At 61.9% G+C, this 57,543-nt stretch carries 53 protein-coding genes (2 of these 53 running past the window's edge); 27 read left to right on the forward strand and 26 right to left on the reverse strand.

What is annotated here, in order from left to right; all coding sequences use genetic code 11:
* The 3 genes in view from AAGT95_RS01770 to AAGT95_RS01780 are tightly spaced (at most 10 nt apart) and all read right to left on the reverse strand, a layout consistent with a single transcriptional unit that may run on beyond the window.
* Positions 1-1,426 carry the 5' portion of a sensor domain-containing diguanylate cyclase gene (locus AAGT95_RS01770; protein WP_342595325.1) on the reverse strand. 170 nt of this gene lie to the left of the window's left edge, so 1,426 of the gene's 1,596 nt are visible here — the first part of the coding sequence; the start codon lies at positions 1,424-1,426; the stop codon falls past the left edge of the window.
* A gap of 4 nt (positions 1,427-1,430) precedes the next feature.
* Positions 1,431-1,859 (reverse strand): hypothetical protein, encoded by a 429-nt coding sequence (locus AAGT95_RS01775; RefSeq protein WP_342595326.1) that lies wholly within the window; start codon positions 1,857-1,859, stop codon positions 1,431-1,433.
* Between the two features lie 10 nt (positions 1,860-1,869).
* Positions 1,870-3,033, reverse strand: a complete 1,164-nt coding sequence (locus AAGT95_RS01780) for a porin (RefSeq protein ID WP_342595327.1) — start codon at positions 3,031-3,033, stop codon at positions 1,870-1,872.
* 242 nt (positions 3,034-3,275) lie between these two features.
* Between AAGT95_RS01780 and AAGT95_RS01785 the strand changes: the two genes are divergently transcribed.
* From AAGT95_RS01785 to AAGT95_RS01815, 7 genes are all read left to right on the forward strand, one after another.
* Entirely contained in the window at positions 3,276-4,838 is a 1,563-nt protein-coding gene (locus AAGT95_RS01785; protein WP_110597923.1) for a bifunctional GNAT family N-acetyltransferase/carbon-nitrogen hydrolase family protein, read from the forward strand.
* A 3-nt stretch (positions 4,839-4,841) separates the two neighbouring features.
* Entirely contained in the window at positions 4,842-5,687 is an 846-nt protein-coding gene (locus tag AAGT95_RS01790; protein ID WP_110597924.1) for a zinc-dependent peptidase, read from the forward strand.
* Positions 5,688-6,112: 425 nt separating this feature from the next.
* The gene (locus AAGT95_RS01795) at positions 6,113-8,134 is read left to right on the forward strand and encodes a DNA/RNA helicase domain-containing protein (RefSeq protein ID WP_110597925.1); all 2,022 of its coding nucleotides are present in this window, start codon (positions 6,113-6,115) and stop codon (positions 8,132-8,134) included.
* Positions 8,135-8,616: 482 nt separating this feature from the next.
* Positions 8,617-9,909, forward strand: a complete 1,293-nt coding sequence (locus AAGT95_RS01800; RefSeq protein ID WP_342595328.1) for a HEPN/Toprim-associated domain-containing protein — start codon at positions 8,617-8,619, stop codon at positions 9,907-9,909.
* Between the two features lie 134 nt (positions 9,910-10,043).
* Positions 10,044-10,277 carry a hypothetical protein gene (locus AAGT95_RS01805; RefSeq protein WP_110597927.1) on the forward strand — a complete coding sequence of 78 codons (234 nt, stop codon included), beginning with the start codon at positions 10,044-10,046 and terminating at the stop codon, positions 10,275-10,277.
* A 102-nt stretch (positions 10,278-10,379) separates the two neighbouring features.
* A complete protein-coding gene (locus tag AAGT95_RS01810) occupies positions 10,380-10,793 on the forward strand; it encodes a GNAT family N-acetyltransferase (RefSeq protein WP_157958330.1) in 414 nt (137 codons plus the stop codon).
* A gap of 287 nt (positions 10,794-11,080) precedes the next feature.
* The gene (locus AAGT95_RS01815; protein ID WP_110597929.1) at positions 11,081-11,947 is read left to right on the forward strand and encodes a sirohydrochlorin chelatase; all 867 of its coding nucleotides are present in this window, start codon (positions 11,081-11,083) and stop codon (positions 11,945-11,947) included.
* A 229-nt stretch (positions 11,948-12,176) separates the two neighbouring features.
* Here the strand turns inward: AAGT95_RS01815 and AAGT95_RS01820 are convergent, their stop codons facing one another.
* Entirely contained in the window at positions 12,177-13,118 is a 942-nt protein-coding gene (locus AAGT95_RS01820) for an AraC family transcriptional regulator (protein ID WP_110597930.1), read from the reverse strand.
* Between the two features lie 100 nt (positions 13,119-13,218).
* Between AAGT95_RS01820 and AAGT95_RS01825 the strand changes: the two genes are divergently transcribed.
* Entirely contained in the window at positions 13,219-13,983 is a 765-nt protein-coding gene (locus AAGT95_RS01825) for an SDR family oxidoreductase (protein ID WP_342595329.1), read from the forward strand.
* Here the strand turns inward: AAGT95_RS01825 and AAGT95_RS01830 are convergent.
* Entirely contained in the window at positions 13,973-14,317 is a 345-nt protein-coding gene (locus AAGT95_RS01830) for a hypothetical protein (protein ID WP_342595330.1), read from the reverse strand. The two genes, AAGT95_RS01825 and AAGT95_RS01830, sit on opposite strands and share 11 nt — an antisense overlap.
* A gap of 5 nt (positions 14,318-14,322) precedes the next feature.
* Complete coding sequence (locus AAGT95_RS01835; protein WP_342595331.1) at positions 14,323-14,619, reverse strand: YciI family protein; 297 nt, start codon at positions 14,617-14,619, stop codon at positions 14,323-14,325.
* 169 nt (positions 14,620-14,788) lie between these two features.
* On the opposite strand from AAGT95_RS01835, the gene ltaE reads away from it, so the two are divergent.
* On the forward strand, positions 14,789-15,802 hold the full coding sequence (gene ltaE, locus AAGT95_RS01840) for a low-specificity L-threonine aldolase (protein ID WP_342595332.1): 1,014 nt from the start codon (positions 14,789-14,791) through the stop codon (positions 15,800-15,802).
* A 10-nt stretch (positions 15,803-15,812) separates the two neighbouring features.
* On the opposite strand, the gene AAGT95_RS01845 is transcribed toward ltaE, so the two are convergent.
* Together AAGT95_RS01845 and AAGT95_RS01850 are read right to left on the reverse strand one after the other, a co-directional pair.
* The gene (locus tag AAGT95_RS01845; protein WP_342595333.1) at positions 15,813-16,253 is read right to left on the reverse strand and encodes a hypothetical protein; all 441 of its coding nucleotides are present in this window, start codon (positions 16,251-16,253) and stop codon (positions 15,813-15,815) included.
* Between the two features lie 68 nt (positions 16,254-16,321).
* Positions 16,322-17,197 carry a LysR substrate-binding domain-containing protein gene (locus AAGT95_RS01850; RefSeq protein ID WP_342595334.1) on the reverse strand — a complete coding sequence of 292 codons (876 nt, stop codon included), beginning with the start codon at positions 17,195-17,197 and terminating at the stop codon, positions 16,322-16,324.
* Positions 17,198-17,416: 219 nt separating this feature from the next.
* On the opposite strand from AAGT95_RS01850, the gene AAGT95_RS01855 reads away from it, so the two are divergent.
* Positions 17,417-18,643: a TauD/TfdA family dioxygenase gene (locus AAGT95_RS01855; protein WP_342595335.1), complete on the forward strand. Its 1,227-nt coding sequence runs from the start codon at positions 17,417-17,419 to the stop codon at positions 18,641-18,643.
* A 131-nt stretch (positions 18,644-18,774) separates the two neighbouring features.
* Positions 18,775-19,734, forward strand: coding sequence for an ABC transporter substrate-binding protein (locus AAGT95_RS01860; protein WP_425353322.1), 960 nt, complete (start codon positions 18,775-18,777; stop codon positions 19,732-19,734).
* A 291-nt stretch (positions 19,735-20,025) separates the two neighbouring features.
* Here AAGT95_RS01860 and AAGT95_RS01865 read toward each other — a convergent pair whose 3' ends face one another.
* Complete coding sequence (locus tag AAGT95_RS01865; RefSeq protein ID WP_342595336.1) at positions 20,026-20,940, reverse strand: LysR family transcriptional regulator; 915 nt, start codon at positions 20,938-20,940, stop codon at positions 20,026-20,028.
* 114 nt (positions 20,941-21,054) lie between these two features.
* On the opposite strand from AAGT95_RS01865, the gene AAGT95_RS01870 reads away from it, so the two are divergent.
* Together AAGT95_RS01870 and AAGT95_RS01875 are read left to right on the forward strand one after the other, a co-directional pair.
* The gene (locus tag AAGT95_RS01870; protein WP_342595337.1) at positions 21,055-21,936 is read left to right on the forward strand and encodes an alpha/beta hydrolase; all 882 of its coding nucleotides are present in this window, start codon (positions 21,055-21,057) and stop codon (positions 21,934-21,936) included.
* 7 nt (positions 21,937-21,943) lie between these two features.
* The gene (locus AAGT95_RS01875) at positions 21,944-23,038 is read left to right on the forward strand and encodes a tartrate dehydrogenase (RefSeq protein ID WP_342595338.1); all 1,095 of its coding nucleotides are present in this window, start codon (positions 21,944-21,946) and stop codon (positions 23,036-23,038) included.
* 75 nt (positions 23,039-23,113) lie between these two features.
* On the opposite strand, the gene AAGT95_RS01880 is transcribed toward AAGT95_RS01875, so the two are convergent.
* The 10 genes from AAGT95_RS01880 to AAGT95_RS01925 form a co-directional block, all read right to left on the reverse strand.
* A complete protein-coding gene (locus tag AAGT95_RS01880) occupies positions 23,114-23,887 on the reverse strand; it encodes a PEP-CTERM/exosortase system-associated acyltransferase (protein ID WP_342595339.1) in 774 nt (257 codons plus the stop codon).
* Positions 23,877-26,723, reverse strand: coding sequence for a bifunctional diguanylate cyclase/phosphodiesterase (locus tag AAGT95_RS01885; protein ID WP_342595340.1), 2,847 nt, complete (start codon positions 26,721-26,723; stop codon positions 23,877-23,879). Before AAGT95_RS01885 ends, AAGT95_RS01880 begins: the two co-directional genes overlap by 11 nt.
* Positions 26,724-26,747: 24 nt before the next feature.
* On the reverse strand, positions 26,748-27,941 hold the full coding sequence (locus AAGT95_RS01890; protein WP_342595341.1) for a hypothetical protein: 1,194 nt from the start codon (positions 27,939-27,941) through the stop codon (positions 26,748-26,750).
* Positions 27,934-28,362, reverse strand: coding sequence for a hypothetical protein (locus AAGT95_RS01895; protein WP_240612267.1), 429 nt, complete (start codon positions 28,360-28,362; stop codon positions 27,934-27,936). Before AAGT95_RS01895 ends, AAGT95_RS01890 begins: the two co-directional genes overlap by 8 nt.
* A 409-nt stretch (positions 28,363-28,771) precedes the next feature.
* Positions 28,772-29,938 carry an alpha-hydroxy acid oxidase gene (locus AAGT95_RS01900; RefSeq protein WP_342595342.1) on the reverse strand — a complete coding sequence of 389 codons (1,167 nt, stop codon included), beginning with the start codon at positions 29,936-29,938 and terminating at the stop codon, positions 28,772-28,774.
* 77 nt (positions 29,939-30,015) lie between these two features.
* Positions 30,016-30,936: a dihydrodipicolinate synthase family protein gene (locus tag AAGT95_RS01905; RefSeq protein ID WP_342595343.1), complete on the reverse strand. Its 921-nt coding sequence runs from the start codon at positions 30,934-30,936 to the stop codon at positions 30,016-30,018.
* Positions 30,937-30,998: 62 nt separating this feature from the next.
* Positions 30,999-32,120 (reverse strand): mandelate racemase/muconate lactonizing enzyme family protein, encoded by a 1,122-nt coding sequence (locus AAGT95_RS01910; protein WP_342595344.1) that lies wholly within the window; start codon positions 32,118-32,120, stop codon positions 30,999-31,001.
* Between the two features lie 29 nt (positions 32,121-32,149).
* Complete coding sequence (locus tag AAGT95_RS01915; protein WP_342595345.1) at positions 32,150-33,658, reverse strand: tripartite tricarboxylate transporter permease; 1,509 nt, start codon at positions 33,656-33,658, stop codon at positions 32,150-32,152.
* A 58-nt stretch (positions 33,659-33,716) separates the two neighbouring features.
* A complete protein-coding gene (locus AAGT95_RS01920; protein ID WP_342595346.1) occupies positions 33,717-34,193 on the reverse strand; it encodes a tripartite tricarboxylate transporter TctB family protein in 477 nt (158 codons plus the stop codon).
* Between the two features lie 32 nt (positions 34,194-34,225).
* Positions 34,226-35,206 (reverse strand): tripartite tricarboxylate transporter substrate binding protein, encoded by a 981-nt coding sequence (locus AAGT95_RS01925; protein WP_342595347.1) that lies wholly within the window; start codon positions 35,204-35,206, stop codon positions 34,226-34,228.
* 333 nt (positions 35,207-35,539) lie between these two features.
* Between AAGT95_RS01925 and AAGT95_RS01930 the strand changes: the two genes are divergently transcribed.
* Complete coding sequence (locus AAGT95_RS01930) at positions 35,540-36,268, forward strand: GntR family transcriptional regulator (RefSeq protein WP_110707881.1); 729 nt, start codon at positions 35,540-35,542, stop codon at positions 36,266-36,268.
* Positions 36,269-36,309: 41 nt separating this feature from the next.
* On the opposite strand, the gene AAGT95_RS01935 is transcribed toward AAGT95_RS01930, so the two are convergent.
* Positions 36,310-38,070 carry an IlvD/Edd family dehydratase gene (locus AAGT95_RS01935; protein ID WP_110707882.1) on the reverse strand — a complete coding sequence of 587 codons (1,761 nt, stop codon included), beginning with the start codon at positions 38,068-38,070 and terminating at the stop codon, positions 36,310-36,312.
* Positions 38,071-38,281: 211 nt separating this feature from the next.
* Here AAGT95_RS01935 and AAGT95_RS01940 point away from each other — a divergent pair, with 211 nt between their 5' ends.
* The 10 genes from AAGT95_RS01940 (at position 38,282) to AAGT95_RS01985 (ending at position 47,345) form a co-directional block, all read left to right on the forward strand.
* Positions 38,282-38,722, forward strand: coding sequence for a hemerythrin domain-containing protein (locus AAGT95_RS01940; RefSeq protein WP_110707883.1), 441 nt, complete (start codon positions 38,282-38,284; stop codon positions 38,720-38,722).
* A gap of 134 nt (positions 38,723-38,856) precedes the next feature.
* Positions 38,857-39,441, forward strand: a complete 585-nt coding sequence (locus tag AAGT95_RS01945) for a lipocalin family protein (protein WP_110597952.1) — start codon at positions 38,857-38,859, stop codon at positions 39,439-39,441.
* A gap of 99 nt (positions 39,442-39,540) precedes the next feature.
* Positions 39,541-40,572: an SMP-30/gluconolactonase/LRE family protein gene (locus AAGT95_RS01950; protein WP_342595348.1), complete on the forward strand. Its 1,032-nt coding sequence runs from the start codon at positions 39,541-39,543 to the stop codon at positions 40,570-40,572.
* Between the two features lie 229 nt (positions 40,573-40,801).
* Entirely contained in the window at positions 40,802-41,797 is a 996-nt protein-coding gene (locus tag AAGT95_RS01955) for a succinylglutamate desuccinylase (RefSeq protein WP_342595349.1), read from the forward strand.
* 318 nt (positions 41,798-42,115) lie between these two features.
* The gene (locus tag AAGT95_RS01960; protein WP_110597955.1) at positions 42,116-42,886 is read left to right on the forward strand and encodes an ABC transporter ATP-binding protein; all 771 of its coding nucleotides are present in this window, start codon (positions 42,116-42,118) and stop codon (positions 42,884-42,886) included.
* Between the two features lie 13 nt (positions 42,887-42,899).
* A complete protein-coding gene (locus AAGT95_RS01965; RefSeq protein WP_110597956.1) occupies positions 42,900-43,616 on the forward strand; it encodes an ABC transporter permease in 717 nt (238 codons plus the stop codon).
* Positions 43,604-44,335, forward strand: coding sequence for an ABC transporter permease (locus AAGT95_RS01970; protein ID WP_110707886.1), 732 nt, complete (start codon positions 43,604-43,606; stop codon positions 44,333-44,335). The genes AAGT95_RS01965 and AAGT95_RS01970 overlap by 13 nt, the downstream gene beginning before the upstream one ends.
* A gap of 68 nt (positions 44,336-44,403) precedes the next feature.
* The gene (locus tag AAGT95_RS01975) at positions 44,404-45,225 is read left to right on the forward strand and encodes a transporter substrate-binding domain-containing protein (protein ID WP_110707887.1); all 822 of its coding nucleotides are present in this window, start codon (positions 44,404-44,406) and stop codon (positions 45,223-45,225) included.
* Between the two features lie 67 nt (positions 45,226-45,292).
* A complete protein-coding gene (locus AAGT95_RS01980) occupies positions 45,293-46,411 on the forward strand; it encodes a succinylglutamate desuccinylase/aspartoacylase family protein (protein ID WP_342595350.1) in 1,119 nt (372 codons plus the stop codon).
* A gap of 163 nt (positions 46,412-46,574) precedes the next feature.
* Complete coding sequence (locus AAGT95_RS01985) at positions 46,575-47,345, forward strand: ABC transporter substrate-binding protein (RefSeq protein WP_342595351.1); 771 nt, start codon at positions 46,575-46,577, stop codon at positions 47,343-47,345.
* A 130-nt stretch (positions 47,346-47,475) separates the two neighbouring features.
* Here the strand turns inward: AAGT95_RS01985 and AAGT95_RS01990 are convergent, their stop codons facing one another.
* Positions 47,476-48,957 (reverse strand): amino acid permease, encoded by a 1,482-nt coding sequence (locus tag AAGT95_RS01990; RefSeq protein ID WP_110597961.1) that lies wholly within the window; start codon positions 48,955-48,957, stop codon positions 47,476-47,478.
* A 412-nt stretch (positions 48,958-49,369) separates the two neighbouring features.
* Here AAGT95_RS01990 and AAGT95_RS01995 point away from each other — a divergent pair, with 412 nt between their 5' ends.
* Positions 49,370-49,735, forward strand: coding sequence for a hypothetical protein (locus AAGT95_RS01995; RefSeq protein WP_110597962.1), 366 nt, complete (start codon positions 49,370-49,372; stop codon positions 49,733-49,735).
* 119 nt (positions 49,736-49,854) lie between these two features.
* Here AAGT95_RS01995 and AAGT95_RS02000 read toward each other — a convergent pair whose 3' ends face one another.
* Entirely contained in the window at positions 49,855-50,955 is a 1,101-nt protein-coding gene (locus AAGT95_RS02000; protein WP_342595352.1) for an AbrB family transcriptional regulator, read from the reverse strand.
* Between the two features lie 172 nt (positions 50,956-51,127).
* Between AAGT95_RS02000 and AAGT95_RS02005 the strand changes: the two genes are divergently transcribed.
* The gene (locus AAGT95_RS02005) at positions 51,128-52,360 is read left to right on the forward strand and encodes a PQQ-dependent sugar dehydrogenase (RefSeq protein WP_342595353.1); all 1,233 of its coding nucleotides are present in this window, start codon (positions 51,128-51,130) and stop codon (positions 52,358-52,360) included.
* A 9-nt stretch (positions 52,361-52,369) separates the two neighbouring features.
* Here the strand turns inward: AAGT95_RS02005 and AAGT95_RS02010 are convergent, their stop codons facing one another.
* From AAGT95_RS02010 to ilvD, 4 genes are all read right to left on the reverse strand, one after another.
* Positions 52,370-52,864 (reverse strand): metallophosphoesterase family protein, encoded by a 495-nt coding sequence (locus AAGT95_RS02010; RefSeq protein WP_342595354.1) that lies wholly within the window; start codon positions 52,862-52,864, stop codon positions 52,370-52,372.
* A gap of 82 nt (positions 52,865-52,946) precedes the next feature.
* On the reverse strand, positions 52,947-53,381 hold the full coding sequence (locus tag AAGT95_RS02015) for a hypothetical protein (RefSeq protein ID WP_342595355.1): 435 nt from the start codon (positions 53,379-53,381) through the stop codon (positions 52,947-52,949).
* Between the two features lie 97 nt (positions 53,382-53,478).
* Positions 53,479-54,660: a cobalamin-independent methionine synthase II family protein gene (locus AAGT95_RS02020; RefSeq protein ID WP_342595356.1), complete on the reverse strand. Its 1,182-nt coding sequence runs from the start codon at positions 54,658-54,660 to the stop codon at positions 53,479-53,481.
* Positions 54,661-54,916: 256 nt separating this feature from the next.
* On the reverse strand, positions 54,917-56,626 hold the full coding sequence (ilvD, locus tag AAGT95_RS02025; RefSeq protein ID WP_342595357.1) for a dihydroxy-acid dehydratase: 1,710 nt from the start codon (positions 56,624-56,626) through the stop codon (positions 54,917-54,919).
* 349 nt (positions 56,627-56,975) lie between these two features.
* Between ilvD and AAGT95_RS02030 the strand changes: the two genes are divergently transcribed.
* Positions 56,976-57,543: the 5' portion of a LysR family transcriptional regulator gene (locus AAGT95_RS02030; protein ID WP_110597967.1), read on the forward strand. The gene runs 332 nt beyond the window's last position; 568 of the gene's 900 nt are visible here — the first part of the coding sequence; the start codon lies at positions 56,976-56,978; its stop codon lies off the right edge, out of view.

A 57,543-nucleotide genomic window follows, 5' to 3' on the forward strand; every position in this document is an offset into this window, starting at 1 on the left:
CCTCGAACGGTTTCCGGAGGCGGTCGAGAAAGCGCTCCAGCACCACCTCGACGTCACTGCGCTGGTCGCACCCTTCCAGCAGCACGACGAACTCGTCGCCTCCCAGGCGGGCGACGTAGTCGCGCTGACGCATCAGCCCGGCCAGAATGCCACCGACATGGCACAGCGCACGATCGCCGACCTGGTGACCGTAGGTATCGTTGATCTGCTTGAAATGATCGAAATCCAGCGTGATCAGCGCATGGCAGCGCTCCGGATACAGCCGATGGTGACGCGCCATCACCGCTAGGCGGTGGTCGAAGCCCCGACGGTTGCCCAAGCCGGTCAAGGGGTCGGTCATCGCCATTTTCTCGGCAGCATCCGCGGCTCTCTTGCGCTCGGTGACGTCGTGCGCCACCCCTTGCAGCCGCCCCGTCTCGAGCGGGCTCAGGATCAGGCTGATCCAGCGCTGCCGCTCGCCGCTGTCCAGCGCCACTTCCCACTGGCGCTCGTAGCCGCCGGCCTCGTCGTCGACCGCGAAAGCGTGCGTGGCACCGTCTCCATCGCCGACCAGCGCGGCAAAAGCGACCGGGTGACGTTCTAGATCGGTGCCGGTCGCCATGTCGAACAGCCGCCGGAAGGCTGGGTTGGCCGAGCGGACGAAGCCGGCGCTGTCGAGCTCGAAGATCCCCGCTTCCACATTGTCGAAGATCGCCCGGTAGCGACGCTCCTCGACCTCGCGCTCGAGCCGTAGCCGACGCTCCTCGCCCAGACTCTGGACCAGGTTGTCGATCATGGCATTGACGCTGATGACGAGTTGGCCGATCTCGTCGTCCCTGTTGCCGCGTGGCGCCTGCAACTGCTGTCCGGTTTCCGCCTCCAGCTCGCTCAGCCGATGCGAGAGACCGGTGATCGGCCGGGTAACGAACCGCACCACCACCAGCACGACACAGAGCCCGATACCGACCAGCTGCAGCAGCAAAGCGCCGCCGATGAAAGTCGAGGCCTGCGACACGAGCTTGTCGATGAAGTCCTGATCCGGCGCCACCGTGATCCGGCAGACCGACGTTTCCGGCTCGAAGGGTGAGAAGATCTCCCGGACGACACTGGTCGCCGGCTCCCCTTCCGGATCGGCGCGACCGCTGGCGAGCGTCGTGCCGTCGCTGGCATCGATACTCACGGCGCTGACGATATTGTTGCTGAGCAGGCCATCCGTCACCTCCTGCGCCAGATGCCGGTCGCCCAGAAAGCAGCCGATCTGCGCGGTTCGCTCCACCGTCGTCAGCAGTTCCTGAATCCGTGACTGCTGCTCCCGCTGAACGCTCTCCGCCCGCAGGTAGACGGCCAGGGCGAGGAACACGACGCCCAGCAGCGTGACGATCATCAGGATGATCGCGGTCGTACGCAGCGCCAGCCGGGTGTGCAGCAGCAGCAACAGGCGAGACATGCGATCACTCGCTCAACATCAGCACGACGTGCATGTCGTCGGGTACCTGGCCACCATCGACGTAGCTCAAGGCATTCATGTTCTGGGTCACCAACTGGTGCACGTCGTCGATGGTGGCGATCTGCTGCGGCGGCGATGCCTCGCCGGAAAACACCAGCCGGGCCCAGTAGGAGTTGATCTCGGCCAGATCTTTGTTGACCAGCGCCCGGTAGAATCGCGCCTTGAGCGTGGTGGAATCCACGGGCAGCGCAACGTTGCCGGTGGGAAGCTTGCGGTAGCGCCCCATGAAGATATTGACCACGTCGCTCTGGGTCAGCCGCTCGATACCGCTGCCGGCGTTGACCACCACCGCGATGTCGGCGCTGACGGGAACGGCAACGACCAGGGTGGCAGAGAAGGTGGAGGCGATGAGAAGCCTTTGGACTCGGTTCATGGACATTCCCCTAGAAAATGAAGTCCAGACCGAGGCTGAAGACAGAACTCCAGCCCCCGTTCCAGTCACTGTCGTCTTGTCGCCACAGGAAGCCCGGGCTCCGCGTATCGATACGATCGAACTGCGCTTTCAGTGCCATGTTGGTGGTCACGTCGTAACGTGCCCCCAGCGACCAGGTCCGCTGATCGATATCGCTGTTATCGGGGTTGGTGGACGATGTCTCGACGCGGGATGCCACCACATAGGGCGTTACCCGGTCGATGCGATACCCCACCGAGACGAAGCCCGAGTCGATCTGTCCCTCGTGGCGGCTGGTCTGGCTGCGGTTCCACATCACCTGAACCTGCAGCGGGCCGCGATCATAGAGCGTTCCCAGGGAGAATAACCGAATCCGGTCGAAGCCGAAGATATCGCCAAGAACGGTATCCGCATCGAGAGCGAGAAACGGGATCTGCTCGATCTGGTCGGCTACGCTGCCCGAGAAGCCGACATCGGAGTGGACTTCGGTATAGCTGGTCCGGAATCGCCACGGCCCCGTCTCGTAGTCGACATGACCACCGTAGACGCTGTCGACATCGAAATCCGCAGAGAGGTCGTCGATCAGATAGATCTTGCTGCTCGAGCGCCCGGCATAGAGCTTGAGCAGCATCAGGTCGCTGCCGACCGGCTGCTTGAAGGTGACATCGCCGCCATCGATATGGGTCAGTTGCAGGATGCCGAAGTGATCCACCGGCGGCCGCGCCCAAGGGTAGGCGTAACCGACGTAGCGCGAGTCGGCGAGCTGATACACGTCCCACCCCAGCCGCCCGACGCGCAACTGCACGCTGGGGTCCGGCCGGTAACGCAGGAACGCCCAACTCACTTCGGGTCGGTAGTTGCCGTCCTGGCCATAACGGCTGATGCCCTGCACCACCGCATCCAGCTCATCGGTAAGGCGATAGCCGACCTGGGCGCCGAGCAGTGAATCGGTGCGCGCGCTCCAGCCCTTGTCAGCCCCCTTGGGCTGGCTGATATCGCGAATGAAGCCAGCATCGCCCTGATTGCTGTGTACCAGCCCCAGGGTGCCGAAGCCGCTGAACGTCAGTCGGCCATCGTCCGTCAGCGGCCGAGCCTCGGCGACAACGCTCGTCACCGACAGCATCAGCCCCAGGCAGACCGGAAGTAATCGTCTCATGCAGCATCTCCGGCGGCGCGTTCGACTTGTCGCCGTCGCAAAGAAAAATTAGGTTCGCGGGTAACATTGTCGGCAGACCGGCTTCTTTCTTAAGGGTCCATTAGCCCAGCTTCGGTGATTCAGATCCCGATACCGCGGGGGCGCGGGGAGCTCGGCGTGTTAGACTTTGTCATTAAACGCCCGTTGGTCAGAGCCTGGTTGGCGACGCCCTATTTCTTTTCCCGGATGGAGTCAGGCGCTCAATGTCTTTGGAAGAACTGCACCTCAATCTGCGCAACCTCACGCCCGAGGACTACCCGCAGCTCAAGCGACTGATGGATGCCGTCTACGACGACATCGGCGGCGCCTGGTCGAAGCTGACGATCGACAAGCTGATCGGCGAGTTCGCCGACGGCCAGATCATCATCGAGGACGACGGCAAGATCGTCGGTGTCGCGCTCACGGTGCTGGTCGACTACGACCGCTTCTCCAACCCGCACAAGTACGACGAATTGATCGGGCATCGCGAGATCATCCTCAACGACGCCAACGGCGATGCGCTCTACGGCCTCGACGTCTTGATCGATCCGGCCTACCGCGGCTATCGCCTTGGCCGACGCCTCTACGAGGCCCGCAAGGACCTGTGCCGCTCGATGAACCTGCGCGCGATTCTCGCCGGCGGCAGGATTCCCAATTACCACCAGCACGCCGACGAGATGACTCCCGCCGAGTACATCGATCGGGTCGCGCGCAAGGAGTTCTACGACCCGATCCTGTCGTTCCAGCTGGCCAACGATTTCCTGGTCAAGCGCCTGCTGACCAAGTATCTGCCCGAAGACGAGAAGTCGATGGGCTACGCCACCCTGCTCGAATGGAACAACATCCTCTACGAACCGGCCAGCCGGATCATCGAGACCCGCCGCACCCAGGTCCGCATCGGCGCGGTACAGTGGCAGATGCGCGAATTCGACTCGGTGGAGGCGGTGCTGCAGCAGGTCGAGTTCTACGTCGATGCGATCTCCGACTACCAGAGCGACTTCGCGGTCTTCCCGGAGCTGTTCAACACCCCGCTGATGGGGTTGACCGACCAGACCGACCAGGTCGCCGCGATCCAGTTCCTGGCCGGCTTCACCGAGCGCTTCAAGACCGAGATCTCGCGCATGGCGGTCTCCTACAACATCAACATCGTGGCCGGCTCGATGGTCGAGCTGGGCGAGGATGGCAAGCTCTACAACGTTGCCTACCTGTGCCATCGCGATGGCGGGATCGACCGCCAGGCCAAGCTGCACATCACCCCGCAGGAGCGGCGCGACTGGGTGGTCGAGGGCGGCGACGAGCTGCAGGTGTTCGAGACCGATGCCGGCCGTGTCGGCATCCTGATCTGCTACGACGTGGAGTTCCCCGAACTGCCGCGACTGCTGGCCGAGCAGGACATGGACATCCTGATCGTGCCGTTCTGGACCGACACCAAGAACAGCTACCTGCGCGTGCGCCACTGCGCCCAGGCCCGCGCGATCGAGAACGAGTGCTACGTGGTGGTCTGCGGCAGCGTGGGCAACGTGCCCTCGATCGAGAACCTGGACATCCAGTACGCCCAGTCATCGGTCTTCTCGCCGTCGGACTTCGCCTTCCCCCACGATGCGGTGCTGTCGGAAACCACGCCCAACACCGAAATGGTGATGTTCTCGGACCTCGACCTGACCAAGCTCAAGCTGGTGCGCTCGGAAGGCGCGGTGACCAACCTCAAGGATCGCCGTCTCGACCTTTTCGATCTGCGCCTGCGCGACTGGTCGTGGAAATCCGGGGCGCGCCAGGAAGAGAACTGATCGATGGGCTTACGGAGTGGTTCGTGGAAAGCCTGGTTGGGCCTGAGCGGCGATGCCCGCCAACGCTCGCGCCAGCCGTTCGACCCGGAGGCATGGCGGTCGATTCGCCACGGCCTGCCGCTGCTGGCCGACCTCGACGACGCCGATGCCGAGCGTCTCGGTCCGCGCGCCTGGCAACTGCTGCAGAGCAAGCGCTGGGTGGCGGGTGACGGGGTCGAAGTCGACGATACCGCCCTGCTCGCCATCGCCGCCCAGGCCAGCCTGCTCACGCTGGGCTGGTCGGACCGCGACGCCAGCGCCGCCTTCGACAACGTCACCGAGATCATCCTGCTGCCGGACGCCTTTCATCGCCACGTCGAGGAGATGGACGACTTCGGCGTGATGCACGAATACGTCGACGAGCGCGCCGGGGAAACCTCCTGGCGCGGCCCCGTGGTACTGGCAATTCCCGATGTCGCCGAAAGCGGCGACTACACCGGCTACAACGTCATCATTCACGAATTCGCCCACAAGCTCGACCTGGGCAACTCGCAGGATGTGGACGGCTTCCCCCCGCTCGCCGCCAACAGTGATGTCACCGCCCAAGAGTGGCATCGCATCTTCACCGCGGTGTGGGACGACCTGCAGGCCCACCTCGCCCGCGACGAACCCACCCCCATTGACGACTACGCCGCCACCCACCCCGGCGAATGCTTCGCGGTCTGCTGCGAACTCTTCTTCACCGCCCCGGATCAACTGATCGAGGTCTACCCCGAGCTTTACGACCTGCTGAAACGCTACTTCCGACAGGAAACCCTGGCGCGGTTTGAGCGGAACCATCCGTCAGGGATCGATGAGCCGCAGGATTGATCCTTGACTACTCCCCGATGCGCATCGCCCCGTATCAGGTACCTCGTCCTACTGAACATGACGCCCAAGCCAACCCTGACTAGAGAATTGGTCTCAGAGTCGTTACTCGGAGAAAACATTGGTTTACATTAGTGCAGATACTAACTAGGCGTTGCGGAAGAAAACGCGGCTAGGGGGTTGGCATAAGAAGATCAAGGCGGCTTGCGATCCAAAGGAGCCATGGTGGAAAGGCTGCCTGCACGCTCATCGGTGTTATGCAGCTGGCACTATGATTGGTGTTATATGGCCAAGCTATACTTAATATGTCGATTTTTCAGTATGTTTTGGAGAAAACAGTGTGCAACATAACATTGTTGAACTCGCATGCGCGTTCAAGTCAATAAACGAGCGCGCTGTCTAATACCTGTTAGGCATCTAGTGCAGATATGACGGCTTACTATTCATCAACGACCGGTGCATTCGTCCGAATCTCACTAGAGGAAGTCGCTGCTGCACTGCATTCCAAATACGCCGCCGATGGGTTTTCTTCGCAATACACGACGCAAACCGAATCGTGGAATATCACAGTTCCAAAGCTGCAAGAAGAACTGAGGTCATTGCTACGTCTGCATCCAGATGCTGCAAGTTGGCCTGTCCTGCTTGAATATCCTCTCTATCGGTTACGACGCCGCATTGATGTGCTGATCTTGACGCCCGCTGCGATCGTAGTAGTTGAACTCAAAGTTGGAGAATCAACCTTCCGATCTGCTGACCGGCGTCAGGTAGAGGAGTACGGTCTCGATCTACGTGATTTTCATGGAGCTAGTGCTGGAATCAGCATAGTTCCGGTACTTTGGTGTACCGAGGCCAAAACTACTTCCTATGTGTCAACGATTAAAGAGGCCGATGTTGCTGAGGTTCATTGCGTAGGGGGATTAGGGCTAGCAAACGTTCTTGTCCGGGTAGGCACCTCGGTTCCAACGGCGCGATATGAAATACGCGAATGGGAGTCGGGCCAGTATCGACCCGTGCCTACCGTGGTGGATGCGGCAACTACACTTTTCGCTGGCCATGGTGTACGCGAAATAGCTCAAGCCGATGCCTCCAATTTGGATGCATCGGCTAATCGTGTCGTCGAGATTATTCAGGAAACCAAACGGAAGCGAGGTCGGTCATTGGTTTTTCTCGCTGGCGTCCCCGGGTCCGGAAAGACGTTGGCTGGCTTGCAAGTAGTACACAGTGCTGTGGAATCTGGGGTCGAAGACCAGGGAGATATTGTCTACCTCTCTGGAAACACCCCATTGGTTGTTGTTCTCCGAGAGGCTCTCGCTCGTGATGAAGCGTCGCGGCGTAAGGCTCGTGGAGTTAAGCCCGCTCTAGCTGAAGCAAGAAATTCGGTTCGAACCCGAATTCAACATATCATCGATTTTCTGAGAGAGTATCTGACAAATGATGACGGTTCCTCTCCTCATGAGCATGTGATCGTCTTCGATGAAGCCCAGCGGGCCTGGGATGAGGATTACGGACGAAAGAAGTTCGGACGACCATCTTCAGAGCCCAAACTTCTTCTAGACATTATGGGGCGACATCCAGATTGGTGTTCTATCGTTGCACTGGTTGGCGGAGGACAAGAAATCAATGCAGGAGAAAACGGAATCGCCGAGTGGGGTAAAGCGTTGAGAGCTTTGCCGAATACTGAACTAGAGAAATGGTGCGTATACGGCCCGCCAGATTTTACGGTCGGTTCCGATGCAACGGCCAATCTTGGGGTCGGTAGCTTATCCGGAGCAGCGGATATCGTTGTTGAACCGGATCTGGAATTAACCGTGCCGTTGCGGAGTTTTCGCTCGCCTTCGCTCAGTCGGTGGGTTTCGTTGGTCTTGGGCGGCAATGCACCTGAAGCGGCAACCTTGGCCCGCGAACTCGGTGATTATCCAATACTTGTAACTCGATCTATCGATCTTGCGAGGAAATGGCTAAAAGTACATGCGCGTGGAGAGCGTAGATTTGGCCTGGTTGCTAGTTCAGGTGCACGGCGTTTACGAGCAGATGGTCTGGGTGTGACACTAAATGCGACGGACGGGAGTGCGATCGCTCAGTGGTATCTCAACGGTCGAGAGGATGTTCGTTCTTCGTTCGCCTTGGAAGTTCCTGCAAATGAGTACACGACCCAAGGGTTGGAACTGGACTTTGTTGGATTGTGCTGGGGTGGCGACCTGGTTTGGAATGGACGGACTTGGGCGCATCGCCAGTTTCGAGGAAATAGCTGGGCAAATGTCAACGGCGACCGGCAGCGGTTCATCACAAATTCATACCGCGTCCTTATGACTCGGGGGCGCGAGGGCCTGGTTGTCTGGGTGCCTCAAGGATCAACGGAGGATCCCACGCGTAAGCCACAGCAATTCGACGAGACCGCCAATTTTCTGCTCAGTTGCGGAGCCAATAGGCTCGCTGAAGGAGATGCCTAACAATGCGCTGCAGCGGACGTCTGACCCGCCACCCGCTTTGCTGCCGCAAAGCAGGCGTCGCCTTAAACGCCGCTGAGCTTAGGCGTTATGTTTTTGAATCGAAATAGGGCTAGCTATGGAAGCTAAGGTATATCCAGCACACGGGCACCCCGAGGGAACAAGTGGATCGCCTTGGTTCCGTATTAGGGGTGATAAACTGTATCCAGCTCATGGGCACCCTGAAGGAACAAGTGGTTCCCCTTGGTACCGAATCAGGGATGACAAACTGTACCCTGCGCATGGGCACTCTGAAAGAACAAGTGGTTCGCCTTGGTTCCGTATACGAGACGGCAAACTGTACCCTGCTCATGGACATCCTGAAGGAACGAGTGGATCGCCATGTGAAATAAACATAACCAAGCAATGCACGCGACGAGCGCGTGATTGCGGCGTTAGGCAGCACGAGTGCGATTAATTAAGCTAGCAATAAGAAGGTGATTTAAATGGGAACATCGATAGAGCTGTACGCAGGGAACGTTTCTCTGTCGTATTCCAAAAATCACATGGGCATAGATTATGGATTTCTTTTTCAAGATAGTGACTTAATACGCCGAAAGTCTGAGTCAATAGACTACGAATATTATGAAGAAAATCCTGAATTAAAATATGAGGTAGAAAAGGCGGAGGAGGCTTTTGCTAGGGCTTTATATCGGATTATACCACGACTAAACATACTCGGCCATACACTTGACGCGGCACGCGCTGAATACAATTCGTTGATAGCAGAAGCGGAAGAGATCTCAAATGAGATTGATACAGATGAATCAAAAAAGGAATATCTGACGTTTGAAGAGTTTTGCCACTTGGCATGTCGCTATCCGCTGTCTGAGTTAAAAAAAGACTATATAGAATATGACACACAAGATCGAGACACTATTTCTCAAGGTCGTCTCGCAACTGATGTCGAATTATTTGATCGAGTTCCTTGGCCTGGTGGCTCAGATCTCTATTGGTCTGAGGCCAGTTATCTGTCTTCAAGAGTTTGTGTTCTTAGTGCTGAATCTATGCTTCAGGTTTTTGCGCAAAATACAGAAAATTCTGATGTTGAGGTTAATTGGGAATTTGGTCCTATTGTTCATGCTGGATGGGTTCAACGAGAGGCGTTTCGGGCTGGAGCACTCCAAAAGCAAAAGGTTCTGATAGCAACCGAGGGTACATCAGATACACGCATTATTCAGCGAGCTCTACAGATTTTACGTCCGGATGTGGCGGATTTTTTCAATTTTGTGGATGTCGATGAACGACATCCTTATTGGGGAACGGGCAATCTAGTAAAGTTTGCAGAGGGGCTGTTACGAATCGAGGTCTTAAATCAGGTCTTATTTGTTTTCGATAACGACGCAGAGGGCGTTGATGCTTTGCGCAAATTTGAAAATTTGAATTCTCCTACCAACATGAGGGCAATGCTACTACCTGATCTTGATGAATTTAGGGAGTTTGTAACTCTCGGACCTGAAGGGGTTAGTACCTCTGATATAAATGGTAGAGCTGCTGCGATTGAGTGTTATCTTGATCTTCACCTAGATCAATACCCTCCAGCACAGGTCACATGGAGTAATTTCAAAAAGGATATCGATGCATGGCATGGCATTTTAGATTACAAAGAATCCTATTCAAAGAACTTTCACGAGCAGTCCGATAACGACTTGCTTGATGGTAGTTATAACGTGTCTAAGCTATTGAAACTAATAGATACGCTAATCCAGGAAGCTGGATTGGTGACTCCGATTATTTGAGGAGCTTCTTCACGTTTTACATTTTGGAAAACTTGAGCACCTTGCCTAACAAGGCGCTGTTGTCGGACAAATTTTACGCTGCGCTTCAAATTTGCCGCAGAGCGCGGCGTTAGATAACCAATGGAGATCGAGCATTGAAAGATAGAGTTAAGTTGAATCCAGGCGAAACCTTAAAGCAAGAAAGCCATCGTTCAAAAGGCACTATGGCTGAGACTGATATCTGGACATATGCAGTTTTGGATTTAAGCGGGAATAAAGTAGGTTCTGTAGTTCATACGGATCACACTTCAATTAAAGGCTTCAATCGCACCCAATCAGTTGAACAGCGCGATGCGAATGGAAAAATCGTAGTAGATGTAACGTGGTAAGGTTTTCTAATAAGGTGCTGTTGTCACCGCTATCGCGGCTGGGATGGCTTACGCAGCGCTTCAGCTGCCCCAAAGCTTGGCATTAGATCACACGACATGAGCATGTTAGTTATCTCAGCAATCAACGCCCCGGAAGATCTTCATAACGAAACTCTTCGCGAGCGTGCTTTAAGAGGTCATGCCAGAAGGTCATGTGAGTTCGCGGCGCTAGTCAATGGACAAGAGGCGGGGCTTCTATCTTACGAAGATTGGAAAGAGAAAAATCTTGGGTTCATATATGAAGTATACGTGCTTCCTCAATTTCGGAGGCAAGGCATCGGAAAATCCCTGATTGAGTACGGAGAGAAGCACGCACTTCAGCTCGGTTGCAGATTGCTGCAGATAAAGCCATATGCACTAAACCAAGAGCCAGATACCGATCAACTTGTTGATTGGTATCTTAGTATTGGCTACCTGAGAGCCAAAGAATCGAGCGAAATGTTGGAGAAGCACATTGGCAGTCTCGGTGCGCTCTAACAATTCATTCAAGCCGATGCCGCTTCGCGGCTCGGCTTAACTCATCCGCTATACCTGCTTTGGCTAAATGTCCGCTTTTGGCCGAAAGCGGAACAACTCGCTATTTCACCTGATCAGACCATTCAAAATGGCTACCCACTTTCCCGATAGGGAAAACCAGAGCGCCATCGGCCCGCCGCTTTGCTATTTTTTCCTATCGGGAAAACCCGGTTATGCTGGTTTCGCGTCGGCTCGTTTTGCGGCGAAAGACTTGATTTGACACCCATCTGCGCCAGCTTTGAGGCCCCATGCGAAAGATACTGCTCGTCGACAACGGTTCCCTGCGCCCTGCCGCGACGCTCAACCTGCGTCGCCTCGCCGACGCCTTGAGCCAGGCCACGGGTGACGCGGTCGAGGCCGCATCGCTACTGCACTCGTTCAAGATTCCGCCCGAGCAGCTCGGTTGTCGCAAGGCGGATTCCCTGGGGCCGCTGGCCGAACGATATGCGGCCGAGGGCGTGACCGAACTGCTGATCCTGCCCTTCTTCTTCGGGCCCAGCCAGGCGTTGACCCGCTACCTGCCGGAGCGTCTGGCCGAGGTGCAGGCCAACTACCCGCAGCTGTCGGTGAGGGTCGCCCCGCCGCTGGTCGATACGCTGCTGGCGCCTGACCTGCGCTTGGCGCAACTTCTCGCCGATAACGTGCGCGAGCGCATTAGCGGCCAGTCCCGGCCCAAGGTCGTGCTGGTCGATCACGGCAGCCCGATCCCGGAGGTTACGGCGGTACGCAACTACCTGACCGGGCAACTGAGTGCACTGCTGGCCGATGAGGCCGAGTGTGTGACCTTTGCCTCCATGGAGCGCCGCGAGGGCGATGCCTATCGCTTCAACGAGCCGCTGCTGGAGACGTTGCTGGCCTCGCCGGAGCTGGCCGAAGGCGACGTGATCCTCTCGATGCTGTTTCTTTCGCCGGGCCGGCACGCCGGTGAAGGCGGCGATATCGCCGAGATCTGCGCCCAGGCGATGTCTCGCGCCCCTGGCCTGAATGTCGTAACGACCCGGCTGGTGGGCGAGAACGACGCCATCCTGGAACTTCTCGTCACTCGCCTGCAGCAGGCGCTGGCCGGCGGGCCGCTATTGATGGAATTGCCGGCGACCGGCGCCAAGGACGACTGACCCGCGCTTCGGCTGGGGTCGGAGTGTTTGTCGCAGTCCTCTACTCATAGCCACCAGCACACGCTCGAACTCCTGCCACCAGGCCTTGGTATATTGCGCCGGATCGGCGGGGAACCGCCCTAGCTCTACCGCGAAATCGAAGAAGCGCCGAGCCGGCAGTGTTTTTGCGAGTCATTGGGTGGCGCCCGATGTACGCATCCAACTTTTGTCCGTAAGCAGTCCAAGGTCGTCACTGACCCTGATCATGTGACGACTGATCTGATTTCGCTTCTAGCGGCTTTCTGTCATTGGCGTACCGCGTCGGCGGCGTGCCAACGTGGCGCGTGAAGGCAACGCTGAAGGTACTCGCCGAACTGTAGCCGACCCGCTCGGCAACATCGGCGATACGACTCTGATCGTTTCTCAACATTCGCTTGGCTAGCGCCATGCGCCAGGCGAGCAGATACGCCATCGGCGCAAGACCGACCGTCTGCTTGAAGCGCTCGAAGAAAGCCGACCGTGACAACGCCGCCTGCCGCGCCAATTCTGCCACCGTCCACGCGTGTGTCGGCTCGGCGTGCATGGCACGTATCGCGTTCGCCAGGCGATTATCGGCGAGCCCGAGCACCAGGCCGGGCGAGGCCGCTGTTTCTCCGGTGACTCGCAGCGCTTCGATCATCAGTACTTCCAGCAGCCGCGACAGCACCATATCGCGCGCCGGCCGATCGGCGCGCGACTCTTCGCTGACAAGCTTGACCAGCATCGCCAGTCGCCGCTGATCGCGAATATGCACGCGTTGCGGCAACAGCGAGACCAGCAACGCCGCGTCGGGCGATTCGAAATGACAATGGCCGATCAGCATGCGCACATCGGGCGCCGCATCCGCCGCGCCGAGCCGGAATACGCCGTCGCCGATGGCGACAGGCCAGTTCTCGACATCGAGTGGCGGTGGCGGATGACTGGACGCGACGATGTCCTGCGCCGATGGAGCCAGCAGGAAATCACCGGCAGTGAGATGGATCGGTTCCCCGGCACCGGGGGAGGAGAGGCACTCGCCTTCCAGCACGACGCAATAGAACAAGTCGCCCGGATCGCTGCGGCGCACGCGCCAGGGCCCGCCACCAACGATCAGCTTGGAAAACCGCATGCTGGGCTGTAGCAGGGAAACCACCTCGGCCAGCGGATCGATCATGATCGGACTCTCGCCAATGAAATTTGGATTATGGATTGTAGTGAGTGCGGTCAGTGACGCCTATCGTGTGTAGCTCAATGTTCGGATCACAGGAGTTCCCATGAAGACGGTTCTGATCACGGGTTGTTCGTCCGGCTTCGGCTTGGCGATCGCGCGGTATTTTCTTGAGCGCGAATGGCATGTCATCGCCACCATGCGCACGCCGCGCGCGGATGTATTACCGACCTCCGATCGTCTACGCGTGCTTGCACTCGACGTGACCGATCCCGCCAGCATAGCCGCGGCCGTCGACGCCGCCGGCCCGATCGACGTACTGGTCAACAATGCCGGCGTGGGCGCGGCCGCACCGTTCGAGCTCACCGACCCGGACCTGGCACGTGCGCTGTTCGAGACCAACACCATCGGCACCATGGCGATGACCCAAGCCTTCCTGCCGCAACTTCGTGCTCGGGGCGCCGGCACCATCATCAATGTGACCTCGACCGTCACGCTCAAGGCATTGCCGCTGCTATCGATGTATACGGCCAGCAAGGCCGCAGTGAATGCGTTCTCGGCGTCATTGGCCATTGAGCTTGCACCGTTCGGCATCGGTGTGCGCGTCGTGCTGCCCGGCCGTTCTCCCGAGACGCAGTTCGGTGACAACGCGCATCGTCACGGCCTGGAGAGTGCTGACTACGCGGATCTGATTCAGCAGACGATCACCCGGATCAGCGACGAATCGGGCCCGGTCACCTATGCGCGGGATGTAGCCGAGGCGGTCTGGCGTGCGGCAACCGATCCGGCCGCGCCGATGCGCATTCCCGCGGGGGCAGACGCCCTGGAATGGGCGCGGGAAGCTGGCCTCCCAACGACTCCTACGCCATAGCCGCCAGCACGCGTTCGACCTCCTCCCGCCAGGCCTCGGCCTGCCGTGACGGCTCGGCGGGAAACCGCCCCAGCTCCACCGCGAGATCGAAGAAACCCTGCGCCGGCAGTCCATCCCCGCGGCGGCTGACGACCAGTGCCGCGATAAAGGGCCGGCCATGCTGGGCATCCTCGCGCATCGTGCTCTCCAGTGCCTGGGCGACACGCTGGATGGTGCGCGGCGGTTGCAGGGCCAATGCCTCGGCGAGTTGCTGGTAGGTCAGCGGCAGAGTCTGGCGAGGCGCCGTCTCTAGCAATTGGCGAACCTGCGCGGGCAGGAGTTGAGCGTCGGTCATGGTTCTCAGGCGTTCGGATCGAAGAGTTTCACTTCGCGAATGTCGACTCGCTCCCAAACCCGCCCGGTCATGTAGGGCTCGCTCTCGAGCCAGGCGTCCAACGCCTGCCGGTCGTTGAAGCAGAAGTGGGCATTGGAGCCGATCATCCTGCCTTCATCGTTCAGGATCGCACCGCCGCTGAGGAACTTCCCCTGTTTGGCCAGTTCACGAACCCCTGCCAGATGCGCATCGCGATTGGCCAGCCGGCGATCGAGCGCCTCGGCGTCGGTATAGTCATAGGCCACCACGGCATACTGTGTCATGCGGTGCTCCTGTTGTTTATTGATTACTGGAGAGGAGTGGCATCATGCGTCAGCGCCGCCGACGAGACAAATCGGCGCTGGCGGTGACAATCCTGGGTTCCGCAACGCGCCATCATTGCCGCTACAATCCTTCAACCACTCCAGTACCCCGCGCAAAAGGCCAAATGCCATGATCGATCTCCGCAGCGATACCGTCACCCGCCCCAGCGAGGCGATGCGTCAGGTGATGTTCGATGCCCCGCTGGGTGACGACGTCTGGGGCGACGACCCGAGCGTGGCGCGCCTGGAAGCCTATACTGCCGAGCGCACCGGCAAGGCGGCGGCACTGTTCTTCCCTTCCGGAACCCAGAGCAATCTGGTGGCGCTGTTGAGCCACTGCCAGCGCGGCGACGAGTACATCGTCGGCCAGCAGGCGCACACCTATCGCATGGAGGGCGGTGGCGCCGCGGTGCTGGGCGGTATCCAGCCGCAGCCGATCGAGAACGAGGCCGACGGCACCTTGCCGCTGAAGAAGATCGAGGCCGCCGTCAAACCGATCGATCCACACTTCGCGCGCACGCGCCTGCTGACGCTGGAGAACACCTTTCACGGCCAGGTCCTGGACGCCGGTTATGTCGAAGCGGCCACGTCCCTGGCACGGCGCTTCGGCCTGGCGACTCACTTGGACGGGGCGCGAATCGGCAATGCGGCGGCGGCGACCGGTGCCAGCCTGAAATCGCTGTGCTCGCCCTTCGATACGATCTCGATCTGCTGCTCGAAAGGGTTGGGGGCACCGGCGGGATCGGTGCTGGTCGGGACGGCGGATTTCATTGAGACGGCGCGGCGCTGGCGCAAGGTGGTCGGCGGCGGCATGCGCCAGGTCGGCATGCTGGCGGCGGCATGTGAATACGCGCTGGAGCATCAGCTCGCGCCGCTGGTGAAGGATCACGCCAAGGCCGAGCGCCTGGCGGCGGGACTGGCGGAGATCGACGGCATCACGGTGACGGCGCAGGCCACCAACATGGTGTTCGTCGAGTTCACTCGCCCGGCGCTCGATCCCGCCGATCTGCACGCTTGGCTGAAAGCGCGCGGTATCCTGGTCGGCGCGCTCTACGCGCCGCGCTTCGTCACCCACCGCGATGTCTCGATGGCCGATATCGACCGCGTCGTCGACGTGGTCGGCGAGTATTTCAGACGCGGCTGAAGCGGCTCGCTCAGTTGAGCTGAGTCGACGAGGAGGAGCTGGGGCGAGTCGGTGTCGACGGCGAGTTCGTGGCAGAGCCGGGGGCATCCTGAGCGCCACCATCGCCGGCCGGGGCAGTGGGATCGCAGTTCCGCCGTGCGGTGGAGAGGGTCGAGCCGCCATCGTTGCCGTGGCAGATCGAACCGCCACCGCTGGGCCGCTGCTCTCGTGTTTCCCGCGGATAGGTCAGTCCGGGGCTGACGTGGACATCCAGGCGCTTGGGCACGTAGTCGGCGCGTCCGTCACGGTCGTTGTCCGGCAGCCTGACGCGGTGGCCGGTCTGGGGGTCGACGACGGTGACGCCATCGGCGATGGCGGGAGCGCTGACCAGCGTCGCGCTGGCCACGATCAGCGCGAGACAGGTCGCGATCAGCGTGTTGCGGCGCCTGGCGGGCGTGAAGAGCGTGCGCATGGTCCACCTCCGGTGAGAATCTGCTGCGTCAGCATAGTGTAGCGCCCACCGCGATTCCGGGCGCGAATTCACGGCGGGGACTCGCTGGTCTGGGAGAGCCAATCCCACAGCGCCGCCGCCGCCGGCCGCAGCTGCCGACGGCTGGGCCGGACCAGCCAGAAGGCTTCGTCGGTCGGCATGTCGAGTTCGAACGGTGCCACCAGATCGCGGCTGGCCTCGAGCAGGCGGCGATGCGACAGCGCGATACCGCCGCCGTAGGAGGCCAGGGCCAGCGTGGTCACGTGGGTGTCGCAGATCATCGCCTGGCAACGGTGCTCGAGGCCGGCGAACCCCGCTTCCACCAGCCAGCGCGGCCAGCCGGCGGCGAATCCCGCCGCGTGCAGCAGCGTCTTGCCGGCGAGATCCTCGGGCGTCTCGAGTTCCGCCGCCAGCGCGGCCGAGCAGACCGGTAGCAGCCGCTCTTCCCCCAGGCACTCCGCCGTCACGTCGTTCCAGTCGCCATGACCGTAGCGAATCTCCAGATCCGCTCCTTCGGCGCCGAAATCGTCCGCCCAGATTGCGCTGACCAGGCGCAGGGTGATCTCGGGGTGCATCCGCTGGAAGTGGATCAGCCGAGGCGCCAGCCAGGTCTGCTGCATGGCCGGCGTGGCGCGCAGCGTGACCGGTGCCCCCGGGCTGGGGCCGAAGACTTCCGAGGTGCCCTCGGCGAGACGGGTGAAAGCGCCCTGCACGCTGGGCAACCACGCCTGCCCGGCAGGGGTCAGCGCCAGGCTGCGGGGATAGCGCACGAACAGCGACTGCCCGACACGATCCTCCAGCAGCCGGATGCGCTGGCTGATCGCCGACTGGGTGACACCGAGCTCCCGCCCCGCCTCGGTGAAGCTCAACGTTCGCGCTGCCGCCTCGAACGCCTGCAGCCACAGTACCGGGGGAAGTTCGGACATCTCGTTTCCTGAAAGCGTCTCGCGGAGAGGGGCCGGCTGAAATCGCGTTAGCCGAAATCAGCCGTTGGGCTAATAGACAAAGCCGGTCATTAGCCAAGCTTGGCCTTAGCGTCCAGATTAATCGTTTGTCATGGCCTGAAGCAATCCGCATCCTAGTGAAACGCAATAACACACTTTACTAACGAAGATGGCCGCGACAGCCATCGAGGAAGTGCCCTTTTGTCATCCGGAAACGCCTTCAATGACGCCTTGACCCATCGTCATACGCCAGCCCCCATCGATATGGCCGAACTGCGCCGCTATCGTCAGGGCAGTGGCGCGCCGGCCGCCACGCTGGAGAGCGTGACGCGCCAGGCACGCCGCCTGACGCTGCACTGGTCCGACGGCCGTACCGGCCAGTTTCCGATGATGTGGCTGCGTGACCATTGCGCCTGCGACCAGTGCCGCCACCCCCTGACCCGTGAGCGCCTTTACAAGCTGCTGGATGATCCCCTATGGGAGCGCTTCGAAGGCGACGACGCGCTGGCCTCGTTCGAGTTCGATGCCAACGCATCGACGCTCACCTGGCAGGATGGCCACGTGTCGCGCTTCGATGCCGGCTGGCTCTACCAGCGCTGCCCCGGAGAGGAACTCGCCACGCTGCTGCCGACACCGACGCCGTGGCCGACGCACTTCACGCCGAGCCATGTCAGCCACGCCGACTTCGTCGATGGCAGCGACGGCCGCAGCCGCTGGGCCACCGCCCTGCTGCGTGACGGTCTGGTCATGCTCGACCAGGGGCCGTGCGAGCAGGAGGAAGTCTCTCGCATCGCCGAGAGCATCGGTCCGATGCGCTCGACCAACTTCGGCGGCCGGTTCGACGTGCGTTCGGTCCCCAATCCGAACAATGCCGCCTATACGGCGATCGGCCTCGAACTGCACACCGACCTGCCCAACTGGCGCCAACCGCCGGATATCCAGCTGCTCTACTGCCTGGAGAACGACGCCGAGGGCGGCGAGTCCAGCTTTGCCGACGGGTTCGCCGCCGCCGAGACCCTGCGGGCGGAAAATCCCGAGGCCTTCCGGGTACTGTCGGAAACGCCCATCGACTTCCGCTTCCAGGACGACGGCCACGATATCGCCGTGCGCGAGCCGGTGATCGACCTGGATGGCGAAGGCCGCCCCCGCGAGATCCGCTTCAACAACTGGATTCGCGACACCTTGAGCCTGCCGTCGGATCAAATCGAGGCGTGGTATGACGCCTATCGTGCGTTATGGCAGATTCTGCGTCGCCCCGAGGGCCGGGTGGAACTGACGCTGGAACCCGGTCAGATGGTCGCCTTCGACAACCGCCGCGTGCTGCACGGCCGCAACGCCTTCGACCCCAATACCGGCAAGCGCCATCTCCAGGGCACCTATCTCGACCTGGACATGCTGCAATCACATCTGCGCGTGCTGTCGAGATGAACTCCATGGCACGGCGTTGATACGAGCCGCCCGACGTCATCACTGCATGACCGGGCGGCTCTTCCGCGTGTATCCCCGGCACATTCTGGCCAGGGGACATACGCCCACTAGGGAACGACAGGAGACAACAAATGAAACGACCGCAGACGATTTCCGCCCTGACGCTGACCACCGGTTTGATGATGAGTGCCGGCGTGATGCTGGCCGGCACGGGTTCGGCAGTGGCGGCTGACGAAGCCATCAACTTCGGCGTCCCGTCCTGGCCCGGGATCACCGTGAAGACCGAGATCGCCCGCCAGTTGCTGGCGCCGCTGGGCTATCAGGGCAAGGCCCAGGAGATCGGTCTGCAGGTGATCTATCAGGGGCTGGACTCCGGCGACGTGGATGTCTTCCTGGGCGCCTGGCTGCCGGCCCAGAACCCGATGCTGGAGCCACTGGAAGCCGATGGCAGTATCACCCGCCTGGCCACCAACGTGACCGGCGCACAGATGACGCTGGCGGTGCCGGACTATGTCTACGACAGCGGGGTCACCTCCTTCGCCGATCTCGACGCCCATCGCGACGAGTTCAACGGCGAGATCTACGGGTTCGGTGCCGGCTCCGCCGCCAGCGAAATCCTCAACAAGGCGATCGAGGAAGATACCTGGGGCCTGGGGGACTGGACCCTGGTCGACACCAGCACCGTCGGCATGCTGAGCGCCGCCAAGAGCCACATCGCCAACCAGGAACCCATCGTCTGGGTCGGCTGGACGCCGCACTGGATGAACCTCGAGCTGCCGATGCACTACCTCAGCGACTCGAAGAACCTGTTCGGCGAGGGCAACGGCGCCAGCGACGTGCGCACGCTGATGGCAAGCGACTACGCCGAGGCCAACCCGAATCTGGTGACCTTCTTCGATCAGTTCTCGTTTTCCGCCGAGGAGCAGAGCTGGATGATCAAGCAGTACGGTCAGGAGGAGAAGCCGATGGAAGAGGTCGCCACGACCTGGATCGAGGAGCATCCGGATCGCATCGAAGCCATGATGGAAGGCGTCACGACCCGCGAAGGCGAGCCCGCGTGGGATGCGGTGCGGGAAAAATTCTCGTTGTAGATCAAGATATCGGGAGCCACCGCCGGGGCACGGCTTGACGTAGCAAAAAACCGTTACAAATTCGTGGCGATTTTTTTGTCTTCGCCCGGAACTAATGGAACAGGGCCGACTCTGAGTAGGTGTTCCCTTGAATGATCCCTTACTTGCCCACCATCCCCTGGTGGGCATTTTTTTGCCTGCCATCCCTGGCGGCCACTCCTCGGGTCGTCGCTGGTCGGCGTCAAAAAATCTCTCCTCGGAAAGGTTTGTCCGGCTCTCTGACACTCCGCGTCTGGCGACGTGTCTTGCCGGTCAAGGCAGCGGCGGCACTCGCCCTGCCATCTCGGCCATCATGAAATCGACGAACTGCCGGATTCGGGCACTGTCCCTTGCCCGTTCGGCATAGAGCAGGTGGAAATCCGCCCGGATCCCCCGCCACTGCGGCAGCAACGGCACCAACTCACCGCTGGCCAGATGCTCGTGGACATCCCACCAGGAGCGCAACAATACGCCATGGCCATCGAGTGCCATGCGTGTCATCGCCTCGGCATCGTTGCTCGCCAGCCGTCCATGCACGCGAATGGCGCGCCGGGCGCGGGTATCGTCGGCGGCCTCGAACCGCCATAGCGAGTAGTCGGTATCGTTCTCCCGCACGATCAGGCAGCGGTGGTGAGCCAGGTCCTCCAGTCGCTCGAGCCTGGGCGCGTTCGCCAGATAACCGGGTGCGGCACAGAGTATCCGGCGATTGGCGAGCAGTCGCCTGGCGATCCAGCGCGACGCCGGGGGCTCACCCACGCGGATGTTGATGTCGAATCCCTGTTCGTCGAGGCCGACCGGAAAGCTGGTCAGCTCCAGCAGCAGTTCCAGTTGTGGATGAGATGCGGCGAAGCGCGAGATCAGCGGTGCCACATGACGCCGGCCAAAGCCGAAGGTGGCGTTGATTCTCAGCCGCCCCGAGAGCATGGCGCCCTGGTCCCGCAGCGAGTTTTCCAGATCGCCCAGGTCGTCGAGGATCATCGCTCCGCGCTGCAGGTAGCGCTCCCCCTCCGCCGTAAGCGACAACCGGCGCGTCGTTCTCGCCGCCAGCGACACGCCGAGGCGCCGCTCGAGCTGCTGCAGCCGCTTGCTGACCGCCGAGAGTGACAGTCCCAGCTCCCGGGCCGCGCCGGTCAAGCTGCCGGCCTGGGCGACCCGCTGAAAGAAGGCCAGATCGTCGACCGCGGACATCGGATTCTCCACTTCAACGCAATAGTGGTTTCGATCTTAACCGGATTATCCCGAATCCGGCAGCGACTACACTGATCCTGGCGACCCCACGAACCCAGGAGCGAGGCCAGACCGATGTTCGACGGATTTCGCGAATTCGATATCGAGGTGGAACCGAACATCGCCATTCATGGCGTGGTCGGGGGCGCAGGCCCGGCGCTGCTGTTGCTTCACGGCCATCCGCAGACCCATGTCATCTGGCATCTTCTCGCCCCCAGGCTCGCCGAGCACTACACCGTGGTCGCGACCGACCTGCGCGGCTATGGCGATTCCGGCAAGCCGGAGGGAGACGAACAGCACCTCAACTACAGCAAGCGCCGGATGGCCACCGACCAGGTAACGGTCATGCGGGCGCTCGGTTTCGCTAGTTTCTTCCTCTGCGGGCACGATCGTGGCGGACGGGTCGCACACCGGCTTGCACTCGATCATCCCGAGCGAGTGGACAAGCTGATGGTGCTGGACATCGCACCGACGCTGGCAATGTACGAGGCCACCGACCTCGCTTTCGCCACCGCCTACTGGCACTGGTTCTTCCTGATTCAACCCAGGCCGCTGCCGGAATCCTGGATCGAAGCGGCACCCGCCGACTATGTCACCCGGATCATGGGTGGCCGCCATGCCGGACTAGGCCCGTTCTCCCCACGCGCGATCGCCGAGTATCAACGCTGCCTGGCGCTCCCGGGCGCAGCCCATGGCCTGTGCGAGGACTATCGGGCCTCCCGCACCATCGATCTGGAGCACGATCGCGCCGACCGCGACGCTGGCCGGCATCTTCAGGTTCCGCTGGCGGTGTGGTGGGGCGAGCACGGCGTGATCGAGCGCTGCTTCGATGCCCTCGGCGAATGGCGGGCGGTTTCCAGGCACGGCGTCGAAGGCGGCGCCCTGCCCTGCGGTCACTACCTTCCCGAGGAAGCGCCGGATGCGCTCTTCCAGCAACTTACTCACTTCATGAGGTAAGCCAGCCATGGCTAACGACCCCGCTCAAGACAAGACGCACAAGATCGCCGTCATCGCCGGCGACGGCATCGGTACCGAGGTGGTGCCAGAGGGGCTACGCGCGCTGGAGGCAGCCGCCAGGCGCTTCGACATCCGCCTCGAGTTCGAGCATTTCGAATTCGGTAGCTGCGACTACTATCTCGAGCACGGCAAGATGCTGCCGGACGACTGGTTCGAGACGCTCTCCGGCTTCGATGCCATCTTCTACGGCGCGGTCGGCTGGCCGGAAAAGGTGCCGGACCACATTTCGCTGTGGGGCTCCCTGCTGCAGTTCCGGCGCCACTTCGACCAGTACATCAACCTCCGGCCCTGTCGCCTGATGCCCGGGATCAAGAGCCCGCTGGCCGACCGAGAGCCCGGTGACATCGACTTCTACGTGGTGCGGGAAAACACCGAGGGCGAGTATTCGAGCATCGGCGGCAAGATCTTCGAGGGTACCGAGCGTGAAACGGTGATGCAGGAGACCGTGATGACCCGCACCGGGGTCGACCGGGTGCTGAAATACGCTTTCGAGCTGGCGCAGAGTCGGCCGCGCCGGAAACTCACCTCCGCGACCAAGTCCAACGGCATCTCGATCACCATGCCCTACTGGGACGAGCGCGTGAAAGCGATGGCCGGGAAGTATCCGGACGTCAGCGTCGACCAGTTCCACATCGACATCCTGACCGCCAATTTCGTGCTCCATCCGGACTGGTTCGATGTCGTCGTCGCCAGCAACCTGTTCGGCGACATTCTCTCCGACCTCGGCCCCGCCTGCACCGGCACCATCGGCGTCGCGCCCTCGGCGAACATCAACCCGGAGGGCAAGTTCCCGAGCCTGTTCGAACCGGTTCACGGCAGCGCTCCGGACATTGCCGGCAAGGGTATCGCCAACCCGATCGGCCAGATCTGGTGTGGCGCGATGATGCTGGAGCATCTCGGCTATCAGGAAGCGGGTGAGGCGATGGTCAGCGCAATCGAGCGAGTTCTGGCAGATGACGACAAGTCAGCGCTGACCCCGGACCTGAAAGGCCAGGGAACGACACAGAGCCTGGGCGAGAAGATCGCCGCAGCGATTGGCTGACGCTAGACTGGCGACGACGACTCGGGTCGTCGTCGCTTTCAGTGATGACATCGTTGTGACCGACTTCCGTAAGCATCAATTCAATATCTTGCACAGCGTCTCGGTGCCCAGAATGCTAGGGACGTTACCTTTTTCCATGATCTGTCGTGACAAGTCCTTCTGGATCGAGCGATACAAGGGAAGGATCGAGTCTCGCATACCACTCTCGGCATATCGCTGGTCGATATAAAATGCCGCACGCTCACCACGAAAGTGAATCGGCTGAGACACCTGGGAAAATCGAATACCCGACCTCGCCAGTAACCTCTGAAAACGATTTTCCATCATCGCAAGAACGTGAAAGCGTCCTATCAGCCCGGTAAACGCCGTGGCGCATAAAAAAAGACTAACCCCGATCATCGGGAAAAAGCGTCTCTCCTGCTGTGAAAAAACGAACTCACCGAAACCATCCACCGCCGTATCTTCAACCCTGCCGGACCGAAAATAGCTCGGGATCGCCACACGAGATATCTCGCAAAGTTCCGCGGATCGAACACTGGAATCGAGCTTGATCTCGACACCATGTTCACGACAATGCTCCACGATTGGCAAACCATAACCATTCTGGTTCCGGTCACCGGGAAACACGATTCTCATGCAACCTGCGGAAAGTCCCGTTGCCCGATGCTCTACCAGGCAATGGAGAGACCGGCCGTCGAACTCGTCTCTTTCGATCCGATTCTTCGCGTCAATAGGTTCATAACCTAGCTCTTCACAATAAACTTTGTGTCTAAGGGAAAAAACCCGCGAGCGATCGCTTTCGGAAGCAGCAAAAACGACATTAAAAAGGTCAAAAAATTCATTCTCCACCCCTGCCCCCTTGTACCTTATAAAATTCTGTATCCGCTATCGCCGCAGGCTTCCCCAGATAAAACCCCTGAGCATAATCAACACCATACCCCCGGAGATATGGCAACAACTCTGACCTATCGACGAACTCCGCGACAGTCTTCTTACCCATTCCCTTGGCGATATCCACGATGGCCTTGACTATCAGCTGACTCTCTTCACTCTCGGGGAGCTTTTGAATAAAAGAACCATCTATTTTTATATAATCGGCAGGAAACTGCCCCAGGTAATGAAAACTGCTGAAACCAACACCAAAATCATCCAGCGCTACTTTACAACCCAAGGCCCGGATACTCTCCAACACGCATCTCGCTGAGGCAAAATCTGTCACGGCTGCAGTCTCGGTGACCTCTACGATGATTCGTGCAGGATCAACCGCATGACGCACGAACTCATTTTTCATGAAATTAGTCAAGTCACCGTCATGCAAAGACTGGCCTGATAAATTGATAGCCAAATTGGCGGTAGTATCAGCCAGCGTAGACATCAGACGAATGCCATTCGATAACACCCACCTGTCGACCGCAACGATTTGCCCACTCTGCTCGGCGACCGGTATGAAAACGCCGGGAGACAAGTTTTCACCGTTGGTATCTTTCAGCCGGAGCAGCACCTCATAGTGTTGGACATCGAAATCGACCAACCGAAAAATTGGCTGGACCATGAGTTCAAAACTGTCATTGAGTAGCGCATTACGGATCATCTCTACCCAATAAACGCGCTGCTTTATCTCTTCCCGTCCCTGCTGCTCAGGAGAGAGAAGATACCACCGCTGCGCTGCATCGACTTTCGCCTGGTACATCGCGTAATCGGCATTGGCCATCAGTTCGTCGGGAAAAGCCCCGTTAGCCGGATAGAGTGCGATGCCAATGCTCGCACTGGCGCGATGAATACGACCCTCGACGTGCAGTGTCTTCTGTTCCAGATGGTTCGCGATTCGTTGAGCCATATCGACAGCACTCTGTTGGGACGCATGTTCGAGGAGAATGGCGAACTCGTCCCCTCCCAAGCGCGCCACGACATTACCCTGGCCCAGCTCCGACAACGCCGTTGCAACCAACCGCAGCAGTTGATCGCCTGATTGATGGCCGCTAGTCTCGTTAACTTCCTTGAAGCGGTCCAGATCAAGATAAAGAACCGCACCAAACGAGCTGGGCGTGACGGCGCGAGACAAGGCTTCTTCAAAAAACCGTCGATTGTAAAGTTCGGTCAGTGAATCTCGGCTGGCCAGCCAGAGCAGTCTCGTCTCTGCCAGCTTTCGCTCGGTAATATCCACCCCTACAGAGATGAGCTCCTGATGGGAACCACGATCTTCCGTTTCCAGAGGAGTGTGATACCAGACAATGGTTCTGATCTCACCGTCCCCCGAGACTAACTTGCTTTCCTGTTGACCACCACCATCAAAAAATTCATCAATATTAACCAGTTCTGCCGCAAAGACGTCCTGAAATTTATTATCAGACAGCTGATCACCCGATAGGCCTGTCAGCCATTCGCAAAACCGGTTGGTCAAGGTGATATGACCATTTCGATTATGAATCACGATTAGAACCTGGGCTGTGTTGAAAAGGCCTGACACGAAGTCACGTTCTCTTGCCAGCTCCTTCACACGATTTTCCAGCTCGACTCCCCGAAGGTTTATCTCCTTCTCCATACCCTCAAGCTTGGTTTCCAATTCGATTGCCGTCCCCTCCAGAGTGTCGAGCTCATCCAGAAAGAAGACCTTCGCTGGCGGCATCGAATCTCGCATCACGTCGTATCGCCGCTGTGCCAACAAGGGAAGCTTTCGACTAATGATTCTTAGTCTATCCATTCGATTTTTCAGCATACTGAACAGAATCACTTCCGAAGCCAACCACCCCAGCAGTGCAATCAGAAGAACCATACGCGTAGTGCTGGATATCGAGTTTATCTGAGCCGTAATATCCGACACCAGCAGGAAGTATCCGGATTTCCCGCCCACCTGCTGATTGTCTTTATCTATGGAAATCGCAATGACTTCAAAAATCTTATCACCCTCAGTATATCTAGCGACTTTTCCATTGACATCGGAGAATGCTATTCTGCTAGCGATAGACTCAAATAATGGCCAACTAGTATCCTCATGCGTCAAAGCAATCAAATTCGCATTCCAACCATCCAAAAACCTGTCATTGGCATAGCTGGTCAACCCCGAGGCAGTGACTAGCAGCGCCACTTCGCTACCGGAACTTTTTTGCATGTAGCGAGTTACATCGGCAAGCGAACGAGAAACCATGATGACGCCCGCGTCCGTACCTTCCGCCAAAACAGGAACAGCCACATACTGACGACACTCGCGGTAGCAGGCTAGCCTCTTCATTGGCCTTTCTTCTTTGATCACCTGCCTCAACCACTCGGCATCTACAGCTGCCTGATTGTCAGACTGTTCTTGCCCTAGTGTTATTACACTTTTAGTATCGCTATCGTAGACACTGACGTCATCGAGTCCGGCATCCAGCTGGAGCGTAGGCCACTGCGGTGATAGAGCCGATTCTATGTCCGCGGCATCGCCCTCAAGTAAAGCATGACTCAGGCTGGGGGAAGATGCCAATAGGCTCGCTATTTGCCGCATGGCATCCGCCGAACTTTGTAGGGTCAGGGACACTTCATACCGCTGACGATCATAGAACGATTTTTGAGACTGACTAAATTGTTGCACCAAGGCGTGATTGCTCACCCATGCAACGAGGCTTGCCAATGCCAACAGCAAAAGGCTAGTAAATACCAACGCCCTCCATTTTAGGCTAATCCGAAAAACGTTCTTTCTATTTTGCATTTAATCGGCCTTGAATTGGCGCCATTAGAAAAAATAGGAAGCCTGGAATAGCAACATATTCCAATACTTACTCTGGTTTTCAGACGCCCCCCCACCAACTACAGGCACCCATCCCGTACCTTCAACATGATGCAGTTCGGACGACAGAAGAAAGCGGGGGTAAACTTGCCACTGAAGACCGGTCGTCCAATCCTTGGCATATCGAGAGAACGCAGGCCGGTTGGACTGTGCCGCGAAACTACTCCCCCTCCTATCATCACGATCGACGACGTACGAGTCATACCTCACGATCCAGTCCAAGTCAGCACTCAGCCTTCTTGAGTATTGGGCATACCAGCTCTCACCGGTAATGTTGTAGTTATAGGGATCGATAAAATTATCAGTCTTCAGATTTCTCAGCGCATATTCGGTCGTAAAGGACCAGCTCTCTTGATTGTATTGAAAGGAAAAAATCCATGGCTCAAAGAGGAAATCGCCATTACCCGGCGCCTCTTCCGTGGATTCGAACTTAGCTTTGACTCTAGCGTTTGTCAGTGCCAGGACGACGGCACCGCCACCGTACTCGTATCTTATCTGGCCAATGTAGGAAGTTTCTCCAGAAAAGTCGCCCAAGCCGTTACTGCCTAACAACGATCCGGCCACTTGACTATCAAACCTGGGGTTTCCAACGCCGACCTGCAACCTTACCACGCTGTTGTCCATGCGCCGTTCAACGTATCCCATCACGCCGTCAGAACTCAGCGCCGGCTTTCTAGTGCGATCAAAGTAGATAGACTGCGGCAACAATATGCTGGGGCGAGTGACCGCTACATCTCGGGCCTGATTGTATAATCCAAACGGGTTCTTGAATCGCCCAAACTGCACGCCAACGGTATTCTCGTTGTCCGTCAAAAACTGATAGTCCACCACGCCGTAATCAAGCTCGGGGTCATTCAGTTCGCCATCGTCTCCGGCTTGCCTGGCGAGCAGTTGCCCCGCCACCAGTACGTTACTTAGCGGTCGAAAAGAGGCGTTCAAGCCCAGCTCGGTGTATTCCCAGCTTCCGCCACCCTCGCTACTGGGCCCGAAGAAATCATTATGGTCGGTCACGATGAGTGCTTGACTCATGAAACCGTGCACCTGGAAGGTATCCGACATTCCCACGGCATGAGCGTTGGCCGCGAGCATCAGGGATATCGCCGCTTGGGCTGCGATCGAGAGCGGTTTCAGTTTATTCAATGTCGAGCACCCGAACCTGATCCGTCAGGCTTGATTGTTTGATGTATCCGACACTGCCGGGCGTGGAGGCGACCTCCTCGATCATTTCAGCTTCGCTGGCGACCTCGTTGGGGGCCTGCCCGGTGCCGGAGAACACGGCACGGTCCCAGGCGAGTCGAAGTTGATGCGGGTAGACCCCCAGGATTTTCTTGGAAAAATCCTCGTGAACCGGGTTGTCGTCCGGCAGGACGAAGACATGCACGGCCTGCCCATCGGGGAAGGTTCTCTGTCGCATCGCGAAAATCGCCCTCAGCGTCTCAAGCGGCAGGGAAGCCTGCTGTACCGTCTTGTTGACGATGACGACGATGGCAGGTCCGTCTCCGAAACTGTTCACGGATAACAGGGAGAGCAGCAGCGCGCAGCCTGTCAGTGTCCGCCGCATGCGTCACGACTCCCCGACAAGTTTGCGTCCGCCATGATGTTTGTCAAAGACACACCCCGACCCGAAATCGATTGCATTTCAGAGATATCTACGACCCGGTCTTGTTCATCGCCAAGCATCGCAGGTCAGGGTGGCTGATATTCTCGGAATAACTCTGGGAACGGCGGCTATCTCATGGATTGGGCTACCGGCTTTCTCTTTCAGCATCGTGGCTGTCCCCTACTACTGCATTATTATGCGCTGCCCTGGATACTATCTGGTCGAGCCAGGAAGGCAGCCTTGGCTTAGCTCGCCAATTCGCAGAGCTTACATCACAGCATACTCATATTGCCGTGGCTCGCCCAGTGACCAGGCCGATCGTGGAGAGTCGTGAAACGCTGTCGGGGGGTGACGCTCGATGTCGGAAATATCAGGGAACCTCGCGTAGCCGGCTCATATTCATCTGGCGAATGTCCGTAATGCCAAGTAGCGCCATGTTCCGCGCGATCTCCTCCTGCATCAGATGGATCGCATGGCTGACACCCGCCTCTCCGGCGTAGGCGGCGGCATAATTGAAAGGACGGCCGAAAAAGACGAAGCGGGCTCCCAGCGCCAGTGCCTTCAGCACATCGGTACCGCGTCGGAAGCCGCTATCGATCATGACAGGAAAGTCGCCCACGGCCTCGATCACCTCGGGGAGCGCGCGCAAGGGAGCGATGGTGCCGTCCAGTTGTCTGCCGCCGTGGTTGGAAACGATGATGGCATCGACGCCCTGCGCCTTGGCACGCTGGGCATCCTCGGGATGCAGGATACCCTTGACGATCAGGTTCCCCGGCCATCGCTCTCGCACCAGGGCAAGATAGTTCCAGTCGAGGTGCGAGCGCCCCGAGAAGTCGCGATTGACGTGACGCGAAATGACCGGGATGCCCCGAGTTGCATGATTGTTCTCGAAGTGTGGAATGCCGTGGTGGCGGAGCGTCTTGTAGAACGTCTCGTAGAGCCAGCGTGGCTTGACCAAGCCATCCAGTACCAGACGGAGGGTCGGGCGAATCGGGGACGAGAAGCCGCTGCGCCGGTTGTTGTCGGGATTGGGCGGAACGGGGTAGTCCACGGTGATGACCAGATTGCGAAACCCGGCGCGCTCGACCCGAGCGATCAGCGCCTCGATGCCAGGCTCGTCTCCCGGCAGATAGGCTTGGAACCAGTCGCATCCCTCGACCGCAGCCACCTCTTCCATGGGAATCAGTGACGAACCGCTCATGATCATCGGAACGTTGGCCCCCGCCGCGGCGCGAGCCAATGCCAGGTCTCCCCGGTAGGCGGAGAGCGCACTGATCCCCATGGGCGCGATCCCGAACGGCGCCGCGTAGTGTCGCCCCAGCAGCTCCGTCTCGAGGGAGACGTGTGAGACAGCGATCAGCGCCCGTGGCAGGAAACAGTAATCGTCGAAGGCCGCACGGTTGGCGGCCAGGCTCTTGCCCTCCTCCGCGGCGTTGGCGACGTATCCGTGGATCGGCCGGGGAAGATGGCGCTTGCCGGCGCGTTCGAGGTCCAGGAAGTTGCGAATACGAGACAGGCGGCGTTGTTGACGCGTCACGAAGGATCCTTACGCGTTGAGAAGAGAGTTCGAGATTAAGGCGGCGACGCCGGCGATGTCGACGCCGATAGCGATCGTCACCCGACCAGCCCCGGCATCGCAAAATCGACCCGCTTCAGGGCCGTCAGCAGTTTGTCGCGCTGGCTCTCGTCGAGCGAGACCAGCGGCGGTCGCAGACGGTCCCAGCCGGAATCGTCGCTGAAATGGGCGGTGGCGGCCTTGAGCGCCGGGATCATCGGCACGCTTTCGAAGATATCGCGAATCTCGTTCAGCGCCTGCTGGCGCGCATCGGCATCGTCGCCCTGCCAACTGCCGCCCAGCGCCGAGATCGCGCGAGGATTGACGTTGGCAGTGGCACTGATGCAACCGACGCCTCCAGCTCGCAGCGTGGGCAGCAGGAAGCGCTCGCTGCCCGCGTAGACTCTAAATCCTTGGGTTCCGAAGGCATCGATGACGGCCTGGGTGTTGGCCCAGTCCCCGGAGCTATCCTTGATCCCTGCCACGACCTCGGGGTAGCGCTTCAGCAGTCGCTCGATCAGACCCAGCCCGATCGGCACCTGTGCCACCGGCGGGATATGGTAGAGGTAGAGACGAAGCCGCTCGTCGCCGACGCGTTCGATCACCTCGCAATAGAACCGGAACAGCCCCTCTTCAGAGACGCCCTTGTAGTAGAACGGCGGCAGCATCAGCACACCCCCCACTCCTTGGCTCACCGCATGTCGCGTCAGGGCCACGCTATCGGGTATCGAGCAGCAGCCGGTACCCGGCATCAGCCGGGTCGTGTCGATCCCCGCCGCGACCAGGTGATCGAGCAGCTCGAGTCGCTCCTGGACCGACAGCGAGTTGGCCTCGGAGTTGGTGCCGAAGATCGCCAGGCCGACATCGTTGCTCAACAGCCAGCGGCAATGCTCGACGAAGCGCGCCGCATCCGGAGAGAGATCATCGCGAAACGGGGTGATGACCGGCGAGAGTACGGTACCGCAGGGCGCATTCGGCATGAGCGCAGACCTCTGGCAGACAGGGTGATTGGCGAATGGTGGCGACGATGGGCCGGGTCGACTCAGGACCAGGGGTCGACGGCGTAACGCGACAAGGCGGCTTCGTCGAAATCGAATCCCAGCCCCGGCTTCCGCGGCAGGTGCAGGCGCCCGTCGCTGAAGGTCAACTGCGTATCGATCAGTCTACGGAAGTTAAGCACTTGATCGTCGGCAAAGAATTCGACGAAAGGCGCATTCGGTGTCGAGCCGACCAGGTGGACGTGAAGATCGTGGAACCAGTGGGGGCAGATCTCGACGCCGTAACTGGCCGCCGTGGCCGCGATACGACGGAATTCCGTGACCCCGCCACAGACCGCCGCATCGGTCTGCAGGATCATCGCCGCCTCCTTGTCCAGCAGCTCCTTGAAGCGCCAGCGTCCGGCTTCGATCTCGCCCGTCGCCACCGGAATCGGCGTGCGCTCGGCCAGGCGGCGATGGTTGTCGATGTCGTCCGGGCTGAACGGCTCCTCGATCCAGTAGGGCGAGTAGGGCTCGGCCATTCGCGCAAATGCCAGGGCCGAGGGGAGATCCTGCCAGGCGTTGTTGGCGTCCATCATCAGCAGCACGTCGGGGCCGATGGCTTCGCGAACGGCGGCCAGACGCGCCTCCTCGCCAGCCAGGTCTTCGCGCCCCACCTTCATCTTGACCGCCCGGAAGCCCATCCCGACGTAGCCGGTCATCTCCTCCGCCAGCTTGGCCGGCGTCTTGCCATCGAGGTAATAACCGCCGCTGGCGTAGGCCGCCACGCTCTCTTCGTCACTGGCGCCGAGAAACTGGTAGAGCGGCAGGTTGGCGGCGCGGGCGTTCCGGTCCCACAACGCCACATCGAGGATGCTCAGCGCCCGCATCACCGAGCCGGCGCGGCCATGCAGCAGACTCTCCTGATACATCTCCTGCCATAGCCCCTCGACACGGTGAGCGTCCTGCCCCATCAATATCGGCTTGAGCAGATCGCGTACCGCCTGGGTCACCAGATGGCCGGCATTGTTGCCGCCATAGCAGAAGCCGATGCCACTGATACCGTCGTCCCCGGTCACCTTGACCAGGGCGTAGTCCCGCTTGAGGACTTGCCGGTTGGAGAAGCTGGTCGGGTTGTCCAGCGCGACATTGACCGTTCGCGCCTGTACCTCCGTGATTCTGGTCATCGGTCACTCTCCGGGTGGTTGGCATCGCATCAATCGGGTTTCAGGCGACGCTTGAACGGCGCGCGCAGCCAGCGGAAGAAAGGTGTCGCCTGCAGGATCGACAGCAGCGCGAGGATCAGCAGGACGGTGGCGATCGGACTCTCCAGGAACACGCCGAAACTGTCGTTGCCGATCAGCATCGACTGCTGGAAGCTGGTCTCCATCACCGGCCCCAGGATCAGCCCTATCACCATCGGGGCCGGCGAGACGCCCGCCTTGCTCATCCAGTAGCCGAACAGGCCGAAGCCCAGCATCAACCCGACATCGAACAGACTGTTGTTGATGGCGAAGGCGCCGATGATGCAGAGCGTCAGAATGGCGCAGGCGATGAAACCATCGGGAATCCGGGTCACCGACACGCTCATCTTGGTGAACGCCAGCCCCACCACCAGCAGCGCGATATTGGCGAGGATCACCGCCCAGATCAGGGTGTAGGTGACATCGCCGTAGTCGGTGAGCAGGTTGGGGCCCGGCAGAATGCCCTGCACCATCAGCGCCCCCAGCAGGATTGCGGTGGAGGAACTTCCCGGGATGCCGAGGGCGATGGTGGGAATCAGCGCGCCACCGACGACCGCGTTGTTGGCAGCCTCCGGCGCGGCGACCCCGGCGATCTCGCCCTTGCCGAACCGGCTCTTGTCCTTGGCGAAGCGCTTGGCCTCGTTGTAGGCGAACCAGCTCGCGGTATCGCCGCCGGTCCCCGGAATCAGGCCCACGACGATGCCAATGCCGCTGGAGCGCAGGATGTTGGGCATCAGTTGCTTGATGGTGCGCCAGCGCGGCATCAACCGGTCGGTGATACGGCTCGCGACCTTGCCGCCCCGATGGGAATTCTCGATCAGCGTCAACGCCTGGGGCACCGAGAACAGGCCGATCAATGCCACCGTGAAGTCGATTCCGGCAAACAGATTGATCTGGCCAAACGTCATGCGTGGCGTTCCGGTCGTCAGGTCCATCCCGACCGTACTGAGCAGCAGCCCCAGCCCGCCGGAAAGCAGACCGCTGATCACCGACCCCTGCGCCAGCGAGCCGATGATGGTAATACCCAGCACGGCAATGGCGAACAGCTCCACCGGGCCGAACTCGAGCACCAGCGTGCCGAGCAGAGGGGCTGCGGTCAGCAGCGCAATGCCGCTCATCAGCCCGCCGAAGAAGGAGGCGAATAGCGAGATCCCCAACGCCTGTCCAGCCTTGCCCTGCTGCGACAGCGGGAAGCCGTCGAGCACGGTCGCCGCCGCCGATGGCGTGCCCGGCGTACGTAGCAGGATCGCGGCGATGGAACCACCGTAGGAGGCCCCGACGTAGAGCGAGGCCAGCATGCTCAGCCCGGTCGCCGGATCGAAGCTGAACGTCAGCGGCAGCAGCAGGGCCAGCGCCATCGTTGCCGATAGCCCAGGCATCGCCCCGACGAATAGCCCCAGCAGCGTGCCACCCAGAATGCAGGCAATGTTGTTGACGCTGAGCACGTTGGTCAGCCCGATCATCACCAGTGAGGAATCCATGCGCGTCTACTCTCCTGTGCCCGAACCGAGCGTCGTGGCCACCCGCATCGGCCAGGGTTTAAAGGAAGCTCGGCAGCAGCGGAATCGGCAGCCCCAGGAACTGCACGAACACCAGACAGACCATCGCGATCAACAGCGCCCCGGCGATCACCGCGAAGGTCCACTTCACGGTGCGCAGAATCGACAGCGACAGGGCCAAGAACAGCGCCGTGGCCAGCACGTAGCCCAGCGTCGTCATCATGGCGACATATGCCACCGCCAGCAGGAAGATGACTGCGACCGCCATCCAGCGCCGAGGCGGCGGCGCGTCGTCCGGCGCCATGGCGGATGCCTCGGTGGCGGGCTCGCGAATGGCAGGTCTCTGGCGTCGCAGGCGCAGCTCACTGGCCACCATCGCCAGCGACATGAGCGCAACGGCCACGGCGTAGATCATCGGCATCTCGGCGGCGGCGCGGGGGTATTGGCTGGCGTCGAGGAAGAAGACGCCAGCCACGACGAGGCCGAATACTCCCAGCAGCAGACGACTGACGTTCATGGCGCCCTCCTCCTCGGCAACTCGCCGGTCACTCAACGGCCGACCTGATCCTTGACCGAGTCCCAGATTTCCCGATAGTCGCTCTCCATCTTGTCGATCATGGCGCGGTAGTCGTCACCGGTGACGACATCGAGATTCATGGCGCGCTTTTCCGCCTGGGCCTGGAAGTCGGGGTCCTTGGCCAGGGTCTGGAACGCTTCGATCAGTTGCTGCCGGGCCTCTTCCGGGATATCGGCCGGCGCGCTGTAACCGCGCGAGGAGCCCGCCACCACATCGACGCCCTTCTCCTTCATGGTGGGAACGTCGGGCAGACTGGTCAGGCGCTTCTCGGCGAACACCGCCAGCGCCCTCAGATTGCCGGACTCGACCTGGCCGTAGACGTTGCCCACGTTGTTGAAGCTGGCATCGATCTTGCCGCCCATGGCCGCCGTCGCGGAGGGGCCGTCGCCTTGGAACGGCACCTTCTTGAACGACAGCCCCTTGGCCTGCTCGAGCAGGATGGTGGTGAAGAAATCATCGCCGCCGACACCGGAGTTACCGATGGTCACGGTACCCGGGCTCTGCTCGGCGGCCGCGAAGAGATCCTCGATGGTCTGATAGGGGCTGTCCGCACTGACGACGACGATGCCTGGATCGGTCACCACGTTGGCGATCGGGGTCATCTCATCGGTCTTGTAGGTGATGGCATCGTTCATGATGTAGTTGGTCATCAGCATCGGCGTGTTGGTGATGCTGATGGTGCTGCCGTCGTTGGGCGACTGCTTGGCCAGCCGCGTCCACGCGACGGCCCCGGTGGCGCCGGGCATGTATTCATTGACGAAATCGACACCAAGGATCTCGCTCAGCCGCGGCTGTACCAGTTGAGCCAGGGCGTCACTGCCGCCCCCTGGCTTGAATCCCTGCAATACGGTGATCTCGTCGCCTCCCACGTAATCGGCGGCTTGCGCCAGGGGAGACAGGCTGACGGCCACGGCGGCGATTGTCAGCCAATGGCGAAGGGGTTTGGCGTGCATGGTCGATTCCTCTCTGACGGAGTCAGTTTGTCGTTGTCGTACCTACGCTTTGTGTTGCCGACTTGTCGTGCCAGAAAGAACGTATTAATTTATCGATCAAATTGTCAATAATATTGACGCCAATAGCGACTAAAGCAGTAACGTCTTGCAAAATGACGTCAAAGGCCGAAAAAGCAGGGTCATCTTCGAAGTCGGCATGGCAGAATCGATTCCGCAACCGGCCGTGAAGCGATACCGCTGCCTTAGCAACGGGTAGCGCTTGCTCCACCCCCTGGCCGCTGCGGACAATGACTGACCGAGTGACGCGAACTTCATCGTGACGGGAATACATTCATGCCAAAGCGAGACACCGCCAAACCGACCTCCGCCGCCGCCGGCCATCGTCTCGCCGACGAACACGCGGAACCCCAGGTCGAGGGGGTGCGCGTCGCCGATATCGTCTCGGCCATCGAAGAGGATATCGTGCTGAATCGCGCGCACCCGAAGGAGAGACTGGTCGAGGAAGACCTGATGCAGCGCTTCGCCGGCAAGCGCCACGTGGTGCGCCAGGCGCTGTTTCAGCTCGAGAACGCCGGCCTGGTGGAGCGGATCAAGAATCGCGGGGCCTTCGTCAAGTCCTACACGCCCGAAGAGGTGGAGGGAATCTACGTCATGCGCGAGCTCCTGGAGGAGGCCGCCGCGGACCGTATTCCGATGCCGGCGCCGCCTTCGCTGATCGAGGCCCTGACCGACATACAGGCCCGGCACAGCGCCGCGGTGGAGAGCGGCGACCTGCGCGCGGTGTTCCACCACAACATCGCCTTCCACCGCACCCTGTTCGCGGCCTGCGGCAACGACTACCTCGCCGACACGATCAACGAGTTCGCCCAGAAGGCCCACGCCATCCGCTTCATCGGCACCACCGACCGTGAAGCCATCCTGCTGGCCCGGGACGAGCATCTGGCCATGATCGACGCGCTCGAGCGCCAGGATCGCGCCGAGCTACACCGACTCTGCTACCGGCATCTCCAGCCCTCCAAGGAGCGTTACCTGCATCTCTATCGGATTCGGGAAGGCGGCTGATAGCGGCTGATAAGAGTGATGGCTGGCCTCGAGGCCCGCCATCACTTCGGCACCCGGCGCTGGATGGTCGGCGGCCGCAGGAAGGTGAAATCACAGCCTTGGTCCGCTTGGGTGATCTGCTCGAGAAACAGCTTGCGATAGCCCCGCTCGGCGGTCAGCGCGACTGGCCGCCAGCCTTCCCGGCGCCGAGCCAGTTCTGCCTCGTCGACCAGCAGCTCGAGGCGCCGTTCACTGACGCTCAGGCGAATCCGATCGCCGTTCTCGACCAGCGCCAGCGGCCCGCCCAGGGCGGCTTCCGGCGTCACGTGCAACACGATAGAGCCCGCCGCCGTGCCGCTCATGCGACCGTCGGAGATTCGCAGCATGTCGCGCACGCCCTGCCGGGCCAGCTTGCGCGGAATCGGCAGATACCCGGCTTCGGGCATTCCCGGCGCACCCACCGGGCCGATACGCTTGAGCACGAGGACATCCTCCGCCGTCACGTCCAGCGCCGGATCGTCGATTCTCGCGGCCATGTCCTCGGCATCCTCGAACACCACCGCACGCCCCTCATGCTCCATCAGTCGGGCATCGGCGGCCGACTGCTTGATGATCGCGCCATCGGGCGCCAGGTTGCCACGCACGAATGCGATCCCGCCGGCGGGGTAGAGCGGCGCGTCGAAGCGATGCACCACCTGCTGCTCGAACGCCGGCGCGGCGTCGATCTCCTCCCCCAGCGTGCGACCGGTCACGGTCATGGCATCCAGATGCAGCAGCGGCTTCAGCTCGCGCAGCACGGTGGGCAGTCCGCCGGCACGATGCAGATCTTCCATGTAGTGCTGGCCCGACGGCTTGAGATCGACCAGCACCGGCGTCTCGCGGCTCATGCGGTCGAAGGCGGCCAGGTCGATGTCGATACCCATGCGCCCGGCGATCGCGGTCAGGTGGATGATGCCGTTGGTCGAACCACCGATCGCCAGCAGCACGCGCAGCGCATTCTCGAACGCCTTCTCGGTCAGTATCTTGTCCGGCGTCACGCCCGCCCGTGCATTGATCACGGCCTGGCGACCGGTCGCCTCGGCGACACGCATGCGATCCGCGGTCACCGCCGGCGGCGAGGCGCTGCCGGGCAGGGCGACCCCCAGCGCCTCGCTGATACACGCCATGGTGCTGGCCGTCCCCATGACCGAGCAGGTGCCGACACTGCCGACCAGCTTGGCGTTGACCTCTTCGATCTCCTGGTCATCGATCTCCTGGCCGCGATACATGCCCCAGTAGCGACGACAGTCGGTGCAGGCCCCTACCCGGACGCCGCGATGGCCGCTGGTCAGCATGGCGCCGGTGACCAGCTCGAGCATCGGCAGGTTGGCGGAAGCCGCTCCCATCAACTGGGCGGGAACGGTCTTGTCGCACCCGCCGATGAGGACCACCGAGTCCATTGGCTGGGCACGAATCATCTCTTCCGTGTCCATCGACATCAGGTTGCGCAGATACATGCTGGTCGGCGTGGAAAAGCTCTCGGCGATCGAGATGGTCGGAAATTCGATCGGCAACCCGCCCTCCAGCATTACCCCGCGCTTGACCGCCTCGATCAGTTGCGGGGCATTGCCATGACAGGGGTTGTAGCCGCTGCCGGTATTGACGATGCCGACGATGGTGCGATTGAGTGCATCGTCGCTGTACCCGGCGCCCTTGATGAACGCCTTGCGCAGGAATAGCGAGAAACCGGCATCGCCGTAGTTCACCAGGCCCTGGTTGAGCCCTGTCTGGCGCTCCTCGTCCGGTTTGTGGTGCCGCTCGTCGCTGGGGGAGTGGGTCGTCATGGCATCCTCATCGTCAATATTATTAATAATATTATTGACGCAAGTAACCACAGTTGGCGCGGCAAAGACATCCGACTTAAGCCGTAGCCTCATCCGTGAAGAGGTGCGAAGCGGATTTAGCAGCAACGGTCCTTATCGCCTAACCTTGTGGCGAGCGGCGGCCACGAACCGCTGCCGATACCCGCAAGGACCGCGACAAAGGATGAAGACGATGACGCTTTTCGAAGACCTGCGTGAGAGCCACGACAAGCAGCGCCGCCTGCTGGACCTGCTGGTCAAGACCCACGGCGACAGTGAAGGCCGCGACGAGTTGTTCAAACGGCTGCGCGCCGAACTCGAGAATCATGCCGCCGCCGAAGAGCGGGCGCTCTATATTCCAATGATGGAATACGACATGACCCAGGAGAAGGCACGGCACAGCGTCGCCGAACATCACGAGATCGACGAGCTGCTGGAAACCCTGGAAACCACCGAATACGACTCGCCGGGCTGGTTGGCCAGTGCCAAGAAACTCCAGCACCTGGTCACGCACCATCTCGACGAAGAGGAACAGGAAGTGTTCCAGTTGGCGGGCCGCGCGCTGGACGACTCGAAGAAGGCCGATCTGGCCAAGACTTACCGCCACGAGATGGAGAGCCGGGAAGCCAGCTGAATGGCAGACATCCGACGACCGCTCCGGCCGGAGCGGTCGTCACGCTGGTCGCCGGAATCCGGCGGCGCCAGCGGCGGGTGCAACTTTTTCCTGTCGGAAAACTCTCAGCAACAGCCATAAAAGGAAGGATCCTCATGTTGCTGCCCTCGAGACTCCCGCGATATCCGCGACTGACCTGGCTCGCCCCTTTCACTCTGCTCGCGGGTTGCACGGGCGTCCCCGAAGGCACGCAACCGGTCGGTGACTTCCAGATCGACCAGTATCTGGGCCAGTGGTACGAAATCGCCCGGCTCGACCACGGCTTCGAGGAAGGCCTGGAGTGCGTCACCGCGGAGTACACTCGTCGCGCCGACGGCGACATCCGCGTCGTCAATCGTGGCTACGACCCTGCCAAGGGCAGTTGGGAAAGCGCCGAGGGGCACGCCAGCTTCGCCGGGGACCCCAGCGTCGGCCATCTGAAGGTCAGCTTCTTCGGTCCTTTCTACGCAGGCTACAGCGTGCTGGCGCTGGACGAGAGTTATCAACATGCTCTCGTCGCCGGCCCGGACCGGGACTACCTGTGGATACTTTCACGGGATCCGACGCTGGACGAGCCCACCTATACGGCGCTGATCTCGCAGGCCCGCCAACTCGAGTTTCCGGTCGACGAGCTGATTCAGGTCACCCAGGATCCGGATGCCTGCCCGCGAGCCGGCGGTTCGGGAAAACCACGGGCTTGAGGCTGCCGCTCGTGCTTTGGTCGACATCCCGGCGCCTCCGGCGGTCATTGCCGAAAGACGTTCTATAGTGGGTACAGCCATTTTTACCTGGAGCCCGCCATGACCCTCGATCGTCGACAGCTTCTGCGCAACTCTGCCTTGATCGGCGTCTCCGCCGCGTTCTCGCCCGGCCTGCTGGCCCAGACCACCGAGGCCCCGCCCACTCGCTATCCCGACGAGGCATGGCAGGTGCTGGACGACCGCTTCAAGCCTTATTACCTGTTCAATACCCCGCTCGAGCGCCACTGGTCCGGCGGGCTATGGCTCGAAGGCCCCGCCTGGAACGCGGTCGGCCGCTACGCTGTCTTCAGCGATATCCCCCGAGCCCGGCAGATGCGTTGGGACGAGATGACCGGCCAGGTCAGCGTGTTGCGCGAAGGCGTGGGTCACTCCAACGGCAATGCGTTCGACCACCACGGCCGCCTGGTCGCCTGCGAGCACTCTCCGGCGAGGGTCGTGCGCTACGAATGGGACGGCTCCACCACCGTGCTGGCGAGCCGTTACCAGGGCAAGCGGCTGAACGCCCCCAACGACCTGGTGATCCTGCCCAATGATGGGGTGATCTTCACCGATCCCGGCTACGGCGCCCACGTCGACTACGAGGGAGAGAAGCGCGCGCTGGAGATCAAGCCGGCGATCTACTATGTCGACGACACGCTGGACACCCCCAAGCTGCTGAGCGACGAGCTGGGCAAGCCCAACGGCATCGCCCTGTCCGGCGACGGCCGGACGCTCTATGCCAGCGATACCGCTCCCTCCCACTTCCCCGACCGCCCGGCAACGGTGTCGCGCTGGACACTCTCCCAGGACGGCCAGTCGCTCAGCAACCGCGAGACCCTGGTGTCGAGCAAGGACGCCGAGACCTACGATGGCATCACCCTGGATCAGGACGACAATCTGTGGGCGGCGACCTCCGGCGGCAAGGGCCATGACGGCGTCTCGATCTTCTCTCCCGACGGGGACCGTATCGGCCGGATCCTGCTGCCGGAGGTGTGTGCCAACCTCTGCTTCGTCGGCGAGCATCGCAACCGGCTGCTGATGGCGGCGAGCCGTTCGATCTATACCCTCTACACCGGAACCCGCGGCGTATGAATGCCAGCGCCGTCGCTGGATCCGGTGCCGCCGGCTTTCAAGATGAGGCCGCGTTTTTTCAGCGTGTCGACGAGGCCGCTTGCCGGGACCCACGATCGGGGTAAGCTGAATGCTCCCTGACAGCAGCCGAGAATCGGCATGAACCCGATCCACCCCTTGTTCGCGCCGATCTCCTCCTCTCCCGGGTTCCGGGAGAGTTCGATCAGCGCCTCGATGCCCCGAGATCTCCATGCTCGATGACTGGCTCTCGGCAACGCTAGACGGCGGCGTCGCCGGTCGACCCGCCAGTGGCCCGCTCCCAGGCGGGCGTTACCGGCTCCACGGCGAGGGGATTCTCGAGCTGACACCGGATGTCGCCGCTTCCGATGCGCGCAGCGTGGTGATTTCCGCGGGTATCCACGGCAACGAGACCGCTCCCATCGAGCTGGTCGGCGAGCTGCTCGTCGCGCTGGAGGCCGGACGTCTCGTGCTGGGGGCACCGCTACTGGTCATCCTCGGCAATATTCCCTCGATTCGCGCGCAGACGCGTTTCGTCACCACCAATCTCAACCGCCTGTTCCGGCGTGGGCTCGACCAAAAGGGAGAGGAGCCAGAACGGGCGCGGGCGTTGATGCATGCGGTCGACGACTTTTTCGCGCGTCACCGCCATCGCCCACTGCATCTCGACCTGCACACCGCCATACGCGACAGCCGCTATCCGCGCTTCGCCGTGGTGCCCTATGCGGAGGGAGAGGCAGAGACCCAGCCTCGCTCGGCATGGCCCGATCTAGCCGCGGCTGGCATGCAGGCCGTACTGCTCCAGCATCGACACAGCTGGACCTTCTCTCACTACTCCCGCCACTACCACGCCGCCGAAGCCTACACGCTGGAACTCGGCAAGGTACGCCCGTTCGGCGCCAACGACCTCGACGCCCTGGACGGTATGCGGGGGTGGCTCGCCACGCTGGCGCAGGGCGTCCCGCCGGCCAGTGGCGACGTGGCCGACCTCCGATTCTTCCAGGTCGCCTTCGAGCTGATGCGTACGAGCGATACCTTTCGACTCACCTTTGCCGAGGATGTCGCCAATTTCAGCGAGTTCGCGGTGGGGGAAAGGCTGGCAGAGGACGAAACGGAAGGCCCCTTCGTGGTGGAAGAGGCGCCACTGTCGGTGGTCTTTCCCAATGCCCAGGTCGAGCTCGGTGCGCGCGCGGCGCTGCTGGTGCGGCCCTGCGCTGTTCCCGACTAGGCCTGGCGGCGGCATCGACGACCGCGATCGCCGATTCGCCCAAGACGATTTTCGATTCGCTGAACAATGACAACACCATTCAGGAGTTTTCCAAAATGAACAAAGAGTTACCCTTCGATCACCTGCCCCTGTCCCGTCCCCGTCGACGCTCCGACTTGGCGTTATCTGGAACCTAACGGCGAAACTGCTAGAATCGCCGCATTTTTCGCCGGGGAGTCGGCGTCGCCAACGCCATCGAAGATGGCACGGTCGACAGCAAGACGGGCCATCTGACGCCGTGCCGCTTCCCGCCAGCCAACCCACTCGGTGGACAACATCATGGCCGCGACCCCCATTCCCCTGGAAGCGAAGGGCATCAAGAAGCGCTTCGGCGATCACGAGGTACTCAAGGGGATCTCTCTCCAGGCACAGAAAGGCGACGTCATCACGCTGATCGGTGCTTCCGGTTCCGGGAAAAGCACGTTCCTGCGCTGCATGAACCTGCTGGAACAGCCCGACGAAGGCGAACTGATCGTTCACAACGAGACCATCGGTTTCCGCGCCACCAAGCACGGCCGCGAGCCCGCCGACTGGAAGCAGGTCGAGCGCATTCGCGCCAAGCTCTCGATGGTGTTTCAGAACTTCAACCTCTGGTCGCACATGACCCTGCTCGAGAACGTCATCGAGGCGCCGGTCAACGTGCTGAAGAAACCCAAGAAGCAGGCGATCGAAGAGGCCCGCGCCCTGCTCGATCGCGTCGGCCTGCTGGATCGCGCCGACTACTTCCCGACCCAGATGTCCGGCGGTCAGCAGCAGCGCGGTGCCATCGCCCGGGCACTGGCGATGGACCCGGAGGTCATGTTGTTCGACGAGCCGACCTCGGCGCTCGATCCGGAACTGGTCGGTGACGTCCTCAAGGTCATGCGCGACCTCGCCGACGAGGGCCGCACCATGATTCTGGTGACCCACGAGATCGCCTTCGCCCGGGATGTCTCCAGCCAGGTAATCTACCTGCACCAGGGCGTGGTCGAAGAGGTCGGCGCACCGGCCGACGTCCTCGACAACCCGCGCTCCGAGCGCCTGCGCCAGTTCCTGGCGCCCAAGCACTGAGGCGGAAACCATCATGATCGACCTGCAAGGCTACGGCCCGCGGCTGCTCGAGGGGGCGCTGGTCACCGTCGAACTGGCGGTGCTATCGCTGATACTCGCAGTCATCCTGGGACTGTTGACCGCCAGCGCCAAGCTGTCGCGCAATCGGCTGATCCACGGCATCGGCACGCTCTACACCACGCTGGTGCGCGGCGTACCGGACCTGGTGCTGATGATGCTGCTGTTCTACGGCGGGCAGATCGGGATCAACATGCTCACCGACCAGCTCTACTACGCCTTCGACATCGACATCTTCATCAACGTCGACGCCTTCGTGGCGGGCGTCATCACCATCGGCCTGATCTTCGGGGCCTACATGGGCGAAACCTTCCGCGGCGCCTTCCAGTCGGTGGAAGAGGGACAGATGGAAGCCGCGCGAGCCTACGGCATGAGTCCGCTGCTCGCCTTCCGGCGTGTCCGGTTCCCGCTGATGATGCGCCATGCCCTGCCGGGGATCGGCAACAACTGGATGGTGCTGCTCAAGACCACTGCGCTGGTCTCGATCATCGGCTTGACCGACATGGTCCGAGTGGCCGCCGAGGCGACCAAGGCAACCCACGAGCCCTTCCTGTTCATGATCCCGGTGGCACTGATCTACCTGCTGATCGCCACGCTTTCCGAATGGGGCTTCGCCAAATTGACCAAGCGCTATAACACCGGCTTCGGGGAGTCCAGCGAATGGAACAATTGAACGGCTGGTTCACCGAACTGCTGTCCGGCAACGCGATCTTCACCGCCAATACGCTCAGCTTCTACTGGGGCGGGCTCGTCACGACGGTGCAGCTGGTCTTCCTGTCGCTGCTGATCGGCGTGATCCTGGCGGTGCCGCTGGCCATCGGCCGCGGCTCGAAGCGGCGCTGGATCAAGCTGCCGATCTACGCCTATACCTATGTCTTCCGCGGTACGCCGCTTTTGATCCAGCTCTATCTGGTCTACTACGGCGTGGTCTTCTTCGACGGCATCCAGGACAGCATCTTCTGGGTGGTGTTCAAGCAGGCGTTCTTCCCGGCGCTGATCGCGTTCACGCTCAATACCGCGGCCTATACCACCGAGATCTTCCATGGCGCGATCAAGAATACCGCCAAGGGCGAGATCGAGGCCGCCCGCGCCTACGGCATGTCGCGCAAGCTGATGATGCGCCGCATCATCCTGCCCAGCGCCTTCCGTCGCGCCCTGCCGGCCTACGGCAACGAGGTGATCTTCATGCTCCACGCCAGCGCCGTGGCCAGCGTCGTGACGATCATGGATCTGACCGGGGCGGCGTACTACGTCTACGCCCGCTTCTATGCCCCGTTCCAGGCGTTCATCTTCGTGGCGCTGATCTATCTCTGCCTGACCTTCAGCATCATGTTCCTGTTCCGCAGGCTGGAAAAACGATTGCTGGCGCACCTGCGCCCACGGGGCGCCTGACGGCCGGCGATTCGGTCACGACGGCGTCGCTTCCCGATCATCAACCACCAATCACAAGAGAGTCGAACATGAACAAGTGGATCACCAGCGCCCTGCTCGCCGGCGCACTCGTCTCCGGCCAGTTCCTCGGCCAGGCCATGGCGCAGGACGACAAGGACACCGTTCGCCTGGGCATCGACGTCCCCTACGAGCCGTTCGTCATGCGCGATGCCGACGGCAAGCTCGAGGGCTTCGAGATCGACCTCGGCAACGAGCTGTGCGCTCGCGCCAACCTCGAGTGCAGCTGGGTCGAACAGAGCTGGGACGGCATCATTCCCGGCCTGCTGGCGCGCAAGTACGATGCCATCCTCTCCTCGATGGCGATCACCCCGGAGCGCGAGCGCCAGGTGATGTTCTCGCTGCCCTACTACAACACGCCGAGCGTCTGGATCACCGCCCGGGATCGCGACATCGACATCGATGACAAGGCTTCGCTCAAGGGTCTTTCGGTGGGCGTGCAGCGCGGCACCATTCGCGACGTCTACGTCACCCAGGAGTACGGTGACGTCCTCGACATCCACCGCTACGGCTCCTCCCAGGAGGTGGTCAACGATCTCAAGTCCGGCCGGCTCGACCTGACCTTCGAGGATTTCCCGATCGCCAACGACGCCATCGACTTCCGCCAGGAAGACAGCCCTTACAAGCAGCTCGGCGACAGCATCAAGACGCCGACGTCGATCTTCGGCAAGGGTGCCGCCATGGCGTTCCGCCAGCGCGACAAGGCGCTGGCCGCCAAGTTCGACAAGGCGATCTGCGAGGTGTACGCCGACGGTACCTTCGACAAGCTGATGGATCAGTACTTCGACTACGACCTGTCGGTCCGCCCCAGCGAAGCCGACTGCGCCCAGTAACCCAGTCCCTTCCGGTCGCTGCCGCGCCAGCGACCGGACCTATCGATTCTCGAGCCGAGGAAGCGTCGTGGAACATCGGAGACACCCATTGATCAGCCCGGTGCCGGGCACCGAGCGACAGATCGACAGCTTTCACTACGGCCCGGCGGACGCCGAGCGCCACCTGTACATCCAGGGTGCCCTGCACGCCGACGAACTGCCCGGCATGCTGGTGGCCTGGACCCTGAAGCAGCGCCTGGCCGAACTCGAAGCCCAGGGCCTGCTGGCCTGCCGCGTCACCCTCGTCCCGGTGGCCAACCCGGTCGGCCTGGACCAGCAACTGATGGACACGCCGCTGGGCCGCTATGACTTCGAGAGCCTGACCAACTTCAACCGCCGTTACGCCAACGCCGCCGACGAGATCGCCGCTGGCCTGGACGCCGCGTTGAACGACGACGTCGCCCACAACCGCGACCTGATCCGCGACCGGTTCGAGGCAGCGCTCGATGCAATGACACCGACGACGACGCTGGAGTCGATGCGTCTGACCCTGCAGCGCCTGGCCTGCCGTGCCGACTTCGTGCTCGACCTGCACTGCGATTTCGATGCGGTGGAGCATCTCTACACCACGCCGGCGGCATGGCCGGTATTCGAGCCGCTGGCACGCTATTTCGGCGCCAAGGCGAGCATGCTGGCGACCGACTCCGGCGGACAGTCGTTCGACGAGTGCTTCACGCTGGTGTGGGAGCGGCTTCAGCAGACCTTCGGCGACCGTTTCCCGCTCGATTACGGCTGTCAGTCGGTGACCCTGGAGCTGCGCGGGCAGCGCGACGTCGATCACGACCTCGCCGCTCACGACGCCCAGGCGATCATCGACTGGCTCCGCCACCTGGGACTCGTCGCCGGCGAGGCGCCGCCCCTGCCCGAGCTGGCCTATCCCGCCACCGAACTGGCGGCGATGGACTTCCTGCACGCGCCGATCGGGGGGCTGCTGGTGTTCCATGCCAGGCCGGGAACGGCCGTCGAGGCGGGTCAGCTCATCGCCGAGATCATCGACCCGATCAGCGATCGCGTCGAGCCGGTCCGCGCGCCGCAGGCAGGCATGTTCTACGCTCGCAGCCAGCGCCGCATGGCCACGGCCGGCATGATCGTCGCCGATATCGCCGGCCACCACAGTCACCGCAGCGGCTACCTGCTGGCGCCGTGAACCAGGCGTTGATCGAGGTGATATTCAACCGTGTAAGCTTTCGTTATGCTGCGGTTGTCATCCATCGGATGTCGTAGATCGTTCGCCGCCCACGGAGCGCCGGACGAACCGGGACCGAGTCGCAACACACAAGAACACACGCATCACGAGAGAGAAGCGATCCATGAAAAAACTGCTGACCACCAGCCTGCTTGGCGCCGCGCTGATCGCGGGCGTCGTCCAGGCCCAGGACACCGAACAGCTGCGTATCGGCGTCGACGTTCCCTACGAGCCGATGGAATATCGCACTCCGGATGGTGAACTGACCGGCTTCGACATCGAGCTCGGCAACGCCATGTGCGCGCAGATCAAAGCCGACTGCGAATGGGTCGTGCAGGCGTGGGATGGCATCATTCCGGGCCTGCTGGCGCGCAAGTACGACGCCATCATGTCGTCGATGACGATCAATGACGAGCGCCGCCAGACCGTGCTCTTCTCCGACCCTTACATCAAGCCGCCCTCCGCCTGGTTCGCCGCTGCCGACAGCGGCATCGAGACCACCTACCCCGAGTCGCTCAAGGGCAAGACCATCGGCGTCCAGCGCGGCACGCTGCAGGACAACTACGTCACCGACATGTACGGCGACGTGGCCAACATCAGCCGCTACACCACCGCCGACGACCTGGTGCTGGACATGGATGCCGGACGCGTCGATATCGCCTTCCTCGATTTCCCGGTGGGCAAGTCCACGCTGCTGGACAGCAAGGATGGCGACTACGTCACCGTCGGCGACATGATCAGCGAGCCGGAAAAATACTTCGGCGAAGGCTTCGGTATCGCCTTCCGTCCCCGCGACAAGGAGCTCGCCGAGCGCTTCGACGACGCCCTGGCCACGCTGAAGGACAACGGCACCTACCAGAAGATCTACGACAAGTACTTCAAGACCCAGCAGTAGAGGTCGACGGCGGGCGTCCCACGCCCTGCCTCTCGAACGCAAGGCCCCGGTCCCAGGATCGGGGCCTTGTCGTTTCCGCCAGCCGGGGCGATCGGCACCCCTGCCGTATCGCGGACGTCGCCTCGGCGCTCTAGCTCGCCGCCTCGCGTTGCGCCATCGCGAACTCCTCCTCCGGCGACAGGATCAGCCGATGACGACCGACCAGCGCGAAGTAGGCGATCGCGACGGCGAACCATACGATGACGCCGAGGATGCCGACCCGATAGGTGGGATCGCTCAGCTGGAAGAACAGCGTCACCAGTGCGATGACGATGGTGATCCAGGCGCCGGGCACCCCGAAAGGACTGCGATAGGGGCGCGGGATGTCGGCACGGTTCCTGCGCAGCAGGATGAACGATGCCGCCTGGGCGATGTAGGAGCACATGGCGCCGAACACCGCCATGTTGAGCAGGGTTCCGCCGATCACCGCCGATCCCTGGTCGATCCCCAGGCCGGTGAACAGTATCAGCATGATGACCAGCCCCAGGCAGGCACCGGCGATCATCGCCACGTGCGGCGTCTTGCGGGTGCCGTGGGTGACCGACAGCCAGGTCGGGAAGTAGCCGGCACGCGACAGCGAGTAGATCTGACGCCCCTGGGCGAAGATGATGGTATGGAAGCTGGAGATCAGCCCGATGATCGCCACCAGCGCCAGGACCTTGGCCAGGCCGCTGCCGTAGATGGCGGCAAAGCCGTCCAGCAGTGGCTCACCGCTCTGGCCGAGGGCGTAGGCCCCGACGCCGACCAGTGAAGGGTTGAGAAACAGCACCATCGAGGCGGAGACGATCAGGGTGATCATCCCCAGGATGATGCCCTTGGGCATGTCTCGCTTGGGATCGACCGACTCCTCCGCCGCCAGTGGCAACTGCTCGATCGCCAGGAACAGCCACACCGCGAAAGGCATCGCCGCCAGCGCGCCACCAATGCCCATCGGCAGCAACGGCCCGCCGCCACCCTCCAGCAATTCACCGCCGCTGCCGATATTGAGCGCCCAGGTGGAGAAGTCGATGTTGGGAATCGCCGATACCCAGAACACGATCAGCACCGCAAGCGCCATCAGCGTCACCGTCAAGGTGACCTTGAACGACAGCTCCACGCCCACGATATTGAGTCCCACGAACAGGATATAGCCTATCACCCACCATAGCGGCTGCATCGCCGCTGGCGTCTCGAAGATGCTGCCCAGGTAGGAACCGATGAAAAAGACGATGACCGCCGGGGTCAGGATGTACTCGACGTTCTCGCACAGGCCGGTGATGAAGCCACCCCAGGGCCCCATCGAAGAGCGCGCGAAGGAGTACGCCGCTCCCGTGTGGGGTAACGCCGGGGACATCTCGGCGATACAGAATGTCAGCCCCAGATACATGATCGCAATCAACGCGGTCGCGATCGCCATGCCGCCCCAGCCGCCGATGGAGAGCCCCAGATTCCAGCCGGAGTAGTGGCCGGAAATGACCGCGCCGACGCCCAGCGCCCATAGCGACCAGGGGCCGGCATATCGGCTCAGGCCACGCTGTTCGAAGTAACTGGCGTCTTCCTGCCGGTATTGAATGTTGGAGGGTTGCTGTTTCATATCCGCCTCTCGCCACTGTCGTTGTCCTTGTTGTCGTCGGTGCAGCGCGGTGAGACCAGCCGCTGCATCCCGCATCCCGTTTCCCCTCGAGGTGCGAGGAGACCTTGCGCTTTCAGAAATACTGCAGACCCCACGGGTCCGCAAACCCCTTGGCGCGGATGGGACAGTGTCCGAAAGAGAGTCACGAGGAAAACCGTCTCGCGCGGTGGGAAATCACCGCAACAATCACCGGGAACCGCTACGTAAGACAGCAATTGTTTACCGTTCTGGTGTGGAGAGCGGCACTCGCTATCCGTATCGTGCTGGGTAACGCTGGATCTATCGAAGACAGACGACGCCCCCGAAGGCGTCGCATAAAAAGGACGATGGCCCATTACTGGAAGCTATCGCCACCGAGTCGCAGGGGGATTCCATGGAGTCATGGTTCAGTACAACGCCGGGAGAGATCGTCTTTTGGCTGGCGCTCTGCTCGCTCGCCATGATCCTCCGGCACCGCATGCCGGGCTGGTGGGCGCTGTCGCTTCGACCGGACAGCGGCGGCGGCGCGGAGGCCGCCGTCCAGGTGGCCGCTCACCCCGTCACTGGCAAGCTCCAGGTCTATCATCTCTCGCGCTGGTTCGACGCGGTCCTGATCGATCCGGCCAACCCTCCGCTACGTGATGGCGAGACCGTCTACCTGATACGCTGGGAGTCGCGCCAGGCCTGGGTCAGCCGCGTCCGCAGCCACACGCCGGCCCCGCGCCACAAGCACAAGCGCTGGCAATGGAGCCTTCATTAGGCGCTACCCGAGGCCCCCCAAGCCGTCCGGCGCCGATCAGCCGGTGACCCGTCGAACGCTCCACGCTAGCCCAGCCTTCGCCTGGCTACGGTCAAAGAGACTCACCCTCGAGGTCCCTGTCAGGTCGCCGATGGCTTGGCGAACCGCGCGACCAGCCTCGCCATCCCCGGCCCCACCAGCACGACCGTGAACAGCCTGAGCGTCTGCAGCGCGACCACCAACCCCACATCCGCATGGGTATCGATCGCGATGATCGTCATCGAATCGAGGCCGCCAGGACTCGTGCCCAGATAGGCAGTAATGAAAGTGGTGTGCATCAGCAGCGTCATCAGCCAGGCGGAGACGGCACAGAGCGCAATCAGCACCAGCGAGGCGAAAATCATCTTGCCGAGCGCGCGCGCGATGTTGTGGACCGTCTCCCGGTCGAAGCGGAGTCCCACGTAGGCGCCGATCACCCCGTAAGCGAGCTCGAGGAGCGGCTGGGGCAGCACGATGGTGATGAGTCCGCTCAGGCTCAATACGCTGCCCAGCACCACCGGCCCGAGCAACGCACCCGCGGGCAACCGGCGGTCGAATAACCACACGCCGCCGACGACGACCGCTAGCGTGGCAACGAAGCTGCCCAGCTCTGCCAGGCTGGCGGGCAGGTTGGCCGCGTGCCCCTGGCCGGCGCTGTCCGTCACGCCAAGGTAGTGGCTGACCAGGGCCCCCACCAGCACCACGCAGACCACGCGCACGTACTGCATCGCCGCCACGATCCGCGGATCAGCATCGCTCTCCTCGGCCATCGCGACCATCGCCGCGGCGGCGCCCGGCGTCGTGCCCCAGGCCGCCGTCGAGCCAGGCAGGCCGCCGTAGCGCACCAGCCCTATGCCCACCCCCAGGCTCAGCAGCAGGGTGATCGCCGTGGCGATCAGCATCACCGGCCAGGCATCGAGAATCTTGAACAGCACCGACAGGGTCAGCGTCTGGGCGATCAGCACGCCGATCACCCCCTGGCTGAGCTTGAAACCGGTGCGGGGCAGCTTCAGGCCACCGACCAGCACCCCGTAGGCGATCGATACCGCCATCGGGCCGATGAATCCGCCGGCCGGCATATGCACCGCGTTCAACGACCGATTGGCAACGACGCAGCCGAGCACGAGCAGCAGCCATCGCAACCACGTCGGGGGGCGGAAGCGCGATGATGGCTGGCTGGGCACGGAGGGGTCAGTGGGCAAGTTCGAACTCCGATAAAAGGCTAATGATATCAACTTTGACCAAAGCGCGGCATCGTTTGTCGACAATCTTTGGTTTCAAACTGTCAGCGACACGTCACCGCTCACGCCGGCCCGGAAGGCTGCTACAGTCAATGAATCAGGCGCAGTGCCAGCCCCTGCCATGGAGACCGACATGCTTCGAAATCTGGTGACCTTCCCCGGTGCCGCCCTGTTGTTGTCGCTTGGCGGTGAGGCCTTCGCCGCGGAGCCGGTACGGAGCGGTCCGCCCAATGCGCCGGAGCAGACCCCGGCCTTCGACGGCCAGACCCGCGCGCCGGCGCTCGACGGCGATGTCACGCTCACGGCAACGCCGGTAGCCGAGGGCCTGGCCCATCCATGGGGCCTGGCATTTGTCGACAACGATATGGCACTAGTGACCGAGCGCGCCGGGCGACTGCGTGCCGTCGACCTGCAGACCGGGACGCTGTCCGCGCCCATCGAGGGCCTGCCGGAGATCGATGCCCGTGGCCAGGGAGGTCTGCTCGACGTGGTGCTCGACCCCGACTTTTCCAGCAACCGGCGAATCTACTTCAGCTACGCCGAACCCAGGGGCGACGGCGAGAACGGCACCTCGGTCGCCCGTGGCGTCCTGAGCCAGGACCACGCCCGGCTGAGCGACGTCGAAGTCATCTTTCGCCAGACACCGGCGTGGAACTCCACCAAGCACTTCGGTGCCACGCTGACCTGGGACGACCAGAACCGACTCTACGTGACCCTGGGCGAGCGCTCGCTACCCGAACCCCGCCAACTGGCCCAGGATCTGGACACGCATCTGGGCAAGGTGGTGCGGATCCACGCCGACGGCTCGATTCCCGACGACAACCCGTTCGCCGGTGGCCAGAACGGAAGTGTCGAAAAAGGCGGCCTGCCCGAGATCTGGTCGTACGGCCATCGCAACGTCCAGGGCGCGGCGCTGAACCCCGCCAGCGGTGAACTCTGGACCATCGAACACGGGCCCAGGGGCGGCGACGAACTCAACGTTCCCGAGGCCGGCCACAACTACGGCTGGCCCGTCATCACCTACGGCGAGGACTACAGCGGTGCGCCGATCGGCGAAGGCGTGACCGCCAGGGAGGGAATGGAACAGCCGATCTACTACTGGGACCCGGTGATCGCGCCCGGCGACATGACGTTCTATCAGGGGGATCGCTTCCCTGGTTGGGAGGGCGATCTGATCATCGCGTCGCTGTCGCCGGGCGGACTGGTGAGGCTGACGCTCGACAGCAAGCGTGTCAGCGGCGAGCAGCGTCTTTTGGAGAAGCTGGGCCGCGTACGCGATGTCGAGGAGGGCCCCGACGGCGCGCTCTGGGTGCTGACGGACTCCAGCAACGGCGCGCTGGTCCGTATCACCCCGAACGGCGAGTGATTTCCAAACTCACAGCGGCAAATGGATGATCGCACTGCGGATGCCGTCGGCATCGATCCACAGTTTGCCGAGCGTGATCGGCAGGCTGAATCGGCGCTTGCCCGCTGCGCCGGGGTTGAACCATAGCCTCCGCTCGTCGCCCTCTCCCCGCCACTCGTTGCGCGGCTTGTGCGAGTGGCCGTGCAGCACGGCCTCGCACGCCATCCGCTCGTCGACGTCCGCCACATCATGGACCAGTTGCAGGGGCCGGCCGTTGATCACCAGCAGGCGGTGTGACGGCAGTGCCGAACACACCCCCTCCCGGTCGATGTTGCCGCGTACGCTGTAGACCGGCGCCAGCTCGGCCAGACGCTCGAGAATGGCCGGATCGCCGACGTCGCCCAGATGAATCAACGGGCGACAATCCGCCAGCAGCGCCAGGGCTTGGTCCCGCAGCAACCCGTGGGTATCCGAAATGACCCCGACCGGAGACGTCGTCTCGACAATGTCCGCGGTGATGTTCACCGATGATCTCCCGATGAAACGGTCGAAGAGTGCAGACAAAAACGGCCCCGAGGGGCCGTCTGGAACGTTGCACGAGTCCGCTTCATGATTTGACGCTGGTCGACTTGCCCATGCCCTCGTAGGTCATATTGCCATCGGCATCGATCTGGCAGGTCAGGTTGTATTTCGCATTGCCCTCGCCGAGCAGATCGACCCGCAGCTCGAAGGTGTCTCCCTGCTCGAGCTCATCGGCGTCGTAGTCCTTGGCGTTGTTCTCGTAGATCGAATTGCCTCGGAATTTCTCGCTACCTTCGTCTTTCTGCAGGGCGAGATCGAGACAATCCTTGGCGAGTTTGGGGGCTCCCTCCGCCTGCGTCTCGGTTTCATGGGCCGGCTCCTGCTCGTTGGTCTGCGCCCCCTCCTGCTTGTTCACGTTGGGCTGATCGCTCGTCTTGTCCTGCGCCACGGCGCCACCGGCGAACAGCGTCGCGCTCAGTACCAGGCCCAGCCCGGCATTCCTCATCCATTGGGTCGCCATTGCACCTCTCCCTGTTGTGCCATTTGCCCTCGCAGTATAGGAGAGCCTCGCGATCTGCAAAGTCATCGACGCCGAGACCGCGATGGGCAGGGCCCACTCACCCCCAGAGACGTCGGCTGGCGATCGCCGCGCCTTCGCTCAGCGCCTTGAGCTTGGCCCAGGCCACGTCCTGGGCGACGAACTCGTAGCTGGCGAAGGTGCCGAAACCACAGTCCGTGCCGGCCACGACACGCTCGCGATCGCCGACGGCATCGACCGAGGCGCAGATGCGATTGGCCACCACTTCGGGGTGTTCGAGATAGTTGGTGGTGACATCGATCACCCCCGGCATCAGCAGCATGTGATCCGGCAGCGGATGGGTCTTGAACGAGACCGTCTCGTGTTCGTGACGCGGATTGCCCAGCGGGATGCTGAGTGCCCCCACCTTGGCGCGGTAGAGGATCGGCAGCAGCTCGGCGACCGGCACGTCATCCTGATGCGGGCCCTGCCAGTTGCCCCAGCAGACGTGCAGGCGCACCTTGTCCGCCGGAATGTTCTCCAGCGCCAGGTTGATCGCCTCGATATGCAGCTCGACGCGCTCGAGGAAGGTCCCCAGATCGGCATCGCCGAACAGGATCACGCGCTCCATGGCCAGATCCGGGGCGTCCAGCTGCAGCACGTGGCCGGCCGCCACGATCGCCTCGTACTCCTGCTTCAGCTCGCGGGCTACCGCCAGCACGTAGTCGCGGTCGGTGGGATAGTCGGGGTTGTCCTGGGCGCGCAGCATGGTGGTGGTGACCACGCCGGGAGAGGCCGCGGTCATGAAGGTCTCCAGCGGTGCCGGCTTGCCGGCAAGCGCCGTCGAAAACGAGGCCAGCTCCGCCTTGACCCCGGCCAGTGTCGGATCGTAGTGCACCGCACGCTGGGCCAGCGGTGTGTTCCACACCTTGGCCAGATCCTCGGAGACACCGATCTGGCGCGCCATGTGTTCGGCGTAGCCGGGGAACTTCTGGATATCCAGCGTCGGCTTGCGCCGACCTTCACCGCCGAAGCCGCTCATGCGCTCGGTCACGTAGGTCGAGAAGCCCACTCGTGGCGCCTCGCCGTTGTTGATGCTGTCGAGCCCGGCATCGAGCTGGGCGCCGATCACGCCATCCAGGCAGCGCGCGACCTCGGCCTCGAACGCCGCACTGTCGACCGGCTTGCCCTGCTCCCGCAGGACCAGCATGCGCGACAGCGCCGGGGTGCGCGGCAGGCTGCCGGTATGAGTGGTGATGATGCGGTCGCGACTGACTTGCATGGCAATTCCCTGGCGTTATGGAACGGTTCGGCGGTGGCGAGCGGATCGGCTAGCGTGGCGCCACCGAAGAGGCAGGCCGCCAGGATACCCAAGCCAGAGATGCAATAGACGTGCAGCCGCATGAAAGTTGTGCAGCTCGATCATGAACCGGGCTCATGTTTCGCTTCAGCAGTCGCCTCACCACGAAAAACGCCCCGAGGGAGACCCCGGGGCGTTCATTCAGCGAAGGCGACCGCGTCGATCGCCTGGTGCCGACTCAGTCTTCCAGCGCTTCGGGCAGGTCGGTGACCGCGCCTTTCGATGCGGAACTGACCGTCTTGGCGTACTTGGCCAGCGTCCCGCGGGTATATCGCGGTGCCGGACGCTGCCAGGCCGCGCGACGCCGCTCCATCTCGGCATCGTCGATATGCACGGTCATCACGTCGTTCTCGGCGTCGATGGTGATCTCGTCGCCATCCTCGACCAGGCCGATCGGCCCGCCGACGAACGCTTCCGGCGTGATATGGCCGACCACGAAGCCGTGGCTGCCACCGGAGAAGCGACCGTCGGTGATCAACGCCACCTTGTCGCCCAGGCCGCGGCCCATGATCGCGGAGGTGGGTGTGAGCATCTCGCGCATGCCCGGGCCACCCTTGGGTCCTTCGTAGCGGATGACGACGACATCGCCGGCGACCACGGTCAGGTCGTTGATGCGTGCCTGGGCCTCCTCCTCGGAATTGAAGACCCGCGCCCGACCGGTGAAGCGGGTCCCTTCCTTGCCGGTGATCTTGGCCACGGCCCCTTCCGGCGCCAGGTTGCCGTAGAGAATGCGCAGGTGGCTGCTCGCTTTCACCGGCGCATCCAGCGGCTTGATGATCTGCTGATCGACCGGATATGGCGCCACGTCCGCCAGGTTCTCCGCCAGTGTCTTGCCGGTGACGGTGATGCAATCGCCGTGGAGCATGCCCGCATCCAGCAGTACCTTCATCAGCGGCTGGATGCCGCCGATCGCCACCAGCTCGCTCATCATGTAGTGGCCACTGGGGCGCACGTCGGCGAGCACCGGCACCCGCCTGCCGATCTCGGTGAAATCGTCCAGCGTGAGCTCGACGCCGACGGTGTTGGCGATCGCCAGCAGGTGCAGCACCGCATTGGTGGAGCCGCCGAGGGCGATGACCACGGTGATGGCGTTCTCGAACGCCTTGCGGGTCATGATGTCGGAAGGCTTGAGGTCCAGCTCGAGCAGCTTGAGCACGGCCTCGCCGGCGGCGCGGCTGTCGTCGTGCTTGGTCTGGGAGACCGCCTCCTGGGCCGAGGAGTTGGGCAGGCTCATGCCCAGCGCCTCGATCGCCGAGGCCATGGTGTTGGCGGTATACATGCCACCGCAGGAGCCCGGCCCCGGAATCGCGGTCTCCTCGATCTGCTTGACCTCGATCAGCGACTTGTTGCCCTGGGAGTAGGCCCCCATCGCCTCGAACACCGAAACGATATCGGTATGGCCCGCGCCCGGCTGGATGGTGCCGCCGTAGACGAAGATGCTGGGCCGATCGAGACGCGCCAGCCCGATCATGCAGCCCGGCATGTTCTTGTCGCAGCCGCCGATGGCGACCACCCCGTCGAAGCCTTCGCAGCCGGAGACGGCTTCGATGGAGTCGGCGATGATCTCCCGCGAGGCCATCGAGTACTTCATGCCCTCGGTGCCGTTGGCGATGCCGTCGGAGATGGTGATGGTATTGAAGATCACGCCCTTGCCGCCGGCGGCGTCGGCACCGTCACTGGCCGCTTCCGCCAGCACGTTGATATGACTGTTGCACGGCGTCACCCGGCTCCAGGTCGAGGCGATGCCCACCTGCGGCTTCTTGAAGTCCTCGTCGGTAAAGCCCACCGCGCGCAGCATGGCGCGACTGGCGGCCTTGCCGGGGCCATCGACCACGTTGGCGGAGTGACGGCGACGGTGGTCGGTATTTTCCGGGTAATCCTGACTCATCAAGCGCTCCTGTTTTCGGCTGTTCGCCTCGAGGGCGGTCTGGCTGCCTCGTCGGGCGAAGGTTGAGCGACGCATGCCGGCTGAAACGATGCCTCGAAAGATGACGGTCGGCAGGCGTCGAGGTGTCACGGTCACATGACAATGCTCGGACGCGATGGCTCTTGTGAAGCGGCTCTCGTGAAGCGAATCGGACGCGCCCGATGCAGAAAGGGTGGCCCATTGTAACGGCACCGAGCGCGCGCGGACATCCGACGATGGCGGAAATCGCGCGTCTCTCGAGGGCGGCCATCCATGCAATACTGGCCGCCATCACGTCTGCCGTCTTCACCGCACGCCGAGCGAGCCCGCCATGTTCGACTTCAAGGAAATCGAAGCCTTCGTCTGGATCGTACGCCTGGGATCGTTCCGCCTTGCCGCACAGCACCTGCACCTGACCCAGCCCTCCATCTCGGATCGTATTGCCCGGCTCGAGGAGTTCGTCGGCGGACCGCTGCTGGATCGCGCCCAGCGCCCGATCCAGCCCACACCCAAGGGTCGACAGTTCTACCGCCACGCTCAGCACATGCTGGAGACACGCCAGGAGGCGATGGCGATGCTCGAGGCCAACAACCCGTTCCAGGGAGTGCTGCGCCTCGGCGTGGTCGAGACCATCGCCCATAGCTGGTTGCCGGCGTTCATCGCCGAACTCGCCAACCGCTTCCCCGACATGACACTGCAGCTCGAGGTGGACGGCACGCCGGGACTCGCCAACCGGCTGCTCAATCGCCAGATCGACATGGCCTTCACGCTGGGACCGGTCGACGCCCAGGACATCCTCAGCCGGCCGCTATGCCACTATGCCACGGGCCTGATCGCCACCCCGCAGCTGGGCTTCTCGGCCCGGACGTTCACCCTGGAAGCGCTGGCGCGTACCGGCA

This window comes from Salinicola lusitanus (genome assembly GCF_038648475.1).
GTDB classification, from domain to species: domain Bacteria; phylum Pseudomonadota; class Gammaproteobacteria; order Pseudomonadales; family Halomonadaceae; genus Salinicola; species Salinicola lusitanus.

Excerpts from the sequence above, each read along its gene's own strand:
- AAGT95_RS01895 (WP_240612267.1), bottom strand. The coding sequence starts at position 28,362 with ATGCGGCGGACACTGACAGGCTGCGCGCTGCTGCTCTCCCTGTTATCC.
- AAGT95_RS01920 (WP_342595346.1), bottom strand. The coding sequence starts at position 34,193 with ATGAACGTCAGTCGTCTGCTGCTGGGAGTATTCGGCCTCGTCGTGGCT.
- AAGT95_RS01830 (WP_342595330.1), bottom strand. The coding sequence starts at position 14,317 with ATGACCGACGCTCAACTCCTGCCCGCGCAGGTTCGCCAATTGCTAGAG.
- AAGT95_RS01975 (WP_110707887.1), top strand. The coding sequence starts at position 44,404 with ATGAACAAGTGGATCACCAGCGCCCTGCTCGCCGGCGCACTCGTCTCC.
- AAGT95_RS01865 (WP_342595336.1), bottom strand. The coding sequence starts at position 20,940 with ATGTCCGCGGTCGACGATCTGGCCTTCTTTCAGCGGGTCGCCCAGGCC.
- AAGT95_RS01950 (WP_342595348.1), top strand. The coding sequence starts at position 39,541 with ATGACCCTCGATCGTCGACAGCTTCTGCGCAACTCTGCCTTGATCGGC.
- ilvD (WP_342595357.1), bottom strand. The coding sequence starts at position 56,626 with ATGAGTCAGGATTACCCGGAAAATACCGACCACCGTCGCCGTCACTCC.
- AAGT95_RS01905 (WP_342595343.1), bottom strand. The coding sequence starts at position 30,936 with ATGCCGAATGCGCCCTGCGGTACCGTACTCTCGCCGGTCATCACCCCG.
- AAGT95_RS01785 (WP_110597923.1), top strand. The coding sequence starts at position 3,276 with ATGTCTTTGGAAGAACTGCACCTCAATCTGCGCAACCTCACGCCCGAG.
- AAGT95_RS01845 (WP_342595333.1), bottom strand. The coding sequence starts at position 16,253 with ATGCGCACGCTCTTCACGCCCGCCAGGCGCCGCAACACGCTGATCGCG.
- AAGT95_RS01800 (WP_342595328.1), top strand. The coding sequence starts at position 8,617 with ATGGGAACATCGATAGAGCTGTACGCAGGGAACGTTTCTCTGTCGTAT.
- AAGT95_RS01915 (WP_342595345.1), bottom strand. The coding sequence starts at position 33,658 with ATGGATTCCTCACTGGTGATGATCGGGCTGACCAACGTGCTCAGCGTC.
- AAGT95_RS01940 (WP_110707883.1), top strand. The coding sequence starts at position 38,282 with ATGACGCTTTTCGAAGACCTGCGTGAGAGCCACGACAAGCAGCGCCGC.
- AAGT95_RS02020 (WP_342595356.1), bottom strand. The coding sequence starts at position 54,660 with ATGCAAGTCAGTCGCGACCGCATCATCACCACTCATACCGGCAGCCTG.
- AAGT95_RS01885 (WP_342595340.1), bottom strand. The coding sequence starts at position 26,723 with ATGCAAAATAGAAAGAACGTTTTTCGGATTAGCCTAAAATGGAGGGCG.
- AAGT95_RS01835 (WP_342595331.1), bottom strand. The coding sequence starts at position 14,619 with ATGACACAGTATGCCGTGGTGGCCTATGACTATACCGACGCCGAGGCG.
- AAGT95_RS01945 (WP_110597952.1), top strand. The coding sequence starts at position 38,857 with ATGTTGCTGCCCTCGAGACTCCCGCGATATCCGCGACTGACCTGGCTC.
- AAGT95_RS01990 (WP_110597961.1), bottom strand. The coding sequence starts at position 48,957 with ATGAAACAGCAACCCTCCAACATTCAATACCGGCAGGAAGACGCCAGT.
- AAGT95_RS01910 (WP_342595344.1), bottom strand. The coding sequence starts at position 32,120 with ATGACCAGAATCACGGAGGTACAGGCGCGAACGGTCAATGTCGCGCTG.
- AAGT95_RS01815 (WP_110597929.1), top strand. The coding sequence starts at position 11,081 with ATGCGAAAGATACTGCTCGTCGACAACGGTTCCCTGCGCCCTGCCGCG.
- AAGT95_RS01860 (WP_425353322.1), top strand. The coding sequence starts at position 18,775 with ATGAAACGACCGCAGACGATTTCCGCCCTGACGCTGACCACCGGTTTG.
- AAGT95_RS01870 (WP_342595337.1), top strand. The coding sequence starts at position 21,055 with ATGTTCGACGGATTTCGCGAATTCGATATCGAGGTGGAACCGAACATC.
- AAGT95_RS01985 (WP_342595351.1), top strand. The coding sequence starts at position 46,575 with ATGAAAAAACTGCTGACCACCAGCCTGCTTGGCGCCGCGCTGATCGCG.
- AAGT95_RS01935 (WP_110707882.1), bottom strand. The coding sequence starts at position 38,070 with ATGACGACCCACTCCCCCAGCGACGAGCGGCACCACAAACCGGACGAG.
- AAGT95_RS01850 (WP_342595334.1), bottom strand. The coding sequence starts at position 17,197 with ATGTCCGAACTTCCCCCGGTACTGTGGCTGCAGGCGTTCGAGGCGGCA.
- AAGT95_RS01780 (WP_342595327.1), bottom strand. The coding sequence starts at position 3,033 with ATGAGACGATTACTTCCGGTCTGCCTGGGGCTGATGCTGTCGGTGACG.
- AAGT95_RS01960 (WP_110597955.1), top strand. The coding sequence starts at position 42,116 with ATGGCCGCGACCCCCATTCCCCTGGAAGCGAAGGGCATCAAGAAGCGC.
- AAGT95_RS01955 (WP_342595349.1), top strand. The coding sequence starts at position 40,802 with ATGCTCGATGACTGGCTCTCGGCAACGCTAGACGGCGGCGTCGCCGGT.
- AAGT95_RS01795 (WP_110597925.1), top strand. The coding sequence starts at position 6,113 with ATGACGGCTTACTATTCATCAACGACCGGTGCATTCGTCCGAATCTCA.
- AAGT95_RS01790 (WP_110597924.1), top strand. The coding sequence starts at position 4,842 with ATGGGCTTACGGAGTGGTTCGTGGAAAGCCTGGTTGGGCCTGAGCGGC.
- AAGT95_RS01965 (WP_110597956.1), top strand. The coding sequence starts at position 42,900 with ATGATCGACCTGCAAGGCTACGGCCCGCGGCTGCTCGAGGGGGCGCTG.
- AAGT95_RS02015 (WP_342595355.1), bottom strand. The coding sequence starts at position 53,381 with ATGGCGACCCAATGGATGAGGAATGCCGGGCTGGGCCTGGTACTGAGC.
- AAGT95_RS01995 (WP_110597962.1), top strand. The coding sequence starts at position 49,370 with ATGGAGTCATGGTTCAGTACAACGCCGGGAGAGATCGTCTTTTGGCTG.
- AAGT95_RS01925 (WP_342595347.1), bottom strand. The coding sequence starts at position 35,206 with ATGCACGCCAAACCCCTTCGCCATTGGCTGACAATCGCCGCCGTGGCC.
- AAGT95_RS01930 (WP_110707881.1), top strand. The coding sequence starts at position 35,540 with ATGCCAAAGCGAGACACCGCCAAACCGACCTCCGCCGCCGCCGGCCAT.
- AAGT95_RS01810 (WP_157958330.1), top strand. The coding sequence starts at position 10,380 with ATGTTAGTTATCTCAGCAATCAACGCCCCGGAAGATCTTCATAACGAA.
- AAGT95_RS01875 (WP_342595338.1), top strand. The coding sequence starts at position 21,944 with ATGGCTAACGACCCCGCTCAAGACAAGACGCACAAGATCGCCGTCATC.
- ltaE (WP_342595332.1), top strand. The coding sequence starts at position 14,789 with ATGATCGATCTCCGCAGCGATACCGTCACCCGCCCCAGCGAGGCGATG.
- AAGT95_RS02005 (WP_342595353.1), top strand. The coding sequence starts at position 51,128 with ATGCTTCGAAATCTGGTGACCTTCCCCGGTGCCGCCCTGTTGTTGTCG.
- AAGT95_RS01825 (WP_342595329.1), top strand. The coding sequence starts at position 13,219 with ATGAAGACGGTTCTGATCACGGGTTGTTCGTCCGGCTTCGGCTTGGCG.
- AAGT95_RS01820 (WP_110597930.1), bottom strand. The coding sequence starts at position 13,118 with ATGATCGATCCGCTGGCCGAGGTGGTTTCCCTGCTACAGCCCAGCATG.
- AAGT95_RS01775 (WP_342595326.1), bottom strand. The coding sequence starts at position 1,859 with ATGAACCGAGTCCAAAGGCTTCTCATCGCCTCCACCTTCTCTGCCACC.
- AAGT95_RS01970 (WP_110707886.1), top strand. The coding sequence starts at position 43,604 with ATGGAACAATTGAACGGCTGGTTCACCGAACTGCTGTCCGGCAACGCG.